The sequence below is a fragment of the Mesorhizobium sp. M7A.F.Ca.MR.176.00.0.0 genome (assembly GCF_004023165.1).
Classification (GTDB): domain Bacteria; phylum Pseudomonadota; class Alphaproteobacteria; order Rhizobiales; family Rhizobiaceae; genus Mesorhizobium.
In genome coordinates this window covers 11,074-68,744 of sequence record NZ_RZTC01000014.1, presented here as the reverse complement: position 1 = coordinate 68,744, position 57,671 = coordinate 11,074, and the positions used below count along the sequence as shown (strand labels likewise).

Below are 57,671 nucleotides of genomic sequence, written 5' to 3'. Positions count from 1 at the left end.
TGAAGCGGCTGGTTGGGATTGGCTTCGACCTGCGTGGGCTGGCCGTTCACCACCACCGTGATCTCGATCTTGCCCGGTCCGCCGCCGTGATTATCGACCTTACCCGAATCCTTCGACATTGTCCTACTCCTGTGGCTTGCCAACCGCCCCACGCCCTGGCGCCCACCTGCGAGTGAGACCGGCGGTCTTCAATCGTTCACCCGGCGCCACGGCCGCGAGTACGCGAAAGACAGGGGATAAACTACCGAATCGGTGCTTGCCTTCTTTTATGGGTGACTTGAGCCGCAAGTAAATGGTCTCAAATTGCTCCTCACAACTATAATCGATTAGAGCAATTCGAAAATATTGGCGACACGCCTATTCATCTGCTCTCTCACTCGCCTGCTCCGTGCTTGGCAAGGGGAGCTTTGACTGCGTCACGCGTCCCCCAAGCAGCCGATTGCGCCGGCAGCGCCGTAGGAACCGTCGTTCAGAGTCTTCACCACTCAAGCAGCCGCATGGATGCAGCCGACGCTCGTCTCCACAAACAGCGCAAGTGGTGCCTTGTTGGATAAGGCCGCCTCGTCCCTGGTGCAGCATCTGTCGGAACGGGTCCGCTGCGAGACCATGCCTCATCATCGCGCATGCGCAGCAGCCGGCGGTCGATGCTCGTAAGGCGTTCTGCTCATTTCGTGGCGAAGGCGCTGCTCGACTCGCGGACATATGCGGGCACCGAGGCGGAGGCTGACCAGTCGGCGCCGCGTTCGCGGATGTCGCTTGCAATGTGCTCGCGTGCGTTTGCCGCCGGCGACCTTGCCGTCCTCGCCTGCTATGGCGAGCCGGCGCAAGCGGATTGCTCGATACTGCCGGCGAGGCTGCGGGCCGGCTCCAAACGGCCGCTCACAAGAGCTTGCATCAGCAACTGGCAATCTGATCGATAACTTCGCGATCGCCGTTATGGCGCGGAGATGCGGTCTCGCCGGGTTGTGGCTGGCGCTTCGTTGGGGGCGGCGCGTCGTAGCCGAGGGAGCAGGGGCGGCGCCATGATCCAGACCGAACGCGCGCTGCAGCAGGTGCTTGAGTGGGGGCGTACCCTGACCGGTTTCGAGGATGAGCATGCTGAGGAAGCGGTAAGGGGCGGCCAGTATATCCTGCAACGCATTCACCCGAGCCTGCGCGACACCAGCGCCCGCACCGGCCGCGATACGCAGGACGAAACGCTGATCGTGGCGTTCTATCGCGAACTGGCGCTGCTGTTCTGGCTAGACGATTGCAACGACGTTGGCCTGATCGCGCCGGAGCAGCTCGCCGCCGTGGAGCAGGCGCTGGGGCACGGCGTACTGTGCGTGCTCTCCGGATTCGAGGGCTGCGCTCAGCTGCGCGCTTCGCTGGCTGCGCTCGCTTACGATCGTCACGACGATGCTCGGCTTCTCGACTATACCCGGTGCTACTGCGCGGCGCTGCGCGCCGGACACGCGCAGGCGGCAGGGGCGCGACGCTGGTCTTACGCCGAGTACCTGCACAACGGCATCGATTCGATCGCTTACGGGAACGTGTTCTGTTGCCTGTCGCTGCTGTGGGGGCTGGACATGGCGACCTTGCGCGCGCGTCCAGCGTTTCGCCAGGTCCTGCGGCTCATCTCAGTGATAGGGCGCCTGCAGAACGATCTGCATGGACGCGACAAGGACAGGTCGGCCGGCGATAACGCGGCGATCCTGCTTCTGCAGCGCTATCCGGCTATGCCTGTGGTTGAGTTCCTCAACGACGAGTTGGCCGCCCATACGCGCATGCTGCACCGGGTGATGGCGGAAGAATGCTTTCCCGCGCCGTGGGGACCGTTGATCGAGGCGATGGCGGCGATCCGCGCAGTACTACCAGACTTCGACCAGCCGCTACCGCAGCGACGCTGCAGGGGGAGGCCAGCGTGCGTCGGCCTGGACGCGCCGGAGGCGGCGGCTGGGCGCGCTGCCGTCGGTTCGATCCGACGCAACGCCGTCGCCCGCTGCTACGGATGGAGCGAGCATGAGCGACACCGCCCTGAGCCGGCGAAAGGACGAACATCTGGACATCGTGCTGGATCGGCGAAGGGCGCCCGCCACGGTGGCCGCTGGCTGGGAGTACATCCATTTCGAACACTGCGCACTGCCCGAGTTGGACCTGACGCAGATCGACCTGCGCGCCTCGCTGCTGGGCAAGGCTATGCGCGCGCCGCTGCTGATCAGCTCTATGGCCGGCGGCATGCCACGGGCCGAGGCCATCAACCGGCATTTGAGCGAGGCAGCGCAAGCCTTGGAGATCGCCATGTGCGGTTCGCAGCGTGTGAGCCTGCAATCCCGCAACTCCCAGGGGCTAACGCGCGCGCTGCGCCGCCTGGCGCCAGACATTCCCTTGCTGGCCAACATCGGCGCCGCGCAACTGCGGGAGGCCGACGGCCTGGACCTGGCGCGTCGCGCGGTGGACGCGCTGGAGGCCGATGGGCTCATCGTCCATCTCAATCCGCTGCAGGAAGCGGTACAGCCGGAGGGCGACCGCGACTGGCGCGGCGTCCTGGCGCTGATCGCTGGCGTCGCGCGCATCGTGGGCGTGCCGATCGTGGCCAAGGAAGTGGGGGCGGGCCTTTCCGCCTCGATGGCCTGTGCGCTCGTCGAGGCGGGCGTGGCGGTAATCGATGTCGCCGGCGCCGGCGGCACCAGTTGGGCCGCAGTGGAGGGCGAGCGCGCCCGCAATGCCGCCGACCGTGCAGTGGCGATGTCATTCGCCGATTGGGGGATTCCCACCCTGACCAGCGTGCAGGCGGTGCGTCGGGCGCTGCCAACGGTGAAGCTGATCGCGTCGGGCGGGATCCGCGATGGCGTCGACGTGGCCAAGGCCATCCGCCTTGGCGCGGACATCGCCGGGCAGGCGGCCAGCGTGCTGGGCGCGGCGACAGTGTCCACCGAGGCCGTTGTCGCGCATTTCGAGATCGTCATCCGCCAGTTGGCCGTCGCCTGCTTCTGCACCGGCTCGGCTGATCTGGCGGCGTTGCGTCAGTGCGCTTGTTGCCCTCGTCGCATTTGTCCGCCGGTTGATGTCGGCGTCGTCCGCACGCTAACAGCAGGCTGCTGAAATACCTACGCCAAAGAGAGACTATTGATCCCCCTGGCGAGACGGCTCGATTAACGGGAGCGATGTGTTCATGGAGCAGCTGTTCACGATGAAGCGGTTGGAAGATTTCGTTCCAGCCGGTCATCCTGGACCCGCACCGGCTGATGATCAATGGAGCGCTGGTGCGGCTAGACGGCATCCTTTCCGGCATGTACGCCTGCAGTGCCAAAGGCGGTCGCCCCAGCGTTGCGCCGGAGAAATTGCTGCGGGCCGTGTGTTGCAGGTGTTCTACAGCGTCCGTCGGAATTGATGCAGCAGGTGCTGCTGTGGCAAGGCCAAGACCCGGGAATGCCGTCAGCTTTGATCAGGCGCTTCGGGCCGTGGAAACGCGCGAAGAGTCCGGCTTTCGAAAAAGGCCGAACGCCTCAGATAAAGCCAGAACTCCTTGGGTCACCATCAAACCAATTTGACGCCCCGGGACAATTTCGTCCGGCATTGTCCGGTGTGCGACGATGTTGGGGATGCGACATAGGCGGATTGCCGTGTATTTAAACCGCTTTTCCTTTGGCACGCATATTGCGCCCTATCGGTAAACCTCGTCATGGGCCGGCGGCAATCGCTCGGAGATTGTCGAAATAGCACAATGATTTCTGCCGGGGTGACATCCGGTCCGACTAGAGCAGGACCTTTCAGATGATGCAGAAAAGCAAGCGGCCATACTCGCGGGGAAATAGTCGCGTCAGGGCTGCATGGACGCTCTTTCCTGGTTGTTTCGGCGGCGGACGCCAACTCTTCAATCGGCACCCGAACCAGTGCCTGGATGTCCAAGGAGCGCCCCTGTTGCGCGTGCCTGGCTGCACCCGCGTGCTGGCTCTCCTCCAAGGCGACGCTCGGCGCTGCTGCAGACCAGCGACGAGATCCCAACTTCAAAATTCCCGAAAACCGAAAGAAGTGAACAGGTATGTCCAGGATCGGCGCTTTGACGCGCGCGGCATGGCGATCGGCAACTCAGACGCTGGCCAAGGGTTCGAAAAGTTTACACCCGACGCTAGCGCCGGCCGATTTCAAGCGCGCACTTACGATCAACGATCGATATGGCGGGCTCACTGTCAATGTCCCCAAAATGCCTTTCTGGCTGACCGGGGGTGAAGCCTTCGTCTACCGCCGGACTAGCCACGGCGAGCAGCAGTTCATGCAGGTCGATGCTGCCACGGGTTTCAAGCGGCCCGCTTTCGATCAGGCGCGTCTGGCGGCAGCGCTAAACAAGGTGAGCCATGAGAGCTATCAAGCCGGCAATCTTCCGTTCGACCGTTTCGAACTGAGTGAGGATGGTCGCAGGCTCGACTTCCAGATTGAAGACACCCGGTGGAGCTGCGACCTTGCAAGCTATGACTGTACCAGCACCACATTCGATGCAAGGAAAGGGGACCGTAGGGAGCTCAGCCACCGCTACACGCCGCCAGCGGAGAACAACCCCGACAAGAGCAACGCGTCGCCCGACGGCAAATGGATCGCCTATATCAAGAACTGCAACGTTTTCCTGCGCAGCGAGGACGGATTGCAGGATGTTCCTCTGAGCCGGGACGGAGCCGAAGGCAATTGCTACGTCTTTTCGACGCTGAGCTGGTCGCCGGACTCGCGCCACCTCGCCGCTTACCTTGTTCGCCCCGGCTATAGGCGAGAGGTCCGCTACCTCAATTCTTCGACGGACCAGTTGGAGCGGGGATATTCAACAAAATTCTATCCCAGGCCGGGCGATGTCCTTCCGCTGCCCCAGCCAGTCCTGTTCGACATTGCCGGCCGGCGCCAGATCGTGATTGACGGTGCCCTCTTCTCGAACGTCTTCGAACTTTCCCCTATCCGGTGGTGGGCGGACAGCCGCGGCTTCACTTTCGAATATAACCAGCGCGGGCATCAGCTCTATCGCCTGGTCGAGGTAGACGCCGCCTCGGGCCGCGGGCGCTCCCTGATCGATGAGACCAGCGAGACATTCGTTGATTATTTGCCGCTGGGGCATGGCCAGGAGGATGCCGGAAAAATCTTCCGTTACGATGTCGATGACGGGAAGGAGATCATCTGGGCATCAGAGCGCGACGGGTATGAGCATTTGTATCTTTTCAACGGCCGGACAGGCGCGCTCGAAAACCAGATCACCCGAGGTGAGTGGGTCGTCCGGAGGGTCAACCATGTCGATCCGGTCAAGCGTCAGATCTGGTTCGAGGCGAGCGGGATGAACTCGCAGGAGGACCCCTATTGGGTCCATGCTTACCGCATCGGCTTTGACGGCAAGGGACTGACTGCACTGACGCCCGAACCGGCCAACCACCATATCGAGTTCTCGCCTGACAGGCGCTATTATGTCGATCTCTGGTCACGCATCGATCTGCCCCCGCGCATGGCACTCTACCGCGCCAGCGACAATGCCAAGCTCCAGCAGATCGAGACGGCCGACATTTCCGAGCTCGTCGCCGCAGGCTGGCAGCCGCCGCTCAGTTTCCATTCCAAGGGGCGCGACGGCAAAACTGACATCTGGGGCGTGCTCCACCTGCCAGCCAACTTCGACCCGACGAAGAAATACCCGGTTGTGGAGAATATCTATGCTGGACCCCACGGCTCCTTCGTCCCAAAATCCTTCTCGCGGTGGACAGAGCCGCTCACGCAGCTGGGCTTCGTCGTTGCTCAGATCGACGGCATGGGCACCAACAACCGCTCCCGCGCCTTCCATGATGTTGCTTGGAAGAATCTGAAGGACGCAGGATTTCCCGATCGCATTCTGTGGCACAAGGCGGCGGCCGCGCAATATCCATGGTACGACATATCCAACGTCGGCATTTTTGGCGCATCCGCCGGCGGCCAGAGTGCAGTCAGCGCGCTGCTCTTTCACCCCGATTTCTACAAGGTCGCCGTCGCCAAAAACGGCTGCTTCGACAACAGGATAGACAAGACCTGGTGGAACGAACTGTGGATGGGGTGGCCGGTCGGCATTGAATATTCGCAATCCTCCGCCGTTGACAATGCTCACAGGCTGCAGGGCAAGCTGATGATCGCGGTCGGCGAAATGGATGATAATGTCGATCCGTTTTGCTCGTTCCAGCTTGCCGATCGACTCATCAAGGCAGGAAAAGATTTTGACATGGTCTACGTTCCTGGTGCCAATCACCATACTCTAGGCACCTACACCGAGCGCAAACTCCTAGACTTCTTCGTTCGCAACATTCTCGGTCAGACCCCGCCCGACTGGAACACCAAACCGATCGAGCTGGAATAGCTTGTGGCTCTTGCAATTGTTAGCTCGCCTTATCGGCTGTAATCAGGGCGAGGCGCGAGCAAATCTGCACCGAAGGACGATCGTGGAGTCTAGGACTTGCGCTGCGTATTGAGGATCGGCTCGCCGCGACGTTGGTCTGAGCAAACTGCTTGATAGGCACGCCTGCAGACCGCGTGTGTGCGATTGCAAGATCCCCTATCAGCCTGGTGTGAAGCGTTCAGGGGAAAAGCCGCACCCAACGCCGCTTCCGCTCGCCGTAACGCTACGGCGGTGCGGCCCACCCGATCCGCTCGACGAGCATTGGAACACATAGGTCCCCGAACGGACGATTGCCTTGGCAATAGAAGACCCTCGTCGGTCATCGCCGCTGTGGGTGGCAGCCCGTCGGTCTGGAGCTGCCATGACCTTGCCCCTCTGATCTAATCCGGTTTGAAGTTCGTTCGGGCCCATCGAGAGGACCAGGACATGAAACGCAGCTTCTCTGAAGAGCAGATCATCGGAATTTTGAAGGAACATGAGGCCGGGGTATCGGTTGCCGATCTGTGCCGCAAGCACGGGGTCAGCGACGCCTCGATCTACAACTGGAAGGCCCGCTTCGGCGATATGGTTGAATTCTGCCCTCAGGACAAGAGTGAGTAGAGCAGCCCCGCTACGAAAATCCTATCCTGGTCCGTTTGACGCATCGACTATTCAGATTGATTGGCGTGATACCCGGCGCGGCCGCAACACGCTAGGCCGTCAACCGCTGAGCAGAAAACCAGCCTTCGCCTTCCGCGGCGGCGGACCTCGTCAGCCTTTCGAAAGCTTGCCTGAGTAGGTTGCTCATGTGATCTGTGGAAGTGAGGATAGCGTGCACCCGTACAAACTGGACATTCATCGTAGCAGCTTGGCTGCAGGTGCAGCACGCCGTACCGCACGAGCAAGCGGACAGGCCGGCCAAGCCGGTTTTGAGCAGCACTTGGGCGAATTGCAGGCGGCGGATGAGTTGATGAGTGCACCAGGCGAGGATGTCCTCGTCAATGGCTCGCATGGCAAAGGTGAGTTGAGACCAACGAAGAGGCAGAGGATCCAAAGCAATCTGCAGCATGCTGTCACTGAGCGGCAACCATGTCAGGTTGGTGACTCAGGCGCTCGCGTGATGATGCAACTCCCTGCCCATCAGGTGGGTACATCGGAACGGGAGGCGCAGCTCGCGATGCAGGGGGATGAGCACGAAAACACCCCAGCGCCGCATCTCGATGGGTCGATGCCCTCGACAGTGCAGCCGGATCGTCCAATTGTGGCCCCCGACGGTGCCGACAAGCGTCCTGTTTATTCCAACGATGCCACCGCCATCGAAGGGCTGAAGTCTGCACTCCTTGCGGGTAAAGCCAGGCCGGACACGGTCACTCGCAGCGCAAATTCTCTTTTCGGCTTTAGTCGTTGGCTCTTTCAAAATAAAAAGCCAGGGTTTGCTGCTCGGCTTTACCATCCGTCGCTGAGCCAGGATCTCGAGGAGTACGAGAGTAGGGGTGGTTCCTCCACCGTGGCTGGCGCACTGCGTCAACTGATGAAGTCGATAGGCGGAGCCGCCCCGATTGTGGGTCGCGCTGTCCTGAACCCCCATCCTGACGACGCCGCGCTCACTAGACATTTCAGATCCGCGAGCGGCTACGCAACTGCTCTTAACCATTTCAGTCATTACCTACGTCAAAATGACAAGCTCGGGATTGCGGGCCGGATTTACGATGAATCGCTGGATAAAGATGTTGAGAGCTACAAGGCCGCCTCCTCTAATCGTGGAGCTCCGATCGAATCTGCACTGGTTTATCTCCGCAAGCACCCGCCGCGCGTTATACTCGGGAGTCATCTGGAAAACGCGGTCAGCATGGAGGCTCGTCCCCGTGGCGACGCTGCTCAGCATACCGCACCACAGCAGGGATTCGATTGGCCAGAGGAGCTCCTGCCGGTAGGTTATAAGGAAGGCACCGATCTACCATTGTCTCTCGCCCCAACCGCGCACCAACACCAAGCACCCGACTTTGGAGAGGCCGTCCCTCACTTGAACTGGCGCCACGGCGACCAGGTCGCCCCGGAGGGGCTGGTAGCTGCACGGGACAGGAGCAGCCCGCTGCCAAGCGAGGCGGTGCCACATAAATCTGGACGGGGAATCGCTACGCAGCCCAGATTGTGGGCGGAGAAATCCGCCTCGCCAGAGCTCTTTCGACGGCGGGCGGAGCAGGCTCTGCCGGCGTCCGCCAGAGGTGTGGAGACATCCTCCGCGGTTGATGAAGCCGCCGCTCGCCAAGCTTTGGCTTGGTTGCAGCAGGAGATGGAGGGGATCGAACCGATGCAGGATCCTCATAAGGTGGCTACACCGGAATGTGAGGCGCAGCTCGTCAGGCAGAGGGATGAGCACGAATCCACCCCAGCACCGCATCCCGGAGGTGGTGGGTCGATGCCCTCGACAGTGCAGCCGGATCGTCCAATTGTAGTCCCCAACGGTTCCGACAAGCGTCCTGTCTATTCCAACGATGCGACCGCTGTCGAAGGGCTGAGGGCAGCATTCCACGCGGGTAAGGCCAGCGCGAACACGGTCACTTACAATGTAAATTCTCTTTTCGGCTTTAGTCGGTGGCTCCTTCAAAACAACAAGCCAGGGTTTGCTGCTCGGCTTTACCATTCGTCGCTGGATCAGGATCTCAAGGAGTACGAGAGTACGGGTGGTTCCTCCACCGTGGCTGGCGCACTGCGTTACCTCAAGAAGTCGACAGGCGGAGCCCCGATTATGGGTCGCCCTGTCGTGATCCCCTATCCTGACGATGCCGAGCTCATTAGAGATTACAGAGCCGCTTCGACCAAGGAGTACCTGGCAGCGCCTGCGACCGGACGAAATCCAGATACCGTGGGCGGCTATACAACTTTTCTTAGACATTTTAGCCAGTACCTGCGTCAAAATAACAAGCCTGGGATTGCGGCTCGGATTCACGACAAATCGCTGGATAAAGATGTTGAGAGCTTCAAGGCTGTCTCCTATGGTAATAGGCTAAGGATCGGTTCTGCATTGGCTCACCTCCGGGATATCCTGCCGCGCATTGTGCTCGGGCGCGAAACTGTCCTTGGTGCTCATCCGGCAGACGCAGTCACCAGGCGCGTTGGGGCCGCTGCTGAAGCTGGGCCAGCGGCACCGGCAAGAGCTCCCCAACCCGCCTCGCCAGCAACCGCTAAGCTGCCAGGCACCTACCGCGGCCTTCCACTGGTTGATGTGACCACACTGACGACCAGTTCCTCTGGGGCTCAGATCGGGGCGCTCGATCCGACAGCCCCGTCCAACGTTGCAACGGGGCGGGTGCTCGGCGCCGCCGAATGGCTGAGCGACGCCCATATCCAGAGAGATTACAATTTGCTGGAGGGGCAACTGCAGGGGATCAATCCGGCGCTCGCTGCCCGGACTCGGCTGGTGGATCCTTCCGTATCCCATCTACTGCGACACACGTCGCCGCAAGACGCTCGAGGCATATTGCAGTCCATCTATAATCAAAACAACGCCACAGCCGACTTCCTGTTCTTGCCAGTGAATAATGGCACGGCTACTAGCCCCGGCACCCATTGGTCGCTGCTGCTCGTTGATCGCCGCGACCCCGAAAGGCGGTTCGCCTATCACTACGACTCCCTCCAGCGAGAGGGATATAACGACGTGCCTGCAAAACAGCTCGCAGGACTGCTGAATGCTACCTTGGCGCCAGCCCCCATGGCCAGACAGACGAACCATTATGATTGCGGCGTATTTGTCCTGGAGGGCACGTGGGCGCTGGTTGAACGATTGGTGAAAGGGCAGCGGCCAGACCACGAGCCGCTGCCCCTCGACAACCTCGTTGCCGATCGGCAGGCGCTGCAAGACAGGCTAAGGAGGCGCTTGCCGCACGAGGAAGAGCCGCGGCAGCTGCTGGAGGATGAACCCGCCTCCCCACCGATGATGGCATTCGAGCCAGGGGAACTGCGGCAACTGTTGGAAGACGAGCCTGCCTCCCCACCAATGATGGCGTTCGAGCCAGGGGAACTGCGGCAACTGTTGGAGGACGAGCCTGCCTCCCCACCAATGATGGCGTTCGAGCCAGGGGAACTGCGGCAGCTGTTGGAGGATGAACCCGCTTCCCCATCGATGATGGCGTTCGAGCCAGAGGAACTGCGGCAACTGTTGGAGGATGAACCCGCTTCCCCACCGATGATGGCGTTCGAGCCAGGGGAACTGCGGCAACTGTTAAATGAGCCTGCCTCCACTTGGGCACAAATCAATTCGACCCCACATGCGCGAGCGGACGGTGTTCATCAGCCAGCCCAGGCGCCCCTGGCTCCCTGAACGCAGAAGATAACTTTGCGGAGGAGCGATCACGCAACTGTCGTCGGCGCCGGGCCTCAGGGTGAATGGAGAGGATGGTGTCGCGTGAAGGCGCAACACGCGTGCTGACCGACCTGCATACGTAGGAAGTCGTTCATTGCTCCCAAATCGTATGTGAGGAACATTCCTGTCCCGGCTGCGCCGCGCGATGCTAGGTCGCGTTGTTCAGCGGGTCAAGCCGATGACACCTACGAAGCTACTGATCGGGCAGATCGCCGTTGTGTGCGCAATTGTCATTATCGGCGTATGGACGGCAACCCAATGGTGCGCTCAAATGCTGACCTACCAGACGCCTCTCGGCGCACCATGGTTTCTCTTCGCCGGCTGGCCAATCTACAAGCCGTGGAAGCTGTTTGAATGGTGGTTCCACTTCGATGCTTATGCGCCGGAGGTCTTCGACAAAGCCGGTACGCTTGCAGGCGCCAGCGGATTCCTGGGCTGTGCCGCCGCAATCGCAGGCTCGCTTTTGCGCGCGCGACAGCGCGGGTCGGTTACGACCTATGGGTCTTCACGGTGGGCCACGACTCATGAGGTCGAGACGGCAGGGTTGTTACGGCCGGCGGGCGTTTTCCTCGGTAGGCTGAACGATCGCTATCTGCGCCATGACGGCCCGGAGCACGTCATGGCATTTGCGCCGACGCGTTCGGGCAAGGGCGTGGGGCTGGTTGTTCCAACGCTACTTTCCTGGACCGGGTCTGCCATCATTCATGATATAAAAGGCGAAAATTGGCAGTTGACCTCCGGCTGGCGGTCGAAATTCTCGTACTGCCTTCTGTTCAATCCGACCGACCCGAGATCGGCACGCTACAACCCGCTGCTGGAGGTGCGCAAAGGCCCAGATGAGATCCGGGACGTTCAAAACATCGCCGACATCCTCGTCGATCCCGAGGGCGCGCTGGAGCGACGGAACCACTGGGAGAAGACCAGCCATTCACTTCTAGTTGGCGCCATTTTGCACGTGCTCTACGCTGAAGAGGACAAGACGCTTGCCCGCGTCGCCACCTTCCTGTCGGACCCGCAACGCTCGTTTGCCGCAACGCTACGGCGGATGATGACGACAAACCATCTCGGGACGGGGCATAACCCTCAGGTCCATCCCGTAGTGGCCTCGGCGGCCCGCGAACTCCTGAACAAGTCGGAAAACGAGCGCTCAGGCGTCCTCTCGACCGCCATGTCCTTTCTCGGGCTTTATCGTGATCCAACGGTCGCGGCGGCCACTTCGTCCTGCGACTGGCGCATCGCTGACCTAGTGGATGGAGAGCGACCGCTGTCGCTCTATCTGGTCGTGCCGCCTTCGGATATCTCGCGCACCAAGCCTTTGGTGCGACTGATCTTGAACCAGATCGGCAGGCGGTTGACGGAGCGTCTGGAGGGGGACCCGAAGAAGAGCCGTAAGCATCAGCTGCTCATGATGCTGGACGAGTTTCCGGCGCTCGGTCGCCTCGACTTCTTCGAAACGGCGCTCGCCTTCATGGCAGGTTATGGCATTCGCTCCTATCTGATCGCACAATCTTTGAACCAGGTTTCAAAGGCCTATGGCGAGAACAATGCTATTCTCGACAATTGCCACGTGCGAATTGCCTTTTCCTCCAATGACGAACGCACGGCCAAGCGCATCTCGGATGCCCTCGGCACCGCAACCGAACTTAGGTCGATGCGCAACTATGCGGGCCATCGGCTTGCGCCCTGGCTTTCACATGTCATGGTGAGCCGCCAGGAAACCGCGCGCCCGCTCCTGACGCCAGGCGAGGTGATGCAATTGCCGCCGTCAGACGAATTGGTCCTGGTTTCTGGGTTGCCGCCGATCCGCGCCAAGAAGCTGCGCTATTATCAGGATCAGAATTTCACAGATCGGGTGCTGCCTGCGCCGGTGCTGCACGACGGACCCTATGCGGACTGCCCTGCATCACGCCCGGACGGCTGGACTGGACAAGTGTGCAGCGTCGATAGCCGACTTGCTGCGGACGAGGAAAGCGCCGACGCGCCAGTTGAAGACGAGGGAGGCGTTCAGCAGCAACGCCATCCAAGCCTGCCCGAAGAAGACGTTGTTGTCTCTCAAGAGCCCGATCAGGCCGATCTGTACAAGCCCGCAGACGATGACAGCGAAGCGCTCGCGGACAAGCGTGTCATGGATCGGATTTCCACTGCGGCCCGCGCCTACGGTATCAACGAGGGCAGGGGCGACGATGTCATTCCCGGCTTCTGAAGTCCGCTGAGTTGCAGAGCGCACCTCAGCGTAGATAACGGCCATAAGCAATTTTGAGCGTCTGGCCGATGCTTCTCCCGTCGCCGGCGCAACGCCGGGCCGTCGGAACGAGCCGCATGAAGCCGCACCGCATTCGCCATCAGTTTCTGCTTGAGCCGGAGCTCAGCGAGAAACTGGACAACCTCAGTCGCGATCCGTCAACGACCAAATCAGCGATCGTGGCGAAGGCGATCGAGGCGTTCATCGAGCGGCGTGGCGAGAGCGAGTTCGATCGGCGCTACGGCGTAAGGCTTGACCGGCTCTCCCGCGATCTTGCCCACGTCAGGCGCGATTCCGAGGTGATCCTGGAGAGCCTGGCGCTCTTCATCCGCTTTTCGATCACCCTTCACGCCCACACGCCGGTCCCGGATCGATCAACGCAGGCTATTGCCCAAGAGCGTTTCGAGAAATTCGTTGAGAAGGTCGGCCGCCAGATCGCTTCCGGCAAAAAGTCGCTTAGCAAAGACAATGGTGGGGGAGGGGAAGGATGAGCTCTCATCCCGAGGCCGACCACCGGCGGCGTGTCATGCTGCGCACCGCCATGGGTCCGGCAATCACCGAAGCCCTGGCCGATCCGTCCGTCATCGAGGTGATGGTCAATCCCGACGGCGCGCTGCGACTCGACCGGTTAGGCGAAGGTCGGGTCGATACCGACGTTCACATGCACCCGTCCGAGGCAGAACGTATCATCCGCCTGGTTGCTTCGCACGTGCGCGCCGAGGCGCACGCCGACAACCCGATCGTCAGTGCCGAATTGCCGTCTGGCGAACGCTTCGAAGGCCTGCTGCCACCTGTGGTGTTGGCGCCATGTTTTGCCATCCGCAAGCCCGCCGCGAAAGTCTACACCCTGGCCGACTATGTTGCCGAACGCATCATGCTGCCGCTGCAGGCCGATGCGCTGAAAAAGGCCGTCCGCGAGCGGCGCAACATGCTGATCGCCGGCGGCACTTCCTCGGGGAAGACAACACTCGCCAACGCTCTGCTGGCTGAAGTCGCCGAATGCGACGATCGGGTGATCCTGATCGAGGACACACGCGAACTGCAGTGCGCGGCCAGGGACTGCGTTGCCCTGAGAACAAGGCGGGGCTCGGTCACCCTTGCCGATCTCGTGCGCTCGACGCTGAGGCTCAGGCCGGACCGCATCATCGTGGGCGAGGTGAGGGGCGCGGAAGCGCTCGACATGCTGAAGGCATGGAACACCGGGCACCCAGGCGGCATCGCTACCGTACACGCCAATTCCGCGCGCTCGGCTCTCTATCGCATTGAGCAACTCGCCCAGGAAGCCGTGGTCACCGTTCCCCGCCGGCTCATCGCTGAGGCGATAGATCTGATCGTCTTCATAGCGGGACGCGGCTCGTCGCGCCACATCGACGCAATCGCCGAGGTCACCGGTCTCGACGGCAGCGGCGATTACGCCGTTGCCCCGCTCACGCTTTCGCAACTCCAGCAGCTTTGAAAGGCCTTCCTCATGCGCAAGAAGCTTCGCTTTCTTTCGTCCACAGCGCTCGCGTTTCTTATCACGGCCCCGGTTTATGCCGCCGGCTCAGGCATGCCGTGGGAGCAGCCGCTGCAGCAGATCCTGGAGTCCGTCCAGGGACCGGTCGCCAAGATCGTTGCGGTCATCATCATTATCACCACCGGCCTGACGCTTGCCTTCGGCGACACCGCCGGTGGTTTTCGGCGCCTGATTCAGATCGTCTTCGGTCTGTCGATCGCCTTCGCGGCATCGAGCTTCTTCCTCTCCTTCTTCTCCTTCGGTGGTGGGGCGCTCGTCTGATGGCCGCCGGGGAGCAGCATATCGAGGGCTTCGCAGTACCGGTCCACCGGGCGCTGACCGAGCCGATCCTGCTCGGCGGGGCTCCGCGCGCGGTGGCGATCCTCAACGGTACAGTGGCCGCGGCCATTGGCTTCGGCTTGCAGCAATGGATTGCTGGTCTGGTGCTTTGGATCGCAGGCCACTCGTTAGCGGTGTTTGCCGCAAGACGCGATCCGGACTTCGCCAGCGTGCTTGTGCGCCACCTACGTCTGAAGGGGTGGCTTGCATGCTGAACCTTTCGGAATATCGAAGCAAAGCCGACCGGCTTGCCGACCATCTACCCTGGGCTGCCTTGGTTGCGCCCGGCATCGTGCTCAACAAGGACGGCAGCTTTCAGCGGACGTTGCGGTTCCGCGGCCCGGATCTCGAAAGTGCGACGGAGGCTGAACTCGTCGGCATTTGCGCCCGGGCGAACAATGCTCTCAGACGCCTTGGCTCTGGCTGGGCATTGTTCTTTGAGGCCGAGCGCACAGAAGCGCTGGGCTATCCGAACTCGCATTTTCCTGACGCCGCGTCGTGGCTGGTCGACGAAGAACGCCGCGCTGCTTTCGAGGGGAAGGTAGCGCACTACGAGAGCCGCTATCATCTGACCTTGGTGTTTATGCCACCGCCGGACGCCCAGGCGCGCGCAGAAAGCACGCTCGTCGACTCTCATTATTCCCGAGGAGAAAGAGACTGGCGCCAGGATCTGGCGAGGTTCCGTGACGAGACCAACCGCGTGCTCGATCTCTTCTCGGGTTTCATGTCCGAAGTACGCGTCCTCGATGATGCTCAGACGTTGACCTACCTCCACGGCACGATTTCGCCTCGTCGCCATCCTATCATGGCCCCGGAAACGCCGATATATCTGGATGCAATCCTGGTCGATGCGCCGCTTACCGGTGGCCTGGAGCCGATGCTTGGTGAGCAGCATCTTCGCACACTGACCATCCTCGGCTTTCCGAACCTCACCCGGCCCGGAATCCTCGATACCCTCAATCATCAGGATTTCGCCTATCGCTGGATGACGCGCTTCATTCCGCTCGAGAAAACGGAAGCCACGAAGACGCTGACGCGATTGCGCCGGCAGTGGTTTGCCAAGCGCAAGTCGATCGTGGCAATCCTACGCGAGGTCATTACCAACGAGCCGGTCCCGCTTGTCGATAGCGATGCCGACAACAAGGCGCTCGATGCCGACGAAGCCCTTCAGGCATTGGGCGGTGATCATGTGAGTTTCGGCTATCTCACCACCACCGTGACGGTGTGGGGCGAGGATCGCCAAGCCGCTGCAGAGAAGCTTCGCGCGGTCGAGCGCATCATCAATGGGCTCGGCTTCACCACGATCCGAGAAGGCGTCAATGCGGTCGAGGCTTGGCTCGGCTCATTGCCTGGCCATGTCTACGCTAACGTTCGCCAACCGCTCGTTCATACATTGAATCTTGCCCATCTCATGCCGCTGTCGTCGGTTTGGGCCGGTCCTGCGACAAACGAGCATCTCGCGAAAGTCACCCAAACCGAAGCGCCACCGCTTTTCGTTGCCGAGACCAGTGGGTCGACACCGTTTCGGCTTTCCACCCACGTCGAAGATGTCGGCCACATGCTGGTTGTTGGTCCGACCGGCGCCGGCAAGTCGGTTCTGCTTGCTCTGATTGCTCTGCAGTTCAGGCGCTACGCCGGCGCCCAGGTTTATGTCTTCGACAAAGGCAATTCGGCCCGTGCTGCAACACTTGCCATGGGTGGAGAACACCACGCGCTAGGAGCGGACGGTTCCCTTGCCTTTCAGCCACTGCGCAGCATCAACGACCAGGCTAGCCGAAGCTGGGCGGCCGAATGGATCGCCAGCCTTGTTGCCCACGAGAACGTCACCGTCACGCCGGAGGTGAAGGAGGCTATTTGGTCAGCGCTGGCCAGCCTTGCCACCGCGCCGGCGCAGGAACGCACACTGACCGGTCTTTCGGTCCTGCTTCAATCCAATGCGCTGAAGACCGCATTGATGCCCTACACGCTCGATGGTCCCTTCGGCCGCCTGCTCGATGCCGATCATGATGGGCTGGCCTTGTCGGATGTGCAGTGTTTCGAGACCGAGGAGTTAATGCACAGCCAAGGCGCTTTGCTGCCAGTGCTTACCTATCTGTTCCAGCGACTTGAGGAACGGTTCGACGGACGGCCCACGCTGATCATGCTCGACGAGGCGTGGGTCTATCTCGACAATCCGCTGTTCGCCGCCCGCATCCGCGAATGGCTGAAGGTGCTGCGAAAGAAGAACGTGTCGGTTGTCTTCGCTACGCAGTCGCTGGCTGATATCGCGGGCTCTGGCATAGCGCCGGCAATCATCGAAAGCTGCCCGCAGCGCATTTTCCTTCCCAATGATCGTGCCGTGGAACCCCAGGCGCGCACAGCCTACGAGCGCTTCGGTTTAAGCGAGCGGCAGATCGAATTGATCGCCCGCGCCACGCCGAAGCGTCAGTATTATCTGCAATCGCGCCGCGGCAACCGTCTGTTCGAGCTCGAGCTTGGCCCCATCGCTCTTGCGCTTTGCGGTGCTTCCGATCCGGCCACGCAGACTCTGATCGACAGGATCATGTCCGAAGACGGGCAAGGCAGCTTTGCCTCGCAGTTCCTGATCGCGCGCGGCCTCGATTGGGCCGGCGAACTTCTCAAGCAATTCCCTCAACCAGACAAGGAGCAATTCTCATGATGCGGCGACGCCTTCTCTCCGGCCTGATCACCGTTTCCCTGATCGCCAAGCCTATGGCCGACTATGTGCAGCCCGCCTACGCCCTTATCGTGTTCGATCCGTCCAATTATGCGCAGAACGTGCTGACGGCCGCGCGCGCATTGGAGCAGATCAACAACCAGATCCAGTCGCTGCAGAATCAGGCGACCATGCTGCAGAACATGGCGCGCAATCTTCAGCGTCTGGATTTCTCTTCCGTTGGCCAACTCACCGGTTCGCTCCATCGCATCGACGGCTTGATGGACCAGGCGAGTGGCCTCAGCTTTGATCTGGGCAAGCTTCAAGACCAGTGGCGCAGCCAATATCCGGAAAGCTACGACGCCACGATCAAAGTCAGCGATGTGGCGAGTGCTGCGCGGGAGCGTTGGCAAACCGCCATGCAGGCGTTCCGCCAGACCATGGGTGTCCAGTCGCAAATCGTCGAGAACGTCCGCGCCGACGGCGATCTGCTCGCCGATCTCGTCAACCGCAGCCAAGGGGCGGCCGGTGCGCTTCAGGCAAGCCAGGCCACCAACCAGCTGATGGCGCTTTCGACAAAACAGCAGATGCAGATCCAGACGCTGCTCGCAACGCAGTTTCGAGCTGAGGCCGAGGATGCCGCCCGCAAGGCCCAGTCAGACGAAGCCGCCCGCGAGATGACGAAGCGATTCTTGGGTACCGGCTCGGCTTATCCCGGCAATTAATCACGAGTTCATCACGACGAGAAAGGCAGCGGCATGAACGACCTTGGCGTCATCGATCGCTTCATGGAGACCTTCATCCGCTACATCGACAGCGGGTTCGGTCTGCTATCGGGCGACCTCGCCTTCCTCACTACCATTCTGATCGGCATTGACATCACACTTGCCGGCCTGGCGTGGGCGCTCGGCGACGAAACCAGCGTTCTCGGCCGGCTTGTCCGCAAGGTGCTCTATGTTGGCGTCTTCGCCTTCATTCTGAACAATTTCAAGAACCTCGCCGATATCGTTTATCGTTCTTTTGCCGGTCTCGGGATTAAGGCGTCGGCCGGCAATCTGTCGGCAGACAATCTCTTGCGCCCGGGCCGCATTGCCGCGACCGGTTTCGAAGGTGCTTGGCCAATGCTTGACCAAGCCAGTCAGCTCCTGGGCTTCCCGGAAATCTTCGGCAACGCACTGACCATCTTCGTGCTGCTGATGGCCTGGTTCCTGGTCATCATCGCCTTCTTCATCCTTTCCATCCAGCTTTTCATCACCATCCTAGAGTTCAAGCTCACCACGCTGGCAGGTTTTGTTTTGGTTCCATTCGCACTTTGGAACCGTTCAGCGTTCCTGGCCGAACGCGTGCTCGGCCATGTTATCTCGTCAGGCATCAAGGTGATGGTGCTCGCCGTCATTGTCGGTATCGGCTCCACGCTCTTCGGGGAGTTCGCTTCCGCATTGCAAGGCAAGGAGCCGGATCTTGCCGGTGCCATGTCCCAGGTACTGGGCGCACTGGCACTGCTTGGCCTTGGCATTTTTGGGCCGGGGATCGCGTCGGGTCTTGTCTCAGGCGCACCGCAGCTTGGGGCGGGCGCCGCCCTCGGCACGACCGCGGCGGCAGCGGGTGTATCACTCGTTGCTGGAGGCACAGCATTTGCTGGCGCGCGTATGGCAACCAGCGGCGGTCTCGCCGCCATCCGAGCCGGCACAACAATGGGATCGGCTGCTTCCACGTCATGGCAGATCGGGCGCGCAACCTCGCCCGACGCTGGCCTCTCCGGTGTGGCTGCTGGAATGCATGGTGTAACCAGTGCAGCTGGCGGCGCCGCTATACGCATAGCGCGATCCGCCACTGCAAGTGTTGGGCGCAACGCCGATGCCGGGCGCGATGCCGCGTGGACCGCGACCGGCGGCGCGCCGACAGCGTCAATGACCGAACGCTCTGCCGGTTCGGCCACTGTTTCGGCGCCGACGTGGGCAAGGCGCCTACGTTCTGAACAGACCGCCCGGGCAAATCGCCACGCTGCCATGCAAGCTGTCCGAGACGGAGACCGGCCGGGAGGCAGCGCCAACCCCTCTCTCAACGACAAGGATGACTAGATGCTCTTCAAGCGACCCGTGCACCGTTACGGCAAAACACCCGAACCGGTCACGCCGTATCAAAAAGCCGCCCAGCTGTGGGACGAGCGCATCGGCTCATCTCGACTGCAGGCCAGGAACTGGCGGATCATGGCCCTTGGCTGCCTGGCCTTGGCGACCGGGCTTTCCGGCGGACTCGTATGGCAGTCGATGCAAAGCCGTGTCGTGCCTTATGTCGTCGAGGTCGATGGCTTCGGCGAGACGCACGCCGTCGCGCCGGCGATCCGGAATTATGAGCCCTCGGATGCTCAGATCGCCTGGCATCTCGGCCGCTTCATCCAGAATGTCCGTTCCGTTTCCACCGATCCGGTTTTGGTACGGCAGAACTGGTTGGCAGCGTACGACTTTGCTAGCGATCGCGCAGCGCTCTTCCTCAACGAATACGCCAAGGCGAACGACCCCTTCGGTCAGATCGGAACGCGCAGTGTTTCGGTACAGGTCACCAGCGTGGTCAGAGCCTCCGAAAGTTCATTCCAGGTCAAATGGACCGAGCAGGTGTTTGAGCGCGGAAGCCTTGCCAGCACGATGCGCTGGACTGCGATCCTCACGATCGTGATCCGCTCGCCAAGCAATACGGATCAGCTGCGCAAGAATCCGCTCGGCGTCTTCATCAATGCCATTGACTGGTCACGCGAGCTCGACAGCGCCGTCCCAGCCCCCCTTTCTCCGACGGAGTCCACCAATGAAAGGTAAAATGTCACCGATTCGTGCCGTGCTGATCCTATCGGTGTCGGCAGCGGTCGTTTCCGCTTGTGCATCGAAGAAGGTGCCGCCGCCTGAGATTTCCTATGACGCTGCCGACTTCAAACCGGCCGCGATCGAAAAAGCGCCGGAGAGGCCGATTAGAATTGTCGAGGTGCCAAAACCACTGCCGCTGCCTGGCCAAATGCAGCCCGAGCCCGGCAAGGCCGAGGACAAGCGCCCTCCTGAAGAACGCGTCGCTGATGCCAACAAAGCCGCGACCCAGCAACCCACCAAGTACGGGTATGTTAATGCAGTGCAAGTCTACCCCTTCACCGATGGCGCGCTTTATCAACTCTATGCCGCGCCGGAGCGCGTGACCGACATCGCTCTGCAGCCGGGCGAGAAACTAACCGCCGTGTCGGCTGGCGACACCGTGCGCTGGGTCATTGGCGATACCGCAAGCGGCACCGGTGACAATCAGCGCACCCATGTTCTGGTAAAACCCTTCGCGCCGGGTCTTGCCACCAATGTCGTCATTACGACGGACCGGCGGACCTATCATTTGCAGCTTCAAAGCACCGAGAAGACCGCAATGGCGGCAATCTCCTGGACCTACAGCCAAGACCAGATCATCGCGCTTCGCCAGCGCAATGCTCAAGCCGAGGCAGTTACACCGGTCGCGTCGAATATCGCGCTCGAAAACCTTCGCTTTCGCTACTCAATCAGTGGCGACACACCGCCCTGGAGACCGACGCGAGCCTTCGACGACGGCAGCAAGGTCTATATTGAGTTCCCTCGTCGCATAGATCAGGGCGAGGCGCCACCACTCTTCATCGTCGGCGCAGATGGGAGCAGCGAGCTCGTCAACTATCGCGTGCGCGGCAACTATTACATCGTCGATCGGCTCTTCGCCGCGGCCGAACTTCGCCTCGGCACCAAGCGGCAGCAGGTGATCCGCATCAGCAGGATTGACGGCAGGCAACCGCAACGGCGGATCTCGCTCTTTCGCGGCAGCCGGCGAGGTGAGGGCTCATGATCGAAAATTCCCGCTCTGGCATCCCGCCGAAACTGGATCCCGAGGAACTGCAGCTTCGGGCCTCTCCCCGCCGCGTGGTGCGGTTCAGGCGCGGTGTGATCATCGCGATCGCAGCGCTCGGATCCGGCGCTGTCTTCGGCGTTACCATGATCGCCCTCCAGGGGCCGGCCCTTCGCATCAGGGATCAGGCGGAAGATCTCTACAACACTCAGCGCAAACCAACCGCCGAGGGACTCGATACGCTTCCCCATGACTATTCCGGCATGAAGCCGAAGCCTCCCGTCCTTGGGCTACCTTTGCCGGGCGACCTCGGCCGCCCCATCCTCGAGCGGCAGCGCCAGCTCGGCATCGTGCCGGGCCAAGACATCTCGGCCGAGGAGCAGCGTCTAGCGCAGCAGGCGATCGAAGCGCGTGAATCGCGGGTGCTTTTCCGCGTCGAAAATCGAGCTCAACAGACAGATGTCGGAGAGAGCGTGCAAACTGCTCAGCATCCATTTGAGGCGCTTCCCCAATCCGAAGCAGGACGCGCGTCAGCCTCGGTGGCGGCGGCGGAAGGCGACCAGAACAATCAGCAGCGAAAGCTTGATTTTCTCAGCCAGCGGAGCACTGGCGGGATCTACAATCCGCATGCGCTTCAGACGCCGATCTCGCCATATCAACTGATGGCTGGCAGCGTGATTGCCGCCAGCCTGATCACCGGCATCAATTCCGATTTGCCGGGCCTTGTGGTCGCGCAAGTCACCGAAAATGTGCACGACACGGTCACGGGCAACATATTGCTGATTCCGCAGGGCTCACGTCTTATCGGCGTCTACGACAGCGTCGTCGCGTTCGGGCAAAAGCGAGCGCTGCTGGTCTGGCAGCGCATTCTGCTGCCCGACGGCTCGTCGGCCGAAATCGACAATCTGCCCGCGAGCGACACCGCCGGCTACGCAGGGCTGGAAGACAAAGTCGATTTCCACACTTGGCAGATGATCAAGGGAGTGGCGCTTGCCACATTGCTCGGTGTCGGCACAGAATTCAGCCTCGGCGAAAACGAGAGCGATCTGGTCAAGGCGATCCGGGAATCAGCCCAGCAGAACGCCAGTCGAGCCGGCCAGCGCATCACCGAAAAAAACCTCAATATCCAGCCCACCATCGTCGTCCGCCCAGGTTGGCCACTGCGCGTCATCGTGCACAAGGACATCGTGCTGCGGCCATACGCCAGTTGAGCAGGAGTTATCATGGCTGACCTGAAACTTGGAAAACTTCCGGACCGAACAGCTTCGAAGATCACCATTACCGTCAGCGCGGAGCTGAGCCAAACACTCAAGGAGTATGCTGCACTTTACCGTCAGACCTATGGTCAGTCTGAAACCGTGGCAGAACTCATCCCTTTCATGCTGGCGGCGTTTCTGGAAGGCGACCGAGCCTTTGCCAAGGCCAGAAAAGAACGTCTGCCGACGGAGCTTGCCGGAAAATCGTGACTCCTCCGCTAGGGCAGCTGGAACATTGCCTAGCTGTCGCGACCTACCTGCGAAGCATAGGATCAAACACCTTGAAATGCAGGTATGCGCAAGAGTGGATGTGGAAGGAGATACCGCGCAACAGCCTAAGTTTGCATTTTCGATTTTGATGCGGTAGTCGGCTATGAGCGGTCAAAACGAACGCAGCTGGTTCGCCGATCGACCAAACGGCGAGCGCACTGTGCTTTGCTCAGACCGCCACCGAGTGCCTCGCCGTTCCCCCTTTGAAATATGTATCGAACTTGGCCGCGATGGTTCGAATGAAGGGGCGACTTTCAGTCCGTACGAGGAAACTGTCACCATCGAATTCAAGCGCTCGGGCAGGATCGTGGAGTGCGATGGACCTCGAGCGATGAAGGAGCTGCTCGCCGGCTTTGCCGAACCGCTCCACCAGGTCGACTGCCGAGAAGGCAAAATCACACATCAGCCGCTCGATGATCCAGCCACGGACGCGATCGTCGTCGGAAAGGGCAACGCCGCGCACGGCAGCCAACCCGCCATCCGCAACCATGCGCCCGTACCCGGAAGTCGAAGCCATGTTCTGCACGTAGCCTTGGCGAAAACGACCGATGGACGAAGGGCCAAGTCCGATGAGTGTCGGGCAGCGATCCTCAGTGTAGCCCTGAAAATTGCGATGCAAAACCCCTGCGCGGGCCGCTATGGCCAGCGCATCGTCGGGCTTCGCGAAATGATCGAGTCCTATTGCCTCATATCCCTTGGCGACAATTGCCCGCGCCGCGAGTTGAGATTGGGCGAAACGCTCAGTGGGACTCGGCAGCCATGCCTCGTCGATCATCGTCTGATGCTTCTTGAACCAGGGCACATGTGCGTAGCCGAACAGGGCCATCCGGTCTGGCTCCAAGGTCAGTGCCTGCGCCACCGTGGAACAGATCGTCTCGCGTGTCTGATTCGGGAGCCCGTAGAGCAGGTCCAGATTGACCGATTCGACGCCCCGCGAACGAACCCCGTCGACGACTGCCTTGGTCTGCAAAAAACTCTGCTCACGATTAATTGCTTTTTGCACTTGCGGATCGAAATCCTGCACGCCGAGGCTCGCCCGCGTTACGCCGATTTGAGCAAGTGCATCAAGGCGCGCCTTGTCCATGTCGTTGGTTTCGATTTCGATGCTGACCGTAGCATCCGGGAGAAGGTCGAAGCTGTCCCGCAAGGCCGCTCCAAGAGCAACCATATCATCGGGCCTCAGAATAGTTGGCGAACCGCCACCGAAGTGGATTGCACGGACATGTGCCTTGCCGCTCACCAGACCGGCAATCGTGACGATTTCGGCATTCAGCGAGCGCAGATAAGCGGCCACCGGCTCATATTGGTGCGTCTGCTTGGTGTGGCAGGCGCAGAACCAGCAGAGCTTGTCGCAGTAAGGAATGTGCAGGTACAGCGAGATTTCGTCGCCGCTTTCCAGCGTCTCCAACCAGCCACGGTAAATGGCAGCATCGATCCCCGAATGGAAATGCGGCGCCGTCGGATAGCTGGTGTAGCGTGGGACGTTCTCGCTGAGTTTGACAGCTATTTCCGATTGCATCTCGCGTTCACCGTGTTGCCCGCCGGAACACTGCACGCATCGCTGAAGCAGACCCTGATCTCGATCAGCCGCGCTCATGGACAAACCGCCGCAGGATTTCTCTACCCTGGATGGGTATCCTGCCGGCAGTTAGGATCGGGTAAGGCGAACGCATGACCTTTCGGCAAGACATTCATAGTTCCGGCATTCCTGTTCTTTGCTTCCCTTGCGAGGCACGGCGTCGCGGTGTCTGCGGTGCGCTCGATCCAGACAATTTGGTTGGGCTCGCCAAGACTTGCTCGCGTCGCCGGATCGAGTCAGGAATGGAGTTGACCGGCGAGGCACAGAACGTCGACAGCTACTCCAACGTGCTTTCAGGCGTGGTAAAGCTATCAAAGAGCCTGTCGGATGGGCGCCAGCAGATCGTCGGTCTCCAGTTTGCACCGGATTTTCTGGGACGTCCTTTCAAGGAGGAAAGCTCGATCAATGCGGAAGCGGCAACAGCAGTCACGCTGTGTTCGTTTCCGCGAGCGGCCGTCGAACGGATGATGAAGGCGTCACGGGAATTCGAGCATCGCCTGCTCAAACAGACGCTGAATGAACTCGATGAGGCGCGCGAGTGGATGGTGACGCTGGGGCGCAAGACAGCTCCGGAAAAGGTGGCGACTTTTCTCCTCATGATGGCCCGGAATATCGATTCCAGTCTCGATGCGGCTTCCGGGTCGGCCTCCTTCGATCTGCCGCTGACGCGTGCCGAAATGTCTGATTTCCTTGGAATCACCAGCGAGACCGTGAGCCGCCAACTGACGCGATTGCGGGCTGACGGGGTGATTCGGATTGAGAACGCACGCCATGTGACGGTGGACAGCATAAGCCGTCTGGAGAAGCGCTGTGGCGGCGGACGCGAGCGGCCCTAAGCGGCGAGGCCATGTCGCATGACTCCGGGGCGGGCCGTGTTTGCCTTTTAATGCGATGTCGCCGCGCCTTCGACGAAGCGGCGTCACGGTCGAGACAAACAGCTTTCGGCCTTTGATAGGAACGTGACCAATCGCCAGGTGTGTTTCGGCACATACCGGCGAAGCATGGTCCTTAATCTGCCACGGCTCGGCGGAACGATCGCGTTCGTTTCCAATGGGATCCGAACAACGTTTGGCAGGGCATCGGCAATAGCATCCAACGCGCGCAGAGCCTCAGCTTTCGCCTCAGCGATCGCGTCTGCGCCCGCCCAACCCAGGGAACGCCTTCCATGAGGGGGTGAGCCCGCGCTGCGTTCCTCGTTCATTCGCCACCTGCTGATTGCGCCGCACAAAATCGTGCGGCCTGACATAGATCAGGGCGAGGGGGCGGCGGCTGCGCGATTAGTGCGCTGCGGATTTGGCATCCACCAGATTCGAGATCGGGATCTGCAATGAAATTCGGCACAGAGATCGTCCTTCTAAGCGTGTTCGCTTTTGCGGCCCTGGTGGCCGCCGGCTTCGGCGTGGATGAACCTTTCCGCCGACACATGTGGGTGTTGTTCTTCGCAGTGGCTGGTTTCACTGCGATCCTGTTGCGCAACACGGAGTTCAGGCCAGCAGCTCCGATTGACCCATCCGCTTACATGGATGGTCCGATCCGCTACGGCGCGATCGCCACCGTGTTCTGGGGTGTCGTCGGCATGCTGGTCGGCGTGGTGATCGCGCTGCAGCTCGCCTACCCCGATCTCAACATCCAGCCCTGGTTCAATTTCGGTCGTTTGCGGCCGTTGCACACATCCGGTGTCGTTTTCGCCTTCGGCGGCAACGCGCTGCTTTGCACGTCTCTGTATGTCGTGCAGCGCACCTGCCGCGCGCGCCTCTTCGGCCGTGATCTCGCCTGGTTCGTCTTCTGGGGCTACCAGCTTTTCATCGTCATGGCCGCGACCGGCTACCTGCTCGGCATCACCGAGGGCCGCGAGTACGCCGAACCCGAATGGTATGTGGATGTCTGGCTGACCATCGTCTGGGTCGCCTACCTCATTCTGTTCCTTGGCACGATCCTGAAGCGCAAGGAACCGCATATCTACGTGGCCAACTGGTTCTACCTGTCGTTCATCGTGACCATCGCGATGCTGCATGTGGTCAACAACCTGTCCATACCAGTCTCGTTCCTGGGCTCCAAGAGCTACTCCGCCTTTTCAGGGGTCCAGGACGCCTTGACGCAATGGTGGTACGGCCACAACGCGGTCGGCTTCTTTCTCACCGCCGGCTTCCTCGGCATGATGTATTATTTCGTGCCCAAGCAGGCGAACCGGCCAGTCTATTCGTACCGGCTGTCGATCGTCCATTTCTGGGCTATCATCTTTCTCTACATCTGGGCCGGGCCGCATCACCTGCACTACACCGCCTTGCCCGATTGGGCGCAGACGCTCGGCATGGTGTTCTCGATCATGCTGTGGATGCCGTCCTGGGGCGGCATGATCAACGGCCTGATGACGCTGTCCGGCGCCTGGGACAAGCTGCGCACCGATCCGATCATACGCATGATGGTGATGGCCGTCGCCTTCTATGGCATGTCGACCTTCGAAGGCCCCATCATGGCGATCCGGGCGGTCAATTCGCTGTCGCATTATACCGACTGGACCATCGGGCACGTCCATTCGGGTGCGCTCGGCTGGGTCGGCATGATCTCGTTCGGCGCGATCTACTACATGGTCCCGAAGCTCTGGAACCGTCAACGGCTCTACTCGCTGAGGCTCGTCACCTGGCACTTCTGGCTGGCGACACTCGGGATCGTCGTCTACGCCGCGGTGATGTGGGTGTCCGGCATCATGCAGGGCCTGATGTGGCGCGAATATGGCGAGCAGGGCTTCCTCGTCTACTCCTTCGCCGAAACCGTCGCCGCCATGCACCCCTACTATGTCATGCGCGCCATCGGCGGCGCCATGTACCTCTCCGGCGCCCTGATCATGGCCTGGAACATCACCAGGACCATCCTCGGCCACCAGCGCGAGGAGGAGCCGATGCCGAGCCCCGTCGCCATCCGACCTGCGCGATCAGGAGCCAGGTAATGGGCTTGATGGACAAACACGCAATCATCGAGAAGAACGCCACGCTTCTTCTCGTTGGCTCGCTGCTCGTGGTGACGGTCGGCGGCATCGTCGAGATCGCGCCTCTCTTCTATCTCGACAATACGATCGAGAAGGTGGAAGGCATGCGCCCCTATTCGCCGCTCGAACTTGTCGGGCGCAACATCTATATGCGCGAGGGCTGCTACCTCTGTCATAGCCAGATGATCAGGCCGTTCCGCGACGAAGTTGAGCGCTATGGCCACTACAGCCTGGCTGCCGAGTCCATGTACGATCACCCCTTCCAGTGGGGATCGAAGCGCACCGGGCCGGATCTCGCCAGAGTTGGCGACCGCTACTCGAATGCATGGCATGTCGCGCATCTTACCGACCCGCGCTCGGTGGTGCCGGAATCGATCATGCCGAGCTATGGGTTCCTGAAAGACACGCCGATCGACGTGAAGGATTTCTCGACGCATCTGGTCGCCAACAGGCTTGTAGCCGTCCCTTACACGGATGACATGATCGCCCACGCCAATGCGGATCTGGGGGCGCAGGCCGATCCCAATGCCGACACATCAGGCCTTGAGGCGCGTTACCCAAAAGCCAAGATCGGCGACTTCGACGGCAACCCGCAACAGGTCACCGAAATGGATGCCCTGCTCGCCTACCTGCAGATGCTTGGCACACTGGTCGACTTCAAAAATTACGACGAAGCCGCCGGCTACCGCTGAGGAGAACGCTGATGACCTACAATTTGATGCGGGCGTTTGCCGACAGCTGGGGCCTGGTTGCGATGGCGCTGTTCTTCGTGGGGTGCATCGCCTTTGCCCTACGCCCCGGCAGCCGAAGGCTGGCCGACGAAGCGGCCCGCATTCCGCTCGAGGACGAGTGATCATGAGCGACGAGCATATCGATGAAATCTCTGGCGTCTCGACCACCGGCCACGAATGGGATGGTATCCGGGAGCTGAACAACCCGCTTCCCAGATGGTGGGTCATCACTTTTTACGTCACCATTGTCTGGGCGATAGGCTACACCATTGCCTATCCAGCATGGCCTCTGTTGCACTCGGCGACAACGGGTGTGCTCGGCTATTCCAGCCGCAACGAGGTCAGGAACGAGCTGACCGCGGCTGAGGCCGCCAAGGGCAAATATATCTCGGCGGTGGAGTCCAAGAGCGTCTCGGAAATCGCCGCGGACGACGGCCTGCGCGAATTCGCAATCGCCGCCGGTGGCGCCGCTTTCAAGGTCAATTGCGTACAATGTCACGGCTCCGGCGCCCAGGGTTCCAAGGGCTTTCCCAATCTCAACGACGACGACTGGCTATGGGGCGGCAAGGCCGAGCAGATCCAGCAGACGATTACGCACGGCATCCGCTTTGCGACTGATGCGGAAACGCGGCTGTCGGAAATGCCGGCCTTCGGCGACATCATTACCGCCGACCAGATCGCACAAGTCAGCGCCTACGTGGCCAGCCTTTCCGGCAAGGTCCGCGATGCAAGTCTGATCCAACCCGGCGCCAAGGTCTTTGCCGAGAATTGCGTGGCCTGTCACGGCGACAATGCAAAAGGCAACAGGGAATTCGGCGCCCCCGACCTGACCGATGCGATCTGGCTCTATGGATCCGGTGAGACAGCCATCGCCGCACAGGTCCGTGCGCCAAAACAGGGCGTCATGCCGGCCTGGGTTGGCCGTCTCGGCGAGATCAAGGTCAAGGAACTTGCAGTTTATGTCCATTCGCTTGGCGGCGGAGAATAGGAATGGAAGCCCTATTCTTCGGTCCCCCCTGCCAAGCGGACGAGGCCTGGCGTGAGCCGGGCCTCGACACCATCCCTAATGCGATCTGCACAACCCGGCAAGGCTATCCTACGGCGAGGCTTTACGACAGGTGCCCCTGACATCGGCTGGGAAAGTGGAGTTGCACATGCGTGACAAGACGCAGTTGACAGGGCTCGAAACAGAAACTGTCAATTCCGCCAAAACCCGCAAGCCGCTTTATGCCGCGCGTCAAAAGATCTTTCCGAAGCGCGCCTCGGGCAACTTTCGTCGCTTCAAATGGCTGGTGATGACGATCACACTTGGCATCTATTACCTGGCTGCGTGGCTGCCTTGGGCTCGCGGTCCATTTGCCCCGGACCAGGCAGTCCTGCTCGATCTCGCGAACCGGCGCTTCTACTTCTTCTTCATCGAGATATGGCCCCAGGAATTCTTCTATGTGGCCGGCCTCCTGGTCATGGCGGGCGTCGGTCTTTTCCTGATCACCTCGACTGTCGGCCGTGCCTGGTGCGGCTATGCATGCCCTCAGACGGTGTGGGTCGATCTGTTCCTCGTCGTCGAACGTGCGATCGAGGGGGACCGTAACGCCCGCATGAAGCTCGATGCAGGTCCCTGGACCGCGCGCAAGCTCATGCTGCGCGTGTTCAAGCACACCATCTGGCTCGTCATAGGCGCGGCGACTGGCGGCGCCTGGATCTTCTATTTTGCCGATGCGCCGACGCTGGTCGGCGAACTCTTCACCGGCACCGCGGCGCCCGTCGCCTACATCACCGTCGCCGTCCTGACGGCGACCACCTACACGTTCGGCGGGCTGATGCGAGAACAGGTCTGCACCTATATGTGCCCATGGCCGCGCATCCAGGCGGCCATGCTCGACGAAAGTTCGCTCACCGTCACCTACAATGACTGGCGCGGCGAACCGCGTTCTCGCCATGCGAAGAAGGTGCAAGCTGCAGGGCAGTCCGTCGGCGACTGCGTCGACTGCAATGCCTGCGTCGCGGTCTGCCCGATGGGGATCGACATTCGCGATGGCCAGCAGCTCGAATGCATCACCTGCGCGCTCTGCATCGACGCCTGTGACGGCGTCATGGACAAGCTCGGCAAGGAGCGCGGGCTGATCTCCTACGCGACGCTCTCCGACTACAACACCAATATGATGCTGGCAACCGCGGGCGGCTCCAGTTCAGTCAACCCGTCGCTGGTCAGGACCGCTGATGGCCTGTTCTCCGACAAGGTAGCGCATTTCCACATCCGCAAGATCTTTCGGCCGCGCACCTACGTCTACATGGGCTTGTGGTCGCTGATCGGCCTCGGCCTGCTCTATTCCCTGCTGACGCGCGACCGGCTCGAACTAAACGTGTTGCATGATCGCAATCCTCAGTTCGTCACGCTGTCCGACGGCTCCATCCGCAATGGCTATACCGTCAAGCTGCTCAACATGATCCCGGAGCCGCGGACGCTCGTCGTCACGATCCAAGGCCTGGATGGAGCTGACATGAGCGTGGTCGGCGAAGATATCCCGGCAGGCCGCTCATTCGCCATTCCGGTCGAACCCGACCGCCTGAAAATGCTGAAAGTCTTCGTGCGCCAGCCCGCGGGCCAGATCCGCGCGCCGGCGCAGACTTTCAAGTTCCGCGTCGAGGACAGAGCCAGCTTCGAATCGAACGAGTACACCGCCACCTTCAACGCGCCGGAGGCCCCCAGATGACTGCCAATGTACAAAAGCCTCGTGAATTTACCGGCAGGCACATGCTGGCCATCATCCTCGCCTTTTTCGGCGTGATCATCGCGGTCAATTTGACCATGGCGACGCTCGCCAGCACAAGCTGGACTGGCCTCGTCGTCGAAAACACCTATGTGGCGAGCCAGCAATTCAACAAGAAGGCCACGGAAGGACGGGCACAGGCAGCCCTTGGCTGGACCGGCAAGCTGACCATCGCATGGGGTGAAGTCCGCTACAGCCTCACCGATGCCGCTGGCAAGCCGGTTCCCCTGCACGGCGTCAAGGTGCTGTTTCGCCATCCCGCGTACGAGAAGGAGGACAAGTCGGTCACCCTCGCACCCGCCTCGGGCCAGGAATTCGCAGCCCAGCACATGCCGAAGGACGGCGTCTGGATTGTCGAAGTCGACGCCGACGCCGGTCTGGATAAACCGTATCGCGACGTCCGCAGGATCATGATTTCCCATGGAGCGCTGCAATGAGTTGTTGTGCACCGGGCGCCGAAATGGCGCTTGATCTGGGCAGCACCACGTCGGTCCTGCCGTCTAGTCAGGAGATCAGGCTGGCGAGCCGATCGCTTGGCGATGATCTCCGCCAAACCGATCTTTCGGTGCCGAGCGTTCATTGCGCAGCTTGTATCCAGACGATCGAGACGGCGTTGGGAACGCTCGATCGCGTCGAGAGCGCCCGCGTCAACCTGTCGACGAAACGGGTCTCGGTCCGCTGGCGTGGCGACGAGGTTCCACCGTTCGTCGCCGCGCTTGGACGGCTCGGCTACCAGGCGCATCTCTTCGCCCCCGAGATTGATGAAAAGGACAGGACGCTTTCGGAGTTGATCCGCGCCGTCGCGGTTGCCGGGTTCGCGGCGGGCAATATCATGCTGCTTTCGGTCTCTGTCTGGTCCGGTGCCGAAGGCGCTACCCGCGACCTGTTCCACTGGGTCTCTGCGCTTATCGCCATCCCTGCACTCGCCTTCGCCGGCGGCATCTTCTTCCGCTCGGCCTGGAATGCGTTGCGCCACGGCCGCATGAACATGGACGTGCCGATCGCGGTCGGGGTGTCGCTTGCCTACGCCATGAGCCTCTATGAGACGATCAACCATGGCGACCATGCTTATTTCGATGCATCGGTGTCGCTGCTGTTCTTCCTGTTGATCGGCCGCACGTTGGATCACGTGATGCGCGAACGTGCCCGGATCGCCGTGAAAGGCCTGTCCCAGTTGGCCGCACGTGGCGCCATGGTGCTGCGCGGCGACGGCGCACGCGACTATCTGCCGGTTGGCGAGATCGAACCAGGGATGCAGCTGCTGATTGCTGCCGGCGAAAGGATACCCGTCGACGGCAAAATCATTCAAGGGGCATCGGATCTGGACTGTTCGCTTGTCTCGGGCGAGAGCACGCCTCGAAGCGTTGCAGCAGGCGAAGCCGTGCAGGCTGGTGTCCTCAACCTAACCGGCCCGCTGACGATTGAGGCGACAGCCGCCGCGAAAGATTCGTTTCTGGCGGAAATGGTTCGGCTCATGGAAGCCGCAGAGGGCGGCCGCGCGCATTATCGCCGGATCGCCGATCGCGTTTCAGCGCTCTATGCCCCGGTGGTTCATCTCACAGCCTTCGCGACGTTCCTTGGCTGGATGGCGGTGACCGGCGACTGGCATAGGGCGATAACCATCGCCATTGCCGTTCTGATCATCACCTGCCCGTGCGCGCTCGGCCTCGCCGTACCGATCGTTCAGGTGGTCGCCGCGCGGCGTCTGTTCGAGAACGGCATCATGGTCAAGGACGGTTCGGCCATGGAGCGCCTGGCGACGATTGATAACGCAGTGTTCGACAAGACCGGAACGCTCACGCTCGGACAACCCCGGCTCCTCAATGCATCGTCGATCGATCCGGCCATGCTGGCAATCGCGGCAGACATGGCCGCGCACTCGCGTCACCCGTTTTCAAAGGCCATAACCGGCTTTGCCGCTCCTGGCGGGCAACACAAATTCGATGCCGTCACAGAGCATCCGGGGTTCGGGATCGAAGCCACTGTCGCCGGAAGCATCTGGCGGCTGGGTCGACGCGGATGGGCTGGATGGAAGGCCCGGACCGGTGGTGAAGGCAACCATGGCTATGGCGGAACGGTGCTGACAAAAGACGGGTTCATTGTCGCGACCTTCGATTTCGAGGATGCGCTGCGCGCCGACGCGGCGGCGGCGATCAAGCGATTGAACGATACTGGGGTGTCGATGCAAATGCTGTCGGGCGATACCGCAGGTGCCTGCGGCGAAGTTGCAAGAATGCTGGGTGTCGACGACTTCGTTCCGTGCCTGCTGCCGTCGGGCAAGGTCGAGCGCATCGAGACCCTGGCGAAAGACGGACACAAGGTTCTGATGGTTGGCGACGGCCTCAACGACACGCCGGCGCTGAGCGCGGCGCATGTCTCGATCGCTCCGGCCACCGCCGCCGACATTGGCCGCAATGCCGCCGACTTCGTATTCCTGCGCGAAAGCCTTCTGGCAGTGCCTCTCGCGCTGGACGTCTCGCGCAAGGCGGGACACCTGATCCGCCAGAACATCGCGATTGCGATCGTCTACAATGCCGTCGCCGTGCCGATCGCCATCCTGGGCCACGCCACGCCTTTGTTAGCGGCGATTGCCATGTCTGCCTCATCGGTGCTTGTTATTGGAAACGCATTGCGCTTGCACGGCTTCGGGGCGAATGCGACGCTGCAAGTTATTCAAAAAGTCGGACGCTCCGCAGTCAGCTATTCGGCATAATCCTCGTGACGACGTTGCTCTATCTCATACCAGTGGCCCTTTTTCTGGGTGCACTGGGTGTGTCCGGCTTCGTCTGGGCATTGCGAAGCGGTCAATACGAAGATCTCGACGGAGCCGCCGAGCGGATACTAATTGATCGGGACGACAAACCGGAACGCTGATTTCAATCCGCTGTGCATAAGATGCGCGGATCGCGCTCGTCAGTCGAGCCGGCTCGGTCGGGAACAAGCTGTCCATGCTCCATGCTCCATGCTCCATGACCATCTTGACCTAAGCTGCACACTACATTTGTGAAAAGCCTCTGTCGTGCGAAGGACTGCCTACCATTGCACCCAGTATGAGGCGGCTGATGCCACGAGAGTACCTCGCGTGGCCGGACGAGAGCTTGGCAATGTGCGCACGGGTTCCAAAGTGGAACGTCACGGTCGATCACCTGACCGTGAACCGCCAGTGCCGATTGGTCATGTCTGGCTGATCCAGATCAGGGTCATACTCATCGGTGTGGTCTATTGACCAGTCTTCGACGGAGAAATGCATGACTTACGGAAAGATTGGTCGTCATTATCAGCACCTTCACGGTTCTGGGTTTTCTGTCGTGTGGTCGGCCATGCCTTGTGCTTACGGCGCAGCCATTAGCTGACCGGCGTCGTGTGTATCTCGCTTGCTGGCTGACCATCCGCGTGGCTGCGCGGACAGGGGGGCCGATCAACAGCTTTCGCCTTTGATGGGTTGTGTGCGTCGTTGCCGATCCATCCCGATTCCCGGCCCGCGCCTTGAGGCTATGCGACGGTACCGGAACCCAGCGCACGTCACGCGGTTCCGCGCGCGTGGTGTCCGCTCGTCACGACGATGAACGAACAAGCGGCTGGAGTACCATGAACACCGTACACATCATCGACTGCCACAATGCAAATGACTACTTCGCCGACAGGCAAGAGGGACCGATCGTGCAGCACTTGTTAAAGGCTGTCAACATCCGCGCGGAGCTCCACATGGCGTTGAACCGAACGAAATTTGGTGAGGCTGTAGTACGAGCGATGGAGGCGGAGTGCGACGTGCTTCACATCGCCGGGCACGGCAATGGTGACGGGATCGCTTCGTCCAGTGGGCGAAGTGGCCTTCTTTGGGCTGACTTCGTAAAAATGTTCCAGGGCTCGCATCCAGCGCCGAAGATCCTCGTGATGTCAACGTGCTGCGGAGCATCATCGGGGTTGGGACGTGCGTTTTCGAGATCGATCAACCGTCCGAAGTTGATCATTGGTTCGAGTGACGCGCGCTATTTCGACGACTATGTCGCCGCGTGGGCTTTGCTCTATCGGCGACTGAATTGCAAGGACATCGACATCGAAGCCATGCAGCAGGTTCTTGATGAGATATGCGCGGTCGTGGATAAAAGTTTCCGCTACCTTGGCTGGGATGACGAGAGAGAGCGCTACGTTCGATACCCTCACCCTCGCAAGAGAGCCCGCTTCGACGTCGTGGAGCGTGAGTAGTATGCGCAAGGGTTCCAGGTGGAATGTGGCGATCGATGCGGCGCGGCCGTCGCTGACCAGCGTCGCGAGTGTCTCGCTTGCTGGCGGCGATCTGCGCGGCTGCGCGGCGAAAGGGCGGGATCGGTTAGCCGCATCCACCTCTGAGCGCTTTGAGTGCTTCGTTGCCGATCGATGCGAATCTCCCGGCCCAGCGCCTTTAGGCAATGCGGCGGGCACGGAGCTCATGTCACTCGGCTCAGTTTCACCGTTACACGAGGATAGGCGACCGGATGGCGGCACGCTGATGGGCTCTGACGATAATTTTGACATCGTTGTCGTTGGAGCCGGCCCGGTCGGCCTTTCGTTCGCTGCGTCGCTTGCCCAAAGCGAACTCAAGGTGGCAGTTGTTGAACAGAACACATTCGATAGTCTGGCGAATCCGGCTTTCGATGGTCGCGAAATCGCGCTGACCAACGCTTCGATCAGAACCCTTCGCGAGCTCGGCGCCTGGGATGTCATTCCGGCTTCGGACAAATCAGCACTTCAAGGCGCGCGCGTGCTCAACGGCTCGAGCGCATTCGCTCTTCGTTTCGATCCTCCCAGCAACTCTGGAGAACCGCTGGGGGTTTTGGTTCCAAATTGCCGGATCCGCGAGGCGCTGTTCAAAATCGTCCGCTTGCAGGATCGCGCCCGGCTGTTGTGCGGCCACTCGGTCGTCGATGCAACAAACAGCCAAGAAGGAGCAGTCGTAACGCTCTCTAATGGCGCGCGTTTAACTGCTCGGCTGGTTGTTGCCGCGGATTCGCGTTTGTCCGCCACGCGTGATCTGCTAGGCATCGGCGCCGATATCAACCGGCTTGGCCACTCGATGCTGATTTGCCGAGTGAGGCACGAGCGCGCCCACCACCAGATCGCCATCGAATGGTTCGATCACCATCAGACGATAGCGATATTGCCCCTAGCGGAGGGCATGTCGTCGCTGCTGCTCACATTGCGCTCAAACGAGGCCTATAGACTGCTTGCCTTCGATGATGATTTGTTCCTGTCGGAGTTGACGAAACGGTGTCGAGGGCGCCTTGGAAAAATGACCTTGGCAAGCAAGCGCCACACCTATCCGCTGGTCACGACCTGGGCGCACAAATTCCGGGCGCCGAGCGCCGCACTCATCGGCGACGCTGCCATCGGCATGCACCCGGTGACCGCTCACGGGTTCAACATCGGTCTCAGCAGCCAGAAGCAACTCGCCCGTGGAATCATGACTGCGTGCCGCGACGGCCGCAATGTTGGCGACCCCGACATGCTGCATATATACGAAAGGCGGCTGCGCCTGTCGGCGGCGCCGCTCTACCATGCAACGAACATATTGGTTGGACTCTACTCCAGAGACCACCTGGCGGCACGGCTTGCAAGGCATCTGGGGCTTCGCTTTGCCCAACATGTTCCCCTTGTCCGGCATGGGATTTCGGCGGAGCTCCAGCGGTGATACTGCACCAGCAGTCGCATTTTTGCGCGTGCTGGGCGAGCGATGGGAGAGAGTGCATGATGCACCGGAGTAATCCTGCTCCCCGACGCTGATCTCCGATTGAAGAATTAACCCGTCCTTCAGGGGGGCTGCATAGGCTGCGGACAAGCAGGAGTAAGCAAGCTGACCCGTCCAGCCTTGGAAAAAGAAGATCCGCTGGAGGCGAGAATCCTTCAGGACCAGCTCGCTGATCTGAGGGCAGGCCTTTTCGTCTCAATGCCGATAAGCATTGTGCTGTCCGGGCTGATTTTGACCGTGCAGGCCCTTTCCGGGAACGGTCTTGCTGGCGCGGCCTGGTTTTCGGTCGTTAATGCGATAAATGCCGCCCGCCTTGCACTCGCCCGTCATCAGCTGAAGGAACCCGGAGTCCAGGATGATCTGACACGGGTTTGGCTGCGGCTTCGCTGGTTTGGCAGGCTTGCTCTTCTGGCGGGATTCACCTGGTCATTCCTTGCCGTCCTAACGGCTGGATACACGACGTCTCAAGCATCGCTGCATCTAATAATTCTGGCGGGCATTTCAGCTGGCGCGGTCACGTACGGCAGCTCATATGCTGCGGCAGCGATATGCTTCATCACACCGCCACTCCTCATTGCCGCCGCATGTTTGCTGACGAAGGGAGCCCCGGAAAACTACATTCTGGCTTTTGCCGTCCTGCTTTTCGAGGGCGGCCTGGTTCGATCCTCGTTCGTTGGACAAGCGCGCTTCCGTGACGCGAGCCGCCTGAGACATCAAGCCGAGCGGCTTGCCGCGGAAATGGAGCGCAATTCCAGGGAGGACCATCTTACCGCGCTCCTCAACAGGCGGGGCCTCGAACATGCAATCGATCAGTTTGAGAACACCGATGGACCCTTTGTGGCCATGCTGATTGATCTGGACGGGTTCAAATCTGTCAACGATACCTACGGTCACAGAACGGGTGACGAGCTGCTTGCCAGGATCGCCCGCCGAATAGAGGAAGAAGCACCGGAGGGCTCAACGCTCGCCCGCATCGGTGGGGATGAATTCGTGCTGGTTTTTTCTTCGCGAAAGAATTCTCCTTCTCCCACCAATCTCGCGTCCAATCTCATAGCCAAGCTTGCTCGCCCCTATCCTGGGATCGCATCAGTCCGCATTGGAGCGTCTATAGGAATCTACTTGGCTGAAAACCCCGGACTAACGGAAATGTTGTTGCGGGCCGACATCGCCCTTTACACAGCTAAGCGCCGCGGCAGGAATGAATTTTGTCTGTTCGATGCCGAGCTAGCCCGGGAGTTGCAACGCCGCCAGTCAATCGAACGCGATCTTCATTCGGCGATAACGATGAGAAGCTTGGTCGCTTGGTTTCAGCCAATCGTAAGACTCGAAACTGAAGCCGTCGTCAGTTTTGAAGCCTTGCTAAGATGGTCTCACCCGCTTCACGGTCCCATTTCTCCGCCCGAGATCATGACAGCGGCACGCGAAACTGGAATGCTTCAGCTGCTAACTCAAACGGTATTCGCCGACTGTTGCGCTCTTATCGAGGGCTTGGTCAAAGCTGACCGTCGTGATGTTCGTGTGGCGATGAATGTTTCACCGTGCGAGTTGGAAGCTGGCGATATTGACGAGATGATTCTTAATGGTCTGGCGGCAAAAGACCTCCCTGCAACGATGTTCGACATCGAGATTACCGAAGAAGCCCCAGTGGATCCGGACAGAGTGGATGAAAAGCTCGCCCGGCTTTCACATGCTGGCATTTCTATCGCGCTCGATGACTTCGGCACCGGTTTTTCGACGTTGGCATCGCTCAAGGACAGTCGGATCAGGAAGGTGAAAATAGATCAGGGCTTCGTTCGCGGCTTAGCCAAGTCCCGGGAGAATCGGCTGCTTGTCAAAGCGGTGATTGATCTTGGTAGGACGCTCGGGATCGAGGTCATGGCCGAGGGCGTTGAAACAGAGGCAGATCGGCAAACTCTGTACCAGCTTGGCTGCAGAACCGCGCAGGGCTTCCTGTTCTCTAAGGCAGTGCCTCTCCATTTGGCACTTGATTCGGTAGTAAAAGAGCACGCGAAGGAGTTGTGACCGGCCTCTCCGTCCGTGCTGCTCGCGGAACTTTCATGTGGGGTGGACCTGACGCGCGAAAGCCGTTTCGGACGGTAGAGTTATTACGGGGCGAAACTGAGCACGTGGTTTGGATAGCAGCAATCCGGTCCACCGGCGCACATGCAGCGGCTTCATACAAGCGTTCAAGTTGCGAGATGAGCTTGAGTGAACGACGTCGGAGAATTGCGTCCTTTGGACGCTGGTTTCGCGGTTCCCGTAGGATTCGATTACGGGAAGCGTTCTTGGCTGCTTCTCGGCTCAGCGCTCATCGGGATGAACAACGTACCCGCGGTCAAGGTCTTCGCGACCTCAACCCAGTCACCATCCCGCAACAGCAGCGGTCGGGTCCTGATCAAGCGCTCAGCCTCAGCACAGGTGCTGGAGCAACGGTAGAGCGCGGAAAACGTGTATCGGAATGCGCTGGCTCACCATAGGAAGCTGCCACGGCATGTCGAATGTCCCCAGGGGGCCGACCGTTCCCTTGCATTTGTCTCGATGACGGGCTCTCAAAGCTAAAGCCAAGAGAGCTTTATAAAAATCGCACCCGATCGGCTGCGCAACGACGACCAGCTGAGGCCCGATCGGGTGCTAAGGTCGTGCCAAAAAAGGCGCGTCACTGTCGCATTTCTAGCCGGCTTGCGATCGGACGTCATCTCTTGGCGATCGCTGCCCCTTCTCTCAAATGCGTTTAGCGGCGCCGATGGCGAATAGCGCAAGCTTTTCCACCCGTTTCTACTCCACTACCGAGACTCGTCACCAACCTCCTTTTATTCGCTTCCATATGGCCCATCCTGTCTCCAATCGAGGAGGAGCGCGAACATGGGCCAAGCCGTAGAACGTCTCAGTCTCGGGAATTCTTCTGCTCGCCAAACTGCCGTTGTCGCCGGCACCATATTTGGCAGGGTGACAGTGCACGACAAGATATCAGGCGTTCTTGTCTGGGCTGAACTATGCTTGCAAGCCATAACCCAAAAATCGCCGATCCCTTTGAATTCGAGCCGGATGAATGGGTGTTTCAAAATTTTTGGCGGTTTTAGGCAGAACCCTCCGATGGCCCGCGTACCGGTCAAGCTTCGTGAGCACTTTAGGTTCGTCGATCAGGCATAGGTTTCTTTCCCATGCCACATGCTGGCCGTTTGCCTAGTTCGGAAGCCCTCGAGAGGCGTTGCTCGTCTTGGTATGGCGTCGCCCCTTTTTCCGATCCATCGGCCACGGAGCTAGAATGGTGTCTAGCTGTTGCCGCCTACTTGGTCATCCGGCATGGAGATGCCTATATACCGACCTTCGAAAGGCTGGAATACGAGGTCGAACAAATGCGGCGGAAGCTCGGAAATCGCGAGCGAGCGCAGCGCGTGCTGGCCACGCTCAACCTAAATGGCTCGGACAGCTGGAGCCGTGAGGTTGGTTCTCAAGGCCTGGATGGCGCCGCAATCACATTCGCCCGGGCGGGGTAAAAGCGATTTTTTGGAGCCACTCGCGCTTTTGCGCTAACGAAGGTCCCGCGCCGTATTTGGGCCGGATCCATTTGTGGCCCATCAGAGAAGCAATTACCTTCTCCGGCGCCTCAACTGCCGTCAGCCGGTCCTCGAAAGTGTGTCGCAGGCTATAAAGACTATGCTCGGAAGTCGGCAGAAGTTCCTTGCTGGCGAGCACCTTGTTGACGAGCGCTGAAAGTGACGCGGCCTTGTCGCGATAACGAGGAAAGCCGTCCGGATGGAGCTTGATGGCTGCAAGTGCGCCGCCAACCAAGGGAATGTCACGGGCTGAATGACCGGTCTTCAAGCGACGGCCATTGGGGCGCACCCGCACATGCGGGATTTCTCGATCGAGGTGGATTGTTTCGGTGGTGAGGTTTGCCGCTTCAGAAAGCCTGAGTCCGGTATCGGCAATCACATAGATTAGATGGCGGGCTTCGTCATTGAGTCCGTCGAGCGCGCCTTCAGCGAGTATCTTCTCCTGAATGAACTCCGCTGTGAACGCAGCGCGTTGCCCGGGGACGGCGCCGGAAAGACGCAGGTTTCGAAAAACCGGCTCCAGCTTGAGCTGGTGAGTCAGATCGACGACGCGCAGCATTTTCGAAACATGGCCGATGTCCTTGTTGGCCGTACCGATATCAAGTCCATCCTCAACGATCCGCTTTTGCCACCACTCGCGGAACGCGATTGCGTCGTCCCGAGTGAGGCTTGCGATCTCCTTGTCGCCAATGACTCCAACCAGATTGGCAACTGCGCGCTTTTTGGGGTTACGCCATTTCTTGATTTGGTTGGGCGACATGGCCAGCAAGTTCTGTTGCTCGATCGTCTCGAATTCCTTGATAAGACCGCTCAGGCGGACCGCTGGCCGCTTCTCCCCACCCATGACGGCCGAGACGTCCTGCGCGTCCTCGATCGATTTTTTGTCGAGGAGCAGCTTGATACGGGCCATGAGTTCGTCGAGCGGCCCCGCTGCTAGTTCCTCGTTAGTGCGATAGGCCAATCCAAATGACCGCGCGCGCTTCCTCGCGGCTTCGAAACGCAGCCCCGCCTCGGCGGATTGGCCTTCCCGCAGTCTACGCCAATACGCCTCCAGCCCCGCGCCGAGGCTTTGCACTGCATCTCGCGCCCGTACACCGCGGGGATCGTCAGCCACGGCGACGCCCGTGGAAATGCGTACTAGGCAGCGGCGATCAAACGCCGCGAATTCCTTCGGCACCCTGCGGACGAGATACCAGATGCCTTCACGTTTATGCGGCTTTGGCGCTGCGGAACGTCGCATTATCTTTCTCTAATGTTACACAGTTTGTTACACAGTCTAAGATATGTTTCGCTTCGTGCTGGTCAAGTGCAACAAGGAAGCTTTTGAAAGGAAAGGATTTTTATGGAAGCTATATGGCGGAGAGGGAGGGATTCGAACCCCCGATGGGCTTGCACCCATGCCGCATTTCGAGTGCGGTGCATTCGACCACTCTGCCACCTCTCCGCGGTCATGGTCGGCCGTTGCCGGCGCGGCGCACTAGATAACGGCTGAACGGGCAGGTTACAAGGCCAATCCGTCAGTTATTTGGCTTGCCGGGCAAGCAGCGGATTCGCGACGGTTCAGCTGCGGCGAGGCCTGGGTAGGTTGGTGACCAGTCACGCATCCTTGCCTCGACGACGGTGACGCCGTGCAGTCGTGCTGACACGCTCGGTCCTTCGGCTCCCAACAACAGTCCCGACAACAGCTGTTTGCCTTGACTCGCCCCCAACCTTCGGTTAGGGACAGCGCGCAATCGGCGTGGAGGGTTCTTCCGCGCCGCTTGTTTTTTGAACCCGCAGACTGACAAAAAGACGGCCGAACCGCCAGATGCGGTTCATCAAGGCCGACCGAACAGCGAAAGGCAAAAAATGTTCGCAGTCATTAAAACGGGTGGCAAGCAGTATCGCGTTGCCGCCAACGATCTCCTGAAGATCGAAAAAGTCGAAGCCAATGTCGGCGATATGGTCGAGATCGGCCATGTGCTGGCGCATGGCGAGGGCGAGAATGTCACGTTCGGCGCGCCGTTCGTCGACGGCGCGGTGGTCACCGCCGAAGTCGTCGAACAGGGCAAGAACCGCACCGTCATCGCCTTCAAGAAGCGCCGCCGGCAGAATTCGCGCCGCAAGATCGGCCATCGTCAGCTTTTGACCACCGTGCGGATCTCCGAGATCCTGCTGGGTGGCGCCAAGCCGACGAAGACGGCATCGGTCAAGGCGCCGAAGAAGGTGAAGGCCGAGGCCGCCACCGAGGTGCAGGCGGAAGCCGCGCCGAAGAAGGAGCCCAAGGCCAAGGCAGCCGAGACAAAGGCAGCCGAGACCGCGGCAGCGCCGCTGTTCAAGGCGCCGAAGGGTGAGCCGGACGATCTGACCGTGATCAAGGGCATCGGCCCGGTCGCAGCCAAGGATCTCAACGAGCAGGGCATCATCACCTTCGCGCAGCTCGCCAAGCTGACCGACAAGGATGTCGCCAAGATCGACGAGCACATGTCCTTCAGCTCCGACCAGATCAAGGACTGGCGCGAGCAGGCCAAGGAATTGGCTGCGAAGTAATTTTCTGGCGACCTGGTCGCCGGATCGGACTTGAAACGGAACGCGAACGCGTTCATAAGGCCTTTTAGGCGCCTTGCGGCGCAACGGAGTTAGTTAGATGGCACACAAGAAAGCTGGCGGCTCGTCGCGCAACGGTCGCGACTCGCATTCCAAGCGTCTGGGCGTGAAGAAGTTCGGCGGCGAAGCCGTCATCCCGGGCAACATCATCATTCGTCAACGCGGCACCACGTGGCATCCCGGCGTCAATGTCGGCATGGGCACGGACCATACGCTTTTTGCGCTCGAGACCGGCGCCGTGACGTTCAACAAAAAAGCCAACGGCCGAACCTACGTATCGGTCAACCCGATTGCCAAAGCCGCGGAGTAGCCGGTTCCGCACTAGAACACCGGCGCCCATCTCGGGAACCGGTGTCTGGCAAAGCCAGGAAAAGGATCAGGGGAGATGGGTTTCCATCTCCCCTTTTTCTTGTGCCTGGAGGACTTTCAAATGGTTGCCGAAGCGGAAGACTCAGAAGACGAAAGTTACGCGATAGATTGTCCGGTGCTGGTCACCGAGCGACTGGTGATGCGGGCGCCTCACGAAGGCGATATCGCGCAACTGGTCGAACTTGCCGACAACCGCCATGTCGCCGAAATGCTGGCCCGCATGCCGCACCCCTATGGCGAGCCCGAGGCGCGCTCTTTCCTGGCCATGACCAAGTCGCGCCGGGCCGGCATCGCTTATGCCCTGACGTTGGCCGGCACCGACACCTTCGTCGGCTGCGCCGGTCTCAACACCACCGATCGCGGGCTGGAACTCGGTTACTGGATCGGCGAGCCGCACTGGAAGAAGGGCTATGCGACCGAGGCGGCGCACGCGCTGGTCGATCTCGCCTTCCAGAGGACGTCGATCCAGGTTCTGCATGCCTCGACGCGGGTCATCAATCCCGCCTCGCGCCGCGTCATCCACAAGTGCGGGTTCCAGTATGCCGGCCAGGGCATGCTGAATTCGATTGTCGCCGGCCAGGTGCCGGTCGAGCGCTACCGGCTCGATCGCAAGACCTGGACGAGCCTGCGGAACTGGGTCCACTTTTGATGTGTGCCGATATTCAGGTGAGGCCGGCCTGCGAATGGCGGCTTCCTGCGCTTCCGGTGCTCGCGTACGAAAAGTACGCTCCGCTCCGGTTCTCGGAAGCCACTATTCTCGGCTCGGCCTGACCTGAATCTCGACACACATCGGGTACGGCGCGAAACCAATGGGAGGCAAACTTGGATCAGCCCAGTTCGACCCAGACCGGCAGGTGGTCCGAGCCGACGGCCTTTCGGTCGACCCACAGGCGCTGCAGGGATTTGGCGAGCGACGCGCTGGTGAAGATGTAGTCGATGCGCTTGTGGCGGCTGGGATCGGTGGGTTGTTTCGGGTCGACCCAGCTGATGAGATCGTCGCCGGTGGCGTTCAAGCGCAAGGCGGCATCGACGGCGAAGTCGGCGGTCAGCGGCATGCCGAATTCATGATCCGGCCGGCCGGCGAGTTCGATATATTCGGGTGAGCCGGCCAACATGTTGAAATCGCCCATGCCCACAAAGGCTTCGGGATGCGGCAATTCCGGCAGGCCGATCTCGGCGACGCCGGACAGCGCGCCGCCTTCGAGCGCGTAGTTCAGCATGCGTTGGCGCAGGAACTGGATCTGGCTGGCGCGTTCGACGGGGCTGCGGTGATCGAGATGGATGGAATAGAAGCGGATGAAACCAAGCGGCGTCTCGATCAGCGCTTCCAGCGCGCCACGCTGGAAGTTCATCATCTCGAAGCTGCGGCTGCGCGGCAAAAGCAGGTTGCGCGACAGATGAATAGGCGTTTTCGACAGCACCATGTTGCCGAGCTGGAAGGTTTTCGTGATGGCGCGGCCATTGTCGATGTGCGAACCGATATTGGCCTCGAAATTGCTGCCATAGACGGCGAAGTAGTCGGGCAGCGCCTCGCCGATCTCGGCGACCATGTCGCGGCCGCCGTTCCTGGGATTGTTGCGGGTCACTTCCTGCAGAGCGATCACATCGGCGCCGCGCACGGCATCAGCGATGCGTCCGACATCGTACTGCCCGTCGAGGCCGACGCCGTACTGGATATTGTAGGTTACAAGCTTCATTCCGGCATCTCTCCGGCCGATCCCGCGCGGCCATTGTCACAAAACGGCCTCGCCCTTCGCCGCGCCTTGGTTTAGAGCAAGGGCCAAGGTTTAGAGCAATGCCGCAAGGCCACTAGTAGAAACTGTACAATCCCATGAAATTTCTCGATCAAGCCAAGGTCTACATCCGCTCCGGTGACGGTGGCGCCGGTTCCGTGTCGTTCCGGCGCGAAAAGTTCATCGAGTTCGGCGGGCCGGATGGCGGTGATGGCGGCCGTGGCGGCGATGTCTGGCTGGAGGCGGTCGACGGGCTGAACACGCTAATAGACTACCGCTACCAGCAGCATTTCAAGGCCAAGACCGGCGTCCACGGCATGGGCCGCAACATGACCGGCGCCAAGGGCGCCGATGTCACGCTGAAAGTGCCGGCGGGAACGCAAGTGTTCGAAGAAGACAACGAGACGCTGATCTGCGATCTGACCGTGGTCGGCCAGCGCTTTCTGCTGGCCAAGGGCGGAAATGGCGGTTTTGGCAACCAGCATTTCAAGACATCGACCAACCAGGCGCCGCGCCGCGCCAACCCCGGCCTGCCGGGGCAGGAGCTCAACATCTGGCTGCGGCTGAAGCTGATCGCCGATGCCGGACTGGTCGGGCTGCCGAATGCCGGCAAGTCGACATTCCTGGCGGCGGTCACCGCGGCCAAGCCGAAGATCGCCGACTATCCGTTCACGACGCTGCATCCCGGCCTCGGCGTTGCCCGCATCGATGCGCGCGAATTCGTCATCGCCGATATTCCGGGCCTCATCGAAGGCGCGCATGAGGGTGTCGGCATCGGCGACCGCTTCCTTGGCCATGTCGAGCGCACGCGTGTGCTGTTGCATCTGGTTTCGGCGCAGGAGGAAAATCCGGGCAAAGCCTACAAGACCGTGCGCGCGGAGCTCGAGGCCTATGGCAACGGCCTGACCGACAAGGTCGAGATCGTGGCACTGTCCCAGGTCGACACGCTCGACGCCGATGCGCGCAAGAAAAAAGTCGCCTCGCTGAAGCGTGCCGCCGGCCGCGCACCGATGCTGTTGTCGGCCGTCACCGGCGAAGGCGTCGAGGCGGTGCTGCGGGCGTTGATGTCGGTGGTGGCCGAGGCGCGTGCGCAGATCGCTGCGCCAGTCGAGACGCGCTGGGAAAAGTAGGACGATGCAGTCGCTGGGAAAATATCGGCGCATCACCGTCAAGATCGGCTCGGCGCTGCTCGTCGACCGCACGACGGGGCTGAATCGCGACTGGCTGGCCTCGCTCGCCGACGACATTGCCGGGCTGGCCAAGGGCGGCGCTGAAATCCTCGTCGTCTCGTCCGGCGCCATTGCGCTTGGCCGCACGATCCTTGGTCTCGGCAAGCGCGCCTTGAAGCTCGAAGAGAGCCAGGCCGCGGCAGCCGTCGGGCAGATCGCATTGGCCGGCGCGTGGTCGGATGCGCTCGGCAAGGGCAGCCTGAAATCGGGCCAGATCCTGCTGACGCTCGGCGACACCGAGGAGCGCCGCCGCTATCTCAACGCACGGGCAACGATCTCGACGCTGCTCAAGATGAAGGCGGTGCCGGTCATCAACGAAAACGACACGGTGGCGACGTCCGAAATCCGCTATGGCGACAATGACCGGCTGGCGGCTCGCGTCGCCACCATGATGGGCGCCGACCTCCTGGTACTGCTCTCCGACATCGATGGCCTCTATACGGCGCCGCCGGCGCGTGACCCCCAAGCTAAATTCATTCCGGTGGTCGACCGCATCACGCCCGATATCGAGGCGATGGCGGGGGCGGCTGCTTCCGAGCTGTCGCGCGGCGGCATGCGCACGAAGCTCGATGCCGGCAAGATCGCCACCGCCGCCGGCACCGCGATGATCATCACGTCGGGCACGCGGTTGTCGCCGCTGATGGCGATCGAACGCGGCGAGCGCGCTACTTTCTTTCGGCCGAGCAGCAACCCGGTCAAGGGCTACAAGACCTGGATCGCCGGCCAGCTCGAACCGGCCGGCCGGCTTACGGTCGATGCCGGCGCCATCGGTGCGCTGCTGTCGGGAAAGTCGTTGCTGCCGGCCGGCGTCAAGCTGGTCAGCGGCAATTTCTCGCGCGGCGACACGGTGGCTATCCTGTCGCCCGAGGGCCGCGAGATCGCGCGCGGGCTGGTTGCCTACGATGCGGCCGATGCCGTAAGGATCGCGGGCCTGAAGACGACCGAGATCGAAACCGTGCTCGGCTACGAGGCGCGTTCGGCGATGATCCACCGCGACGACCTTGTGGTAAGCCATTCGGGTGACCAAGTACGGGCCGGCGACCAAGTACTGGCCAGTGACCAGGTAACCAGCGGAGGATGAGCCATGCTGAAACTGCATGAAAAATCCGGGGATGACACCGTAGCAACGATGGCCGATATCGGCCGTCGTGCCCGCGCTGCCGCCCGACCGCTGGCCATTGCCACGACCGCCGCCAAGAACGCCGCACTCCTCGCCATGGCAGAGGCGATCGTCGCTCGTGAGCAGGACATTCTCGACGCCAACGCCATCGATGTCTCGAACGGCCAGGAATCCGGGCTTTCCGCCTCCTTCATGGATCGGCTGAAGCTCGATCCGGCGCGTATTCGCGCCATGGCCGACGGCATCCGGGAAATCGCCGCGCTGCGCGATCCGGTCGGCGATGTGATCGCGCAATGGGACAGGCCGAACGACCTGCATATCGAGCGTGTGCGCACGCCGCTCGGCGTCGTCGGCGTCATCTATGAGAGCCGCCCGAACGTCACCGCCGATGCCGGCGCGCTGTGCCTGAAAGCCGGCAATCCGGTGATCCTGCGCGGCGGCTCGGATTCGCTCAATTCGTCGGCCGCCATCCATGCCTGCCTGGTCGAAGGGCTGAAGGAAGCCGGCCTGCCGGACGACGCCATCCAACTGGTGCCGACCACCGATCGCGCCGCCGTCGGCGAGATGCTGAAGGGCCTCGGCGGTACGCTGGATGTCATCATTCCGCGTGGTGGCAAAAGCCTCGTTGGGCGGGTGCAGAGCGAGGCGCGGGTGCCGGTTTTCGCGCATCTCGAAGGCATCTGCCATCTCTACATCGACCGCTCGGCCGATCTCGACATGGCGGTGCGGATAGCCGTCAACGCCAAGATGCGGCGCACCGGCGTCTGCGGTGCCGCCGAGACGCTGCTGGTCGACCAGGCGGTCGCCTCCACCCATCTGGTGCCGATCCTCGACGCACTGCGCGCCGCCGGTTGCGAAATCCATGCCGATGCCGACGTGCTGAAAGTGTTTTTCGATGCCAAGCCGGCGATCGATGCCGACTGGGTGACCGAATATCTCGACGCCATCATCGCGGTGAAGCTGGTCGACGGCGTTGCCGGTGCCATCGAGCATATCGAGACGTTTTCCTCGCATCACACCGAGGCGATCGTCGCCGAGGACGCGCAAGCCGTCGAAAGATTCTTCAACGAGATCGATTCGGCGATCCTGCTGCACAACGCATCGACGCAGTTCGCCGATGGCGGTGAGTTCGGCATGGGCGCTGAGATCGGCATAGCCACCGGCAAGATGCATGCGCGCGGACCCGTCGGCGTCGAGCAACTGACCTCGTTCAAATACCGCGTGCGCGGGTCGGGACAGGTGAGGCCTTGAATCTTTTCGTTGTCAGAGCCTGAGGCAATGCTGGCATCTTCCGAACCGGCGGTACCCTCCCGTTACCTGAAGATGCCGCATGCCGAGAAAGGCCTCGCCGTCGGCCTGTTCGGCGGCTCGTTCAATCCGCCGCATGCCGGCCATGCGCTGGTCGCCGAGATCGCGCTCAGACGCCTGGCGCTCGACCAATTGTGGTGGATGGTCACGCCGGGCAATCCGCTGAAGAACACCAGGGAACTGGCGCCGCTCGGCGAACGGCTGCAGCTGTCGGAGCAGATCGCCAAGAACCCGAAGATCAAGGTCACCGCCTTCGAAACCGCCCATCACGTCCGCTACACCGCCGACACGCTGGCGCTGGTCAAGGCGCGCAATCCCGGCGTCGACTACGTCTGGATCATGGGGGCGGATAGTTTGCGCGATTTCCACCGCTGGCAGCGCTGGCGCGAGATCGTCATGACCTTCCCGATCGCCGTCATCGACCGTCCGGGCGCGACGCTGTCGTTCCTGTCCTCCGTCGTCGCCAAGACCTTCGACTATGCCCGCATCGACGAGGGCGATGCACCGCGGCTTGCCCGCATGAAAGCACCGGCCTGGACCTTCATCCACGGCCCGCGCTCGTCGCTGTCATCAAGTGCGATCCGCAAGCTGGCGAAGGGGTGAGCCCGACCGCCCGCCCATGTCGCTTTTATCGCTCCCTTTGCCCGTTTCATGGGCAATCCTGAGCAGGCATGTCGATTCCCAGGAAAACCCGTAGCGAAGCCGAGCAGGGCGCCGAGCCCACACCGCTGATCGCGATTGCCAGCGTCATCGTGTCGATGGCACTGATAGCCGTCGGCAACGGGCTGATGTTTGCCTATATCCCGGTTCGGCTCGGCGCCGAGGGTTTCGATCCGACTTGGGCCGGGCTGATCATCACCGGACTTTCGGCCGGCGGGCTGGCGGGCTGCATCCTGACCGGACCGCTGGTGCGAAGGGTCGGCCATGCCCGTGCCTTCATGGTGTTGTCGGCACTGATCGCACTGGCCAACGCCGCTGTCGGCGCCGGGGTCCATCCGCTGCTGTGGATTGCCGCCCGCGCGCTCTACGGCTTTGCCATCTGCGGTCTATTCATCGTTGCGCAGAGCTGGCTCAACGATGCCGTTGCCAACGCCATCCGCGGCCGGGTGATGGCTTTCTTCTACGTTGCCTATGTCGCCGGGCTCGGCGTCGGCTACGCGACGCTGGCGCTGGTCGATATCAGGACAGCGGATGCGCCGCTGATCGGCATCGCCTTCACGGCGCTATCGATCCTTCCCGTCGGGATGACCCGACTTGCCCAGCCGCCGGCACCGCAGGCGGCCTCGGTGGCGCTGCGCCGTGCCTGGCGGGTTTCACCGGTCGGCGTCGCCGGGATGCTTGCGGTTGGCGGCCTGTCGATGTCGATTGCGGGCTTCGCGCCGATCCACGCCACGGCCAAGGGCTACAGCCAGGCCGATGTGGCGCTGCTGCTTTCGGCGATGCCTCTCGGCACTCTGATCCTGCAGATCCCGCTTGGCTGGATTTCCGACCGAACCGACCGCCGCTATGTGCTGATCGCCGCATCCGCGCTCGCCATGGTTGCCGGCCTGTTTGCGCTCGGGTTCGATGGCGGCGCGTTGGCCGCGTTGGTTGTGATCTACATCGTGTGGGACGGCGCCTCGGAATCGATCTATTCGCTGGCCAGCGCACATGCCGCCGACCGCGCCGGCAAGGATGACATGGTGGCGCTGTCCAGTTCGCTTTTGTTTGCCTGGTCGTTGTCGGGTTTCGTCGTGCCCGGCATCGTGACGGCGCTTTCGGCCGTCTTCGGCACGCAGGCTTTCATCTATGTGGCTGTTCTCATCGCCGCAGCCTTCTGCCTGTTCGTGCTTCTGCGCGTGTTCACGACGGGTGCGGTCCCGGTCGGTGAAACCGGCAGTTTCGCACCGATGACGGCGCAGGCGCCTTTGCCGGTCGAACTTGCCTTCTCACCGGACGATGAGGGCCGGCACTGAGCCAACCGACTATTGCCGGCGGGCTTCGGGTTGGGGCGCTTCCGGCGGCGGCAGCGGGATCGATATGCCTTCGCTATCGAATTCCTGTTTGGCGCGCTTGGTGAGATCAGTCTGGGTGGCGAAGAAGTCCGCCGACGATGTCCAATAGCGCAAGGCAATCGAAACAGTGCTGTCACCCAATGTCGAGACGAAAGCGATCGGCGCCGGCTCACGTTTCACTCGCCGTTCGGCCGCGGCAGTGGCAAGCAAGGTTTTCTGCGCCCTGTCGATGTCGTTCCAGGAGCCGATGGAGAGTGTGATGTCGCTGCGGCGTACGCCGTTGCGCGAGAAGTTGCGCACCGGCTGGTTCCACAACGTCGAGTTGGGCGCCAGGATGTAGACGCCGTCGGCGGTCCTGAGCTTGGTCGCGAACAGACCGATTTCCTCGATCGTGCCGGCGATCGAACCAACCTCGACGGATTCGCCGATGCGGAACGGCCGCAGCGCCAGAAGCATGATGCCGGCGGCGATGTTCTGCAGCGTGCCCTGCAACGCCAGACCGATGGCGAGGCCAATGGCACCGATCGCGGCAATGATCGAGGCCGTCTGCACGCCGAACTGGCCGAGCACCATGATGGTGACGAGGATCAGGATGGCGTAGCGGACGATCTTGGAGAAGAAATGCCGCAACGTCGCATCGAAACCATGGATATGGCCGAGACCGGCGAAGATCGAACGTTCGGCAAGACCGGCGACGATGTAGCCGACAATCAAGAGGATGACGGCACCGATGGCCGAGAAGGAGTACGAAACAATCAGCGTGCTCAGTTGGGCGAGGCCAGCCTGGACGCTGAGAAAGGCGTTTTGCGGGTCGATCGGCATGGGGGGAATCCGGTTGGTCGGTGAGCCGATAACCCATGCGGGCGGTGAGGGTTCCGATCTTTTCCGGCGTGCAGCGGAACCACAAGAGCGACAATACGTTCGTCCGAGGCAGGGTCCCGTCTTGAAACTGTCAGGGAACTCTGCCTATCTAAGGGGTGTCACCTGCTTCAAGGGGTGATTTGGTTGTTCTTGCTGCGAAAGGAAATACACTGAGAACAGCACTGCGGAAGAAGGCCGATATCATGCCTTCGCCGGCCAGGATCAGCGTAGACGACGCCGTGTCCCGCGCCATCAAGACAGTCCTTGCCAGTCTGGAAGACTCCAAGGCCGAAAACATTGTCTCCATCGACATCCAGGGGAAATCGAGCCTCGGCGACTACATGGTCGTCGCTTCGGGCCGATCGCACCGTCATGTCGCGGCTGTCGCCGATCATCTTCTCAAAGCGATCAAGGATGCCGGTCTCGGCACCGCGCGCGTTGAGGGGCTGTCCGGCGCCGACTGGGTCCTGATCGATTCTGGCGACATCATCGTCCATGTCTTCCGCCCCGAAGTCCGCGAATTCTACAATCTCGAAAAGATGTGGCAGGCGCCGGACCTCGAGGAAGAAACGCTCCACTAAGTCGTTCGCGCGGCTTACAAGGCGAGGATGAAGATATCAGTTCATGCCGTGGGCCGGATGAAAGCCGGCCCCGAAAAGCTGCTTGCCGACCGCTATTTCGAGCGCTTCGCCAAGAGCGGCCCGGCCGTGGGGCTTGAATTTGGCGGCATTGCCGAGATTGCCGAGGGGCGCAGCCAGACCGCCAACGAGCGCCGGCGTGAGGAAGGCCAGAAACTGCAGACGCAGTTGCAGCCCGGCACCGCTTTGATCCTGCTGGACGAACGCGGCAAAAGCTTTTCCTCGGAAGATTTCGCCGGGCGCCTGGGCCTGTTGCGTGACGGTGGCCGCAAGGCGCTGGTCATCGCCATCGGCGGCGCCGACGGTCACGATCAGTCGCTGCGCGACCAGGCCGAACTGGTGATGTCGTTCGGATTGTTGACATGGCCGCATCAGCTGGTGCGCGTGATGCTGGGAGAGCAGCTTTATCGGGCGGCCACCATTCTTTCGGGACATCCTTATCATCGCTCGTAACCGGTGAATTGGTGCGGTACACCCGGATTTCCGCCCCAATGCCGAGGCAAGATTGCATCGAGTGGGCGGTTTCGAACATGGTTGATTGTTCGTTAACGAAGCCACGCATAGAGTCGGGCTTCAATGTCTGAAGACAGAAAATCAAGAACGGGCTCCTGGCGCGCGCGCTGCGGCATCGCGGCGGCGGTGCTTGTGCTGTCGCTGCATGCGGGGCGGGCGGAAAACACGCTCGACATGGCTCCCGATCCGGATCAGAGCCGGGCCGAATATGAACGGGTCTCGAAGGAGATCACGCTGTCGTCGGAACGATTGGCCAAACTCTCCGCCGATATCGCGACGATCAAGAAGGATCACGCCTCGATCACCGCCGCATTGATCCAGTCGGCGATGACCGAGCAGAAGCTCGGCCAGGACATCGAGGACATCGGCGCCCGGCTGGAAGGACTGAAGGGCCAGGAACAGAAGATCCGCGCCTCGCTGATGGCGCGGCGCGACGTTCTGGCCGAAGTGCTGGGCGCGCTGCAGCGCATGGGCCTCAACCCGCCGCCGGCGATCCTAGTCAAGCCCGAGGACGCGCTGTCGTCGGTGCGCAGCGCCATCCTGCTCGGCGCGGTGGTGCCGGAACTGCGCCAGCAGACCGATAGCCTGCTTGCCGATCTCAAGGAACAGACCAGGATCACGGCGTCGATCGAGGCCGAACGGGCGCGGCTGACGGCGGCGGTCGGCGACCAGACGGCGGAAAAGAAGCGGCTCGGCATGCTGCTGGAGGCCAAGCAGAAGCTCGAAGCCGACACGCAGACGCAAATGGCCGCCGAAAAGCAGCGATCCGAAGCGCTGGCGGCTAAGGCCGGCAGCCTGAAGGAGTTGATCGCGTCGCTCGAAGCGCAGGCCGACAAGAGCCGCAAGGCTGCCGATGCTGCCAAGGCCGCCGAGCAGAAGACGGCAAGCGGCGACAACACATCGGCGCCGGCGGAACTGGCGTCGCTGCCCGTTCCGGAAAGCAACCAACTTGCCGCCGCGGTGCCCTTTTCGGCCCTTCAGGGACAGATCGCGCTGCCGGTGACCGGCCGTATCAAGCGGCGATTCGGCGCCGATGACGGTAACGGCGTGGTGATGCTTGGCGACATGGTTGCGACACAATCGGGAGCCATCGTTACCGCGCCGGCGGATGGAAATGTGCTTTATGCGGGGCCGTTTCGCTCTTATGGTCAACTCTTGATCCTGAACGCAGGCGACGGCTATCATGTCGTTTTGGCGGGGATGAGCAGAATCAGCGTCGCGACCGGTCAATCAGTGCTTGCAGGAGAGCCGATCGGTGCGATGGGAGAGGCCCGGGTGGCGAGCACCTCGGTTTCGAAGAATGGAAATGCCACGCCGGAACTCTATGTCGAGTTCCGCAAGGATGGAAAACCCGTCGATCCGGCCCCATGGTGGGCGGACCGTTTTTCTGGAAGGACGTGAATAATGCGGAAACTGTCGCTTCTGTTTGCCGGTGCGCTGATGGGCGCGTCCGCCATGAGCCTGGTCTATGGCGCGCCCGGCTCGGCGGCGAACGCTGCAGGGTCGGAGACCTACAAGCAACTGGCGATCTTCGGCGATATCTTCGAGCGGGTGCGGGCACAGTATGTGACACCGCCCGACGACAAGTCGCTGGTCGAGAATGCCATCAACGGCATGCTGGCCTCGCTTGACCCGCACTCCTCCTACATGAATGCCGAGCAGGCGCAGGATATGCGCGTCCAGACCAAGGGCGAGTTCGGCGGCCTGGGCATCGAGGTCACCATGGAGAACGATCTGGTCAAGGTGATCACGCCGATCGACGACACGCCGGCCGCCAAGGCAGGCGTGCTGGCCGGCGACTACATCGCCAAGATCGACGGCGAAGAGGTTCGCGGCCTGACCCTCAACGATGCGGTCGACAAGATGCGCGGCCTGGTCAACACGCCGATCAAGCTGACCATCCTGCGCCAGGGCGCCGACAAGCCGATCGAACTGACGGTCGTGCGCGACATCATCAAGGTCAAGGCGGTCAAGTTCCGGGTCGAGAACGACATCGGCTACATGAAGATCACCTCCTTCACCGAAAAGACCTATGACGACCTCGAGAACGCCATCGACACCATCAAGAAGCAGATTCCCGACGACAAGCTGAAGGGCTACGTTCTGGATCTCCGCCTCAATCCAGGTGGCCTGCTCGACCAGGCGGTGAGCGTGTCCGATGCCTTCCTCAACCGCGGCGAGATCGTCTCGACACGCGGCCGCGACCCCAAAGACGTCACCCGCTTCGACGCCAAGCCCAAGCAGGTCGACGACATCAACGGCAAGCCGATGATCGTCCTGGTCAATGGCGGTTCGGCCAGTGCGTCGGAAATCGTCGCCGGCGCGCTGCAGGACCTGCGCCGTGTCACGGTGGTCGGCACGCAGTCCTTCGGCAAGGGTTCGGTGCAGACCATCATTCCGCTCGGCGAGAATGGTGCGCTCAGGCTGACGACGGCGCTCTATTACACGCCGTCCGGCAAGTCGATCCAGGGCAAGGGCATCACGCCCGACATCAAGGTCGAACAGCCGCTGCCGCCGGAACTGCAGGGCAGGGATCTGACACGTGGCGAATCCGATCTCAAGGGCCACATCAAGGGCGCCGACGAGAGCACGACGGGTTCGGGCTCGGCCGCCTATGTGCCGCCGGATCCGAAAGACGATCTGCAGCTCCTCTATGCCGAGCAGCTGCTGCGTGGCCAGAAGACCAATCCGTCCTTCCCGCCCAATCCGCAAAAGGCGGTTCTCAACCAGTAAGGATCTGGAGCGGCGCACGCGCCGTTCATCTTTCTGTTTGAGCCAGATGGAAGCAATGCGATGCTGCCGGGACCGAAAGGTTCCGGCAGTTTGATTCGGGGAGCGAGGCAAAGCTCCCAAGACATGGCGCGGGGTGCGCCGGAATTGATGAATTCGCGCATGCCTTTTCGAAGCGGCTTCGTCTTCGGAGCCATGTGCCCGGGGATTAGGCTTGGCTGATATCGGCAAGGACATCGAACGCCCGCTCGGACAGGCAGTCCGGTCGCCGCGCGCCGCCGGCAAGATCAGCGGCGGTGCGATCATGGCGACAGTGGCCGTGCTGGCGGTGGCCGGCGTCTCCGGCGCGATCGCGCTCAGGGAAAAACCGTTTAGAAAGCCGCAAGAGGTTGCCGTTTCAACGCCGAAAGTGACCGCGGCGGCCGAGCCTGCCCCTGCGCAGCCCGCATCGACCCCGAAGCCGGAGGCGCCGGTCAAATCAGGCGGGCCGCAGATCATCCATGTGCAGACGGAGGAGGGCGATGGCCCGCCCGAGGCAGCGATCGTCATTCGCGATCCGTCGACCATCGGCCAGAACCTGAAGATCGCGCATATTCCAGACAAGGCGCTGATCGAGACCAGCGAGACCGGGCCGTTGCCGGTGCGCGCCACGGATGGCAGGCGGCCGTTCGACGTCTATGCGCGGCCCTGGTCGGGCGGGCGCGGCGCACGGGTGGCGATCGTCATCGGCGGGCTTTCGGTTTCGCAGACCGGAACCCAGGCGGCCATCGCCAAGCTGCCGGCGGAAGTGACGCTGGCTTTCGCGCCGCAAGGCAACAGCATCGGCCGGTGGATGCAGGCAGCCAGGCAGAGCGGCCACGAGATCGTCATGCAGGTGCCGCTCGAGCCGTTCGATTATCCGAAGGTAAATCCGGGCCGCAACACGCTGACGGTGGCGGCGAGCGCGGATGAGAACCTGAAGAGCCTGCACTGGGCGCTGTCGCGGACGACCAACTATACCGGCGTCATGAACTATATGGGCGCCCGCTTTTCCGCCGATGCGGCGGCGATGGAGCCGTTCATGGCCGAGCTCGGCAAACGCGGCCTCGCCTATATCGATGACGGCTCGTCGGCGCGCAGCCTGGCGCCGGACCTGGCGCTGAAGGACGGCGTGCCTTTCGTCGCCGGCGACATGGCGATCGATGCCGTGCAGGATCGCGGCGAAATCCTGAAGAAGCTCGACAGCCTGGAGGCGACCGCGCGGGCCAAAGGCACTGCCGTCGGCATCGGTTCGGCCTTCGACCTGACGGTCGATACCGTGTCGTCCTGGGTGGTCGAGGCCAAGAAGCGCGGCATAGAGATCGTGCCGATTTCAGCGGTGGCTATAGATCCGCAAAAAGGCTAGCCATCGTAAGACGGCTGGAAAGACTGACTGATGCCAAAGACGAACAAGATCGACCGCGAAACGCTGCCTTACCGTCCCTGTGTCGGGCTGATGATCCTCAATGCCGAGGGCCTTGTCTGGGTCGGGCACCGGATTGCCGAACCGGACAGCGAATTTGCCGGCACGACGCAGCTCTGGCAGATGCCGCAGGGCGGCATCGACGAGGGCGAGGAGCCATTGCAGGCGGCCGAGCGCGAGCTCTATGAGGAGACCGGCATGCGAGGCGTCTCGCTGCTGGCCGAGGCGCCGGACTGGATCAACTATGATTTGCCGGACCATCTCGTCGGCATCGCCTTCAAGGGCCGGTATCGCGGCCAGACGCAGAAATGGTTCGCCTTTCGCTTCCATGGCGATGTCAGCGAGATCCAGATCAACCCGCCGCCGGGCGGCCACACCGCCGAATTCGACAAATGGGCATGGCGGCCTATGCAGGACCTTCCCGACCTGATCGTGCCGTTCAAGCGCCATGTCTATGAGGATGTGGTGACGGCGTTCCGGCATCTGGTGCAATAGCCGCTATACAACAACCGCGTTGCCGCGCCGGCCTGGCGGTCCTATTGATGTATCCACTACCACGCGAAGGGTCGCCATGAACGACGCCCCCAAAAGTTCGCCGCCAGAAGAGGTCACCGCCACAAGCGAATTGGCGGCTGGGGCCGTCCTCACCATCGATCTCGGTGCAATCCGTGAAAACTACCGGCGGCTGAAAGCGCGGTTGGGCGATGTTGCCTGCGCCGGTGTGCTCAAGGCGGACGGTTACGGCGTCGGCGCCGGCCAGGTCGGGGCGGCGCTGCTGCGCGAAGGCTGCGATGTCTTCTTCGTTGCGCTTCTGGGCGAAGGCGTCGCCCTGCGCCGCTCGCTTGGTCCGGGCCCTGCCATTTTCGTGTTGAACGGCATTCCGCCCGGTGCCGAGACGGACGCCGTGGCAGCGGACGTTTGCGCTGTCATCAACAGCCCCGAGCAACTGGCGGCTTGGCGTGTGTCGGCTCGCCGCGCCGGCCGAAAACT

Annotated in this window: 46 protein-coding genes, 1 tRNA gene and 4 pseudogenes (2 of these 51 only partly in view); 45 read left to right on the top strand and 6 right to left on the bottom strand. The window is 61.3% G+C overall.

Going from position 1 to position 57,671, the window contains the following annotated elements:
• A protein-coding gene (locus EOB59_RS07510) for a DUF2604 domain-containing protein (RefSeq protein ID WP_128288076.1) crosses the window boundary here: on the bottom strand, window positions 1-119 show its beginning. Its footprint begins 178 nt before the window's first position; the window shows 119 of its 297 coding nt (coding positions 1-119); it begins with the start codon at window positions 117-119; its stop codon lies off the left edge, out of view.
• 903 nt (window positions 120-1,022) lie between these two features.
• Here EOB59_RS07510 and EOB59_RS07505 point away from each other — a divergent pair.
• From EOB59_RS07505 to EOB59_RS07425, 18 genes and pseudogenes are all read left to right on the top strand, one after another.
• Window positions 1,023-1,914: pseudogene (locus EOB59_RS07505) on the top strand (hypothetical protein); the annotation flags it as partial.
• Window positions 1,915-2,001: 87 nt separating this feature from the next.
• Window positions 2,002-3,047 (top strand): annotated as a pseudogene (gene fni / locus EOB59_RS07500) (type 2 isopentenyl-diphosphate Delta-isomerase).
• 86 nt (window positions 3,048-3,133) lie between these two features.
• Window positions 3,134-3,364 (top strand): annotated as a pseudogene (locus tag EOB59_RS36045) (IS5/IS1182 family transposase); the annotation flags it as partial.
• 660 nt (window positions 3,365-4,024) lie between these two features.
• Window positions 4,025-6,331, top strand: a complete 2,307-nt coding sequence (locus tag EOB59_RS07495; RefSeq protein WP_128288075.1) for a S9 family peptidase — start codon at window positions 4,025-4,027, stop codon at window positions 6,329-6,331.
• Window positions 6,332-6,796: 465 nt separating this feature from the next.
• A pseudogene (locus EOB59_RS07490) lies at window positions 6,797-6,937 on the top strand (transposase); the annotation flags it as partial.
• A 352-nt stretch (window positions 6,938-7,289) separates the two neighbouring features.
• Complete coding sequence (locus EOB59_RS07485; RefSeq protein ID WP_245486560.1) at window positions 7,290-10,670, top strand: Ulp1 family isopeptidase; 3,381 nt, start codon at window positions 7,290-7,292, stop codon at window positions 10,668-10,670.
• Window positions 10,671-10,890: 220 nt separating this feature from the next.
• Entirely contained in the window at window positions 10,891-12,915 is a 2,025-nt protein-coding gene (locus tag EOB59_RS07480) for a conjugal transfer protein TraG (RefSeq protein ID WP_024502848.1), read from the top strand.
• 116 nt (window positions 12,916-13,031) lie between these two features.
• Entirely contained in the window at window positions 13,032-13,445 is a 414-nt protein-coding gene (locus EOB59_RS07475) for a CopG family transcriptional regulator (RefSeq protein WP_024502849.1), read from the top strand.
• Window positions 13,442-14,410, top strand: coding sequence for a P-type conjugative transfer ATPase TrbB (gene trbB, locus EOB59_RS07470; protein WP_024502850.1), 969 nt, complete (start codon window positions 13,442-13,444; stop codon window positions 14,408-14,410). The genes EOB59_RS07475 and trbB overlap by 4 nt, the downstream gene beginning before the upstream one ends.
• 12 nt (window positions 14,411-14,422) lie before the next feature.
• Complete coding sequence (locus EOB59_RS07465) at window positions 14,423-14,731, top strand: TrbC/VirB2 family protein (RefSeq protein ID WP_024502851.1); 309 nt, start codon at window positions 14,423-14,425, stop codon at window positions 14,729-14,731.
• Window positions 14,731-15,003 (top strand): VirB3 family type IV secretion system protein, encoded by a 273-nt coding sequence (locus tag EOB59_RS07460; RefSeq protein WP_024502852.1) that lies wholly within the window; start codon window positions 14,731-14,733, stop codon window positions 15,001-15,003. The genes EOB59_RS07465 and EOB59_RS07460 overlap by 1 nt, the downstream gene beginning before the upstream one ends.
• Window positions 14,997-17,447 (top strand): conjugal transfer protein TrbE, encoded by a 2,451-nt coding sequence (trbE, locus tag EOB59_RS07455; RefSeq protein WP_128288074.1) that lies wholly within the window; start codon window positions 14,997-14,999, stop codon window positions 17,445-17,447. Before EOB59_RS07460 ends, trbE begins: the two co-directional genes overlap by 7 nt.
• On the top strand, window positions 17,444-18,169 hold the full coding sequence (gene trbJ, locus EOB59_RS07450; RefSeq protein WP_024502854.1) for a P-type conjugative transfer protein TrbJ: 726 nt from the start codon (window positions 17,444-17,446) through the stop codon (window positions 18,167-18,169). The genes trbE and trbJ overlap by 4 nt, the downstream gene beginning before the upstream one ends.
• Window positions 18,170-18,202: 33 nt before the next feature.
• On the top strand, window positions 18,203-19,525 hold the full coding sequence (gene trbL, locus EOB59_RS07445) for a P-type conjugative transfer protein TrbL (RefSeq protein ID WP_126057783.1): 1,323 nt from the start codon (window positions 18,203-18,205) through the stop codon (window positions 19,523-19,525).
• Complete coding sequence (gene trbF / locus EOB59_RS07440; RefSeq protein WP_024502856.1) at window positions 19,526-20,257, top strand: conjugal transfer protein TrbF; 732 nt, start codon at window positions 19,526-19,528, stop codon at window positions 20,255-20,257.
• Window position 20,258: 1 nt separating this feature from the next.
• The gene (gene trbG, locus EOB59_RS07435; protein WP_127232321.1) at window positions 20,259-21,284 is read left to right on the top strand and encodes a P-type conjugative transfer protein TrbG; all 1,026 of its coding nucleotides are present in this window, start codon (window positions 20,259-20,261) and stop codon (window positions 21,282-21,284) included.
• Entirely contained in the window at window positions 21,281-22,495 is a 1,215-nt protein-coding gene (locus tag EOB59_RS07430) for a TrbI/VirB10 family protein (RefSeq protein WP_024502858.1), read from the top strand. The genes trbG and EOB59_RS07430 overlap by 4 nt, the downstream gene beginning before the upstream one ends.
• A 12-nt stretch (window positions 22,496-22,507) precedes the next feature.
• Complete coding sequence (locus tag EOB59_RS07425; protein ID WP_024502859.1) at window positions 22,508-22,750, top strand: DUF2274 domain-containing protein; 243 nt, start codon at window positions 22,508-22,510, stop codon at window positions 22,748-22,750.
• 229 nt (window positions 22,751-22,979) lie between these two features.
• On the opposite strand, the gene hemN is transcribed toward EOB59_RS07425, so the two are convergent.
• Window positions 22,980-24,329 carry an oxygen-independent coproporphyrinogen III oxidase gene (gene hemN / locus EOB59_RS07420; RefSeq protein WP_024502860.1) on the bottom strand — a complete coding sequence of 450 codons (1,350 nt, stop codon included), beginning with the start codon at window positions 24,327-24,329 and terminating at the stop codon, window positions 22,980-22,982.
• Between the two features lie 152 nt (window positions 24,330-24,481).
• Between hemN and EOB59_RS07415 the strand changes: the two genes are divergently transcribed.
• From EOB59_RS07415 to EOB59_RS07360, 12 genes are all read left to right on the top strand, one after another.
• Window positions 24,482-25,225 (top strand): Crp/Fnr family transcriptional regulator, encoded by a 744-nt coding sequence (locus EOB59_RS07415; protein ID WP_024502861.1) that lies wholly within the window; start codon window positions 24,482-24,484, stop codon window positions 25,223-25,225.
• A 491-nt stretch (window positions 25,226-25,716) separates the two neighbouring features.
• Window positions 25,717-27,336, top strand: coding sequence for a cytochrome-c oxidase, cbb3-type subunit I (ccoN, locus tag EOB59_RS07410; protein ID WP_024502862.1), 1,620 nt, complete (start codon window positions 25,717-25,719; stop codon window positions 27,334-27,336).
• Window positions 27,336-28,067, top strand: a complete 732-nt coding sequence (gene ccoO, locus EOB59_RS07405; protein ID WP_024502863.1) for a cytochrome-c oxidase, cbb3-type subunit II — start codon at window positions 27,336-27,338, stop codon at window positions 28,065-28,067. Before ccoN ends, ccoO begins: the two co-directional genes overlap by 1 nt.
• 11 nt (window positions 28,068-28,078) lie before the next feature.
• The gene (locus EOB59_RS07400; RefSeq protein ID WP_024502864.1) at window positions 28,079-28,228 is read left to right on the top strand and encodes a cbb3-type cytochrome c oxidase subunit 3; all 150 of its coding nucleotides are present in this window, start codon (window positions 28,079-28,081) and stop codon (window positions 28,226-28,228) included.
• Between the two features lie 2 nt (window positions 28,229-28,230).
• Window positions 28,231-29,094, top strand: coding sequence for a cytochrome-c oxidase, cbb3-type subunit III (gene ccoP / locus EOB59_RS07395; protein WP_024502865.1), 864 nt, complete (start codon window positions 28,231-28,233; stop codon window positions 29,092-29,094).
• Window positions 29,095-29,260: 166 nt separating this feature from the next.
• Window positions 29,261-30,820, top strand: coding sequence for a cytochrome c oxidase accessory protein CcoG (gene ccoG / locus EOB59_RS07390; RefSeq protein WP_024502866.1), 1,560 nt, complete (start codon window positions 29,261-29,263; stop codon window positions 30,818-30,820).
• On the top strand, window positions 30,817-31,314 hold the full coding sequence (locus EOB59_RS07385) for a FixH family protein (protein WP_024502867.1): 498 nt from the start codon (window positions 30,817-30,819) through the stop codon (window positions 31,312-31,314). The genes ccoG and EOB59_RS07385 overlap by 4 nt, the downstream gene beginning before the upstream one ends.
• Window positions 31,311-33,590, top strand: a complete 2,280-nt coding sequence (locus tag EOB59_RS07380) for a cation-translocating P-type ATPase (protein WP_024502868.1) — start codon at window positions 31,311-31,313, stop codon at window positions 33,588-33,590. The genes EOB59_RS07385 and EOB59_RS07380 overlap by 4 nt, the downstream gene beginning before the upstream one ends.
• Window positions 33,591-33,595: 5 nt before the next feature.
• The gene (gene ccoS, locus EOB59_RS07375) at window positions 33,596-33,751 is read left to right on the top strand and encodes a cbb3-type cytochrome oxidase assembly protein CcoS (RefSeq protein ID WP_081714250.1); all 156 of its coding nucleotides are present in this window, start codon (window positions 33,596-33,598) and stop codon (window positions 33,749-33,751) included.
• 714 nt (window positions 33,752-34,465) lie between these two features.
• The gene (locus tag EOB59_RS07370) at window positions 34,466-35,083 is read left to right on the top strand and encodes a hypothetical protein (protein ID WP_024502869.1); all 618 of its coding nucleotides are present in this window, start codon (window positions 34,466-34,468) and stop codon (window positions 35,081-35,083) included.
• Window positions 35,084-35,363: 280 nt separating this feature from the next.
• The gene (gene ubiM, locus EOB59_RS07365; RefSeq protein ID WP_024502870.1) at window positions 35,364-36,545 is read left to right on the top strand and encodes a 5-demethoxyubiquinol-8 5-hydroxylase UbiM; all 1,182 of its coding nucleotides are present in this window, start codon (window positions 35,364-35,366) and stop codon (window positions 36,543-36,545) included.
• Between the two features lie 177 nt (window positions 36,546-36,722).
• Window positions 36,723-38,624, top strand: coding sequence for an EAL domain-containing protein (locus tag EOB59_RS07360; RefSeq protein WP_024502871.1), 1,902 nt, complete (start codon window positions 36,723-36,725; stop codon window positions 38,622-38,624).
• A gap of 1,452 nt (window positions 38,625-40,076) precedes the next feature.
• Here EOB59_RS07360 and EOB59_RS07355 read toward each other — a convergent pair.
• A complete protein-coding gene (locus EOB59_RS07355) occupies window positions 40,077-41,399 on the bottom strand; it encodes an integrase (RefSeq protein ID WP_024502873.1) in 1,323 nt (440 codons plus the stop codon).
• 114 nt (window positions 41,400-41,513) lie between these two features.
• Window positions 41,514-41,603 (bottom strand) — tRNA-Ser (locus EOB59_RS07350).
• Between the two features lie 404 nt (window positions 41,604-42,007).
• Here EOB59_RS07350 and EOB59_RS07345 point away from each other — a divergent pair.
• The 3 genes from EOB59_RS07345 (at window position 42,008) to EOB59_RS07335 (ending at window position 43,763) form a co-directional block, all read left to right on the top strand.
• Window positions 42,008-42,688 carry a 50S ribosomal protein L21 gene (locus EOB59_RS07345; protein ID WP_128288073.1) on the top strand — a complete coding sequence of 227 codons (681 nt, stop codon included), beginning with the start codon at window positions 42,008-42,010 and terminating at the stop codon, window positions 42,686-42,688.
• A gap of 97 nt (window positions 42,689-42,785) precedes the next feature.
• Window positions 42,786-43,055, top strand: a complete 270-nt coding sequence (gene rpmA, locus EOB59_RS07340) for a 50S ribosomal protein L27 (protein WP_013529063.1) — start codon at window positions 42,786-42,788, stop codon at window positions 43,053-43,055.
• Window positions 43,056-43,175: 120 nt separating this feature from the next.
• Window positions 43,176-43,763: a GNAT family protein gene (locus EOB59_RS07335; RefSeq protein ID WP_164873766.1), complete on the top strand. Its 588-nt coding sequence runs from the start codon at window positions 43,176-43,178 to the stop codon at window positions 43,761-43,763.
• 178 nt (window positions 43,764-43,941) lie between these two features.
• Here the strand turns inward: EOB59_RS07335 and EOB59_RS07330 are convergent, their stop codons facing one another.
• Complete coding sequence (locus tag EOB59_RS07330) at window positions 43,942-44,811, bottom strand: endonuclease/exonuclease/phosphatase family protein (RefSeq protein WP_128288072.1); 870 nt, start codon at window positions 44,809-44,811, stop codon at window positions 43,942-43,944.
• A gap of 134 nt (window positions 44,812-44,945) precedes the next feature.
• Here EOB59_RS07330 and obgE point away from each other — a divergent pair, with 134 nt between their 5' ends.
• The 5 genes from obgE (at window position 44,946) to EOB59_RS07305 (ending at window position 50,459) form a co-directional block, all read left to right on the top strand.
• Window positions 44,946-45,977: a GTPase ObgE gene (gene obgE, locus EOB59_RS07325; RefSeq protein WP_127266818.1), complete on the top strand. Its 1,032-nt coding sequence runs from the start codon at window positions 44,946-44,948 to the stop codon at window positions 45,975-45,977.
• A gap of 4 nt (window positions 45,978-45,981) precedes the next feature.
• Window positions 45,982-47,157, top strand: coding sequence for a glutamate 5-kinase (gene proB / locus EOB59_RS07320; RefSeq protein WP_128288071.1), 1,176 nt, complete (start codon window positions 45,982-45,984; stop codon window positions 47,155-47,157).
• 3 nt (window positions 47,158-47,160) lie between these two features.
• On the top strand, window positions 47,161-48,447 hold the full coding sequence (locus tag EOB59_RS07315) for a glutamate-5-semialdehyde dehydrogenase (protein WP_128288070.1): 1,287 nt from the start codon (window positions 47,161-47,163) through the stop codon (window positions 48,445-48,447).
• A 27-nt stretch (window positions 48,448-48,474) separates the two neighbouring features.
• On the top strand, window positions 48,475-49,107 hold the full coding sequence (locus EOB59_RS07310; protein ID WP_245486559.1) for a nicotinate-nucleotide adenylyltransferase: 633 nt from the start codon (window positions 48,475-48,477) through the stop codon (window positions 49,105-49,107).
• A gap of 68 nt (window positions 49,108-49,175) precedes the next feature.
• Complete coding sequence (locus EOB59_RS07305; protein ID WP_128288069.1) at window positions 49,176-50,459, top strand: MFS transporter; 1,284 nt, start codon at window positions 49,176-49,178, stop codon at window positions 50,457-50,459.
• A 9-nt stretch (window positions 50,460-50,468) separates the two neighbouring features.
• On the opposite strand, the gene EOB59_RS07300 is transcribed toward EOB59_RS07305, so the two are convergent.
• On the bottom strand, window positions 50,469-51,320 hold the full coding sequence (locus EOB59_RS07300; RefSeq protein ID WP_127267095.1) for a mechanosensitive ion channel domain-containing protein: 852 nt from the start codon (window positions 51,318-51,320) through the stop codon (window positions 50,469-50,471).
• Between the two features lie 242 nt (window positions 51,321-51,562).
• Here EOB59_RS07300 and rsfS point away from each other — a divergent pair, with 242 nt between their 5' ends.
• The 7 genes from rsfS to alr form a co-directional block, all read left to right on the top strand.
• On the top strand, window positions 51,563-51,940 hold the full coding sequence (rsfS, locus tag EOB59_RS07295; protein ID WP_013529073.1) for a ribosome silencing factor: 378 nt from the start codon (window positions 51,563-51,565) through the stop codon (window positions 51,938-51,940).
• Between the two features lie 27 nt (window positions 51,941-51,967).
• Window positions 51,968-52,450 (top strand): 23S rRNA (pseudouridine(1915)-N(3))-methyltransferase RlmH, encoded by a 483-nt coding sequence (rlmH, locus tag EOB59_RS07290; protein WP_127267094.1) that lies wholly within the window; start codon window positions 51,968-51,970, stop codon window positions 52,448-52,450.
• Between the two features lie 123 nt (window positions 52,451-52,573).
• Window positions 52,574-53,911: a murein hydrolase activator EnvC gene (locus EOB59_RS07285; RefSeq protein ID WP_128288068.1), complete on the top strand. Its 1,338-nt coding sequence runs from the start codon at window positions 52,574-52,576 to the stop codon at window positions 53,909-53,911.
• Window positions 53,912-55,243 carry a S41 family peptidase gene (locus EOB59_RS07280; protein ID WP_164895603.1) on the top strand — a complete coding sequence of 444 codons (1,332 nt, stop codon included), beginning with the start codon at window positions 53,912-53,914 and terminating at the stop codon, window positions 55,241-55,243. It abuts the gene before it with no gap.
• Between the two features lie 211 nt (window positions 55,244-55,454).
• A complete protein-coding gene (locus EOB59_RS07275) occupies window positions 55,455-56,624 on the top strand; it encodes a divergent polysaccharide deacetylase family protein (protein ID WP_128288066.1) in 1,170 nt (389 codons plus the stop codon).
• 30 nt (window positions 56,625-56,654) lie between these two features.
• The gene (locus tag EOB59_RS07270; protein ID WP_127267091.1) at window positions 56,655-57,176 is read left to right on the top strand and encodes an RNA pyrophosphohydrolase; all 522 of its coding nucleotides are present in this window, start codon (window positions 56,655-56,657) and stop codon (window positions 57,174-57,176) included.
• Window positions 57,177-57,252: 76 nt separating this feature from the next.
• Window positions 57,253-57,671, top strand: partial view of an alanine racemase gene (gene alr, locus EOB59_RS07265; protein ID WP_128288065.1) — the start only. 691 nt of this gene lie beyond the right edge of the window; only the first 419 of its 1,110 coding nucleotides appear in the window; its start codon is at window positions 57,253-57,255; the stop codon falls past the right edge of the window.

Coding starts and splice junctions, on each gene's coding strand:
- EOB59_RS07495 (WP_128288075.1), top strand. CDS start 4,025: ATGTCCAGGATCGGCGCTTTGACGCGCGCGGCATGGCGATCGGCAACT.
- EOB59_RS07480 (WP_024502848.1), top strand. CDS start 10,891: ATGACACCTACGAAGCTACTGATCGGGCAGATCGCCGTTGTGTGCGCA.
- EOB59_RS07475 (WP_024502849.1), top strand. CDS start 13,032: ATGAAGCCGCACCGCATTCGCCATCAGTTTCTGCTTGAGCCGGAGCTC.
- trbB (WP_024502850.1), top strand. CDS start 13,442: ATGAGCTCTCATCCCGAGGCCGACCACCGGCGGCGTGTCATGCTGCGC.
- EOB59_RS07465 (WP_024502851.1), top strand. CDS start 14,423: ATGCGCAAGAAGCTTCGCTTTCTTTCGTCCACAGCGCTCGCGTTTCTT.
- EOB59_RS07460 (WP_024502852.1), top strand. CDS start 14,731: ATGGCCGCCGGGGAGCAGCATATCGAGGGCTTCGCAGTACCGGTCCAC.
- trbE (WP_128288074.1), top strand. CDS start 14,997: ATGCTGAACCTTTCGGAATATCGAAGCAAAGCCGACCGGCTTGCCGAC.
- trbJ (WP_024502854.1), top strand. CDS start 17,444: ATGATGCGGCGACGCCTTCTCTCCGGCCTGATCACCGTTTCCCTGATC.
- trbL (WP_126057783.1), top strand. CDS start 18,203: ATGAACGACCTTGGCGTCATCGATCGCTTCATGGAGACCTTCATCCGC.
- trbF (WP_024502856.1), top strand. CDS start 19,526: ATGCTCTTCAAGCGACCCGTGCACCGTTACGGCAAAACACCCGAACCG.
- trbG (WP_127232321.1), top strand. CDS start 20,259: ATGTCACCGATTCGTGCCGTGCTGATCCTATCGGTGTCGGCAGCGGTC.
- EOB59_RS07430 (WP_024502858.1), top strand. CDS start 21,281: ATGATCGAAAATTCCCGCTCTGGCATCCCGCCGAAACTGGATCCCGAG.
- EOB59_RS07425 (WP_024502859.1), top strand. CDS start 22,508: ATGGCTGACCTGAAACTTGGAAAACTTCCGGACCGAACAGCTTCGAAG.
- hemN (WP_024502860.1), bottom strand. CDS start 24,329: ATGCAATCGGAAATAGCTGTCAAACTCAGCGAGAACGTCCCACGCTAC.
- EOB59_RS07415 (WP_024502861.1), top strand. CDS start 24,482: ATGACCTTTCGGCAAGACATTCATAGTTCCGGCATTCCTGTTCTTTGC.
- ccoN (WP_024502862.1), top strand. CDS start 25,717: ATGAAATTCGGCACAGAGATCGTCCTTCTAAGCGTGTTCGCTTTTGCG.
- ccoO (WP_024502863.1), top strand. CDS start 27,336: ATGGGCTTGATGGACAAACACGCAATCATCGAGAAGAACGCCACGCTT.
- EOB59_RS07400 (WP_024502864.1), top strand. CDS start 28,079: ATGACCTACAATTTGATGCGGGCGTTTGCCGACAGCTGGGGCCTGGTT.
- ccoP (WP_024502865.1), top strand. CDS start 28,231: ATGAGCGACGAGCATATCGATGAAATCTCTGGCGTCTCGACCACCGGC.
- ccoG (WP_024502866.1), top strand. CDS start 29,261: ATGCGTGACAAGACGCAGTTGACAGGGCTCGAAACAGAAACTGTCAAT.
- EOB59_RS07385 (WP_024502867.1), top strand. CDS start 30,817: ATGACTGCCAATGTACAAAAGCCTCGTGAATTTACCGGCAGGCACATG.
- EOB59_RS07380 (WP_024502868.1), top strand. CDS start 31,311: ATGAGTTGTTGTGCACCGGGCGCCGAAATGGCGCTTGATCTGGGCAGC.
- EOB59_RS07370 (WP_024502869.1), top strand. CDS start 34,466: ATGAACACCGTACACATCATCGACTGCCACAATGCAAATGACTACTTC.
- EOB59_RS07355 (WP_024502873.1), bottom strand. CDS start 41,399: ATGCGACGTTCCGCAGCGCCAAAGCCGCATAAACGTGAAGGCATCTGG.
- EOB59_RS07345 (WP_128288073.1), top strand. CDS start 42,008: ATGTTCGCAGTCATTAAAACGGGTGGCAAGCAGTATCGCGTTGCCGCC.
- rpmA (WP_013529063.1), top strand. CDS start 42,786: ATGGCACACAAGAAAGCTGGCGGCTCGTCGCGCAACGGTCGCGACTCG.
- EOB59_RS07335 (WP_164873766.1), top strand. CDS start 43,176: ATGGTTGCCGAAGCGGAAGACTCAGAAGACGAAAGTTACGCGATAGAT.
- EOB59_RS07330 (WP_128288072.1), bottom strand. CDS start 44,811: ATGAAGCTTGTAACCTACAATATCCAGTACGGCGTCGGCCTCGACGGG.
- obgE (WP_127266818.1), top strand. CDS start 44,946: ATGAAATTTCTCGATCAAGCCAAGGTCTACATCCGCTCCGGTGACGGT.
- proB (WP_128288071.1), top strand. CDS start 45,982: ATGCAGTCGCTGGGAAAATATCGGCGCATCACCGTCAAGATCGGCTCG.
- EOB59_RS07315 (WP_128288070.1), top strand. CDS start 47,161: ATGCTGAAACTGCATGAAAAATCCGGGGATGACACCGTAGCAACGATG.
- EOB59_RS07310 (WP_245486559.1), top strand. CDS start 48,475: ATGCTGGCATCTTCCGAACCGGCGGTACCCTCCCGTTACCTGAAGATG.
- EOB59_RS07305 (WP_128288069.1), top strand. CDS start 49,176: ATGTCGATTCCCAGGAAAACCCGTAGCGAAGCCGAGCAGGGCGCCGAG.
- EOB59_RS07300 (WP_127267095.1), bottom strand. CDS start 51,320: ATGCCGATCGACCCGCAAAACGCCTTTCTCAGCGTCCAGGCTGGCCTC.
- rsfS (WP_013529073.1), top strand. CDS start 51,563: ATGCCTTCGCCGGCCAGGATCAGCGTAGACGACGCCGTGTCCCGCGCC.
- rlmH (WP_127267094.1), top strand. CDS start 51,968: ATGAAGATATCAGTTCATGCCGTGGGCCGGATGAAAGCCGGCCCCGAA.
- EOB59_RS07285 (WP_128288068.1), top strand. CDS start 52,574: ATGTCTGAAGACAGAAAATCAAGAACGGGCTCCTGGCGCGCGCGCTGC.
- EOB59_RS07270 (WP_127267091.1), top strand. CDS start 56,655: ATGCCAAAGACGAACAAGATCGACCGCGAAACGCTGCCTTACCGTCCC.